Origin of the sequence: Streptomyces yatensis (assembly GCF_018069625.1) — a bacterium.
Lineage (GTDB): Bacteria > Actinomycetota > Actinomycetes > Streptomycetales > Streptomycetaceae > Streptomyces > Streptomyces yatensis.
The window spans coordinates 5318811-5376091 of record NZ_CP072941.1 but is presented as its reverse complement, the minus strand read 5'-3'; the positions used below and the strand labels follow the sequence as shown (position 1 = coordinate 5376091).

General features: G+C 68.6%; 52 protein-coding genes and 1 tRNA gene (1 of these 53 only partly in view). 25 read left to right on the top strand and 28 right to left on the bottom strand.

Features of this window, described 5'->3' with window-relative positions:
• Positions 1–9: 9 nt before the first annotated feature.
• Together J8403_RS22475 and J8403_RS22470 are read left to right on the top strand one after the other, a co-directional pair.
• Complete coding sequence (locus J8403_RS22475) at positions 10–1050, top strand: bifunctional DNA primase/polymerase (RefSeq protein WP_211124738.1); 1041 nt, start codon at positions 10–12, stop codon at positions 1048–1050.
• A gap of 370 nt (positions 1051–1420) precedes the next feature.
• A complete protein-coding gene (locus tag J8403_RS22470) occupies positions 1421–2218 on the top strand; it encodes a hypothetical protein (RefSeq protein WP_211124737.1) in 798 nt (265 codons plus the stop codon).
• Between the two features lie 85 nt (positions 2219–2303).
• On the opposite strand, the gene J8403_RS22465 is transcribed toward J8403_RS22470, so the two are convergent.
• From J8403_RS22465 to J8403_RS22410, 12 genes are all read right to left on the bottom strand, one after another.
• The gene (locus J8403_RS22465; protein WP_246585938.1) at positions 2304–2636 is read right to left on the bottom strand and encodes a helix-turn-helix domain-containing protein; all 333 of its coding nucleotides are present in this window, start codon (positions 2634–2636) and stop codon (positions 2304–2306) included.
• Positions 2637–3068: 432 nt separating this feature from the next.
• Positions 3069–4247 (bottom strand): tyrosine-type recombinase/integrase, encoded by a 1179-nt coding sequence (locus J8403_RS22460; RefSeq protein ID WP_211124736.1) that lies wholly within the window; start codon positions 4245–4247, stop codon positions 3069–3071.
• Positions 4247–4456 (bottom strand): excisionase family DNA-binding protein, encoded by a 210-nt coding sequence (locus J8403_RS22455; RefSeq protein ID WP_211124735.1) that lies wholly within the window; start codon positions 4454–4456, stop codon positions 4247–4249. Before J8403_RS22455 ends, J8403_RS22460 begins: the two co-directional genes overlap by 1 nt.
• Positions 4431–5819, bottom strand: a complete 1389-nt coding sequence (gene repSA, locus J8403_RS22450; RefSeq protein ID WP_211124734.1) for a replication initiator protein RepSA — start codon at positions 5817–5819, stop codon at positions 4431–4433. The genes J8403_RS22455 and repSA overlap by 26 nt, the downstream gene beginning before the upstream one ends.
• Positions 5812–5997 carry a hypothetical protein gene (locus tag J8403_RS22445; protein WP_211124733.1) on the bottom strand — a complete coding sequence of 62 codons (186 nt, stop codon included), beginning with the start codon at positions 5995–5997 and terminating at the stop codon, positions 5812–5814. Before J8403_RS22445 ends, repSA begins: the two co-directional genes overlap by 8 nt.
• A 90-nt stretch (positions 5998–6087) precedes the next feature.
• Positions 6088–6396, bottom strand: coding sequence for a hypothetical protein (locus J8403_RS22440; protein WP_037957550.1), 309 nt, complete (start codon positions 6394–6396; stop codon positions 6088–6090).
• A gap of 20 nt (positions 6397–6416) precedes the next feature.
• Positions 6417–6572: a hypothetical protein gene (locus J8403_RS22435; protein WP_106969149.1), complete on the bottom strand. Its 156-nt coding sequence runs from the start codon at positions 6570–6572 to the stop codon at positions 6417–6419.
• Between the two features lie 14 nt (positions 6573–6586).
• Positions 6587–6778, bottom strand: a complete 192-nt coding sequence (locus J8403_RS22430; protein WP_211124732.1) for a mobile element transfer protein — start codon at positions 6776–6778, stop codon at positions 6587–6589.
• Position 6779: 1 nt separating this feature from the next.
• A complete protein-coding gene (locus J8403_RS22425; protein WP_211124731.1) occupies positions 6780–6974 on the bottom strand; it encodes a hypothetical protein in 195 nt (64 codons plus the stop codon).
• A gap of 22 nt (positions 6975–6996) precedes the next feature.
• On the bottom strand, positions 6997–7677 hold the full coding sequence (locus J8403_RS22420; RefSeq protein WP_211124730.1) for a DUF2637 domain-containing protein: 681 nt from the start codon (positions 7675–7677) through the stop codon (positions 6997–6999).
• 85 nt (positions 7678–7762) lie between these two features.
• Positions 7763–9118, bottom strand: coding sequence for an FtsK/SpoIIIE domain-containing protein (locus J8403_RS22415; protein WP_211124729.1), 1356 nt, complete (start codon positions 9116–9118; stop codon positions 7763–7765).
• A gap of 2 nt (positions 9119–9120) precedes the next feature.
• The gene (locus J8403_RS22410) at positions 9121–9468 is read right to left on the bottom strand and encodes an SCO3933 family regulatory protein (RefSeq protein WP_060953036.1); all 348 of its coding nucleotides are present in this window, start codon (positions 9466–9468) and stop codon (positions 9121–9123) included.
• A 424-nt stretch (positions 9469–9892) separates the two neighbouring features.
• Between J8403_RS22410 and J8403_RS22405 the strand changes: the two genes are divergently transcribed.
• Positions 9893–10936, top strand: coding sequence for an NsdA family TPR-like regulatory protein (locus J8403_RS22405; RefSeq protein WP_211128376.1), 1044 nt, complete (start codon positions 9893–9895; stop codon positions 10934–10936).
• Here the strand turns inward: J8403_RS22405 and J8403_RS22400 are convergent.
• From J8403_RS22400 to J8403_RS22380, 5 genes are all read right to left on the bottom strand, one after another.
• A complete protein-coding gene (locus J8403_RS22400) occupies positions 10920–11717 on the bottom strand; it encodes an NUDIX domain-containing protein (RefSeq protein ID WP_211124728.1) in 798 nt (265 codons plus the stop codon). The genes J8403_RS22405 and J8403_RS22400 overlap by 17 nt on opposite strands.
• Before the next feature lie 486 nt (positions 11718–12203).
• Positions 12204–16718 carry a DNA translocase FtsK gene (locus J8403_RS22395; RefSeq protein ID WP_211124727.1) on the bottom strand — a complete coding sequence of 1505 codons (4515 nt, stop codon included), beginning with the start codon at positions 16716–16718 and terminating at the stop codon, positions 12204–12206.
• A gap of 20 nt (positions 16719–16738) precedes the next feature.
• Positions 16739–18229 (bottom strand): methylation-associated defense system protein MAD7 family protein, encoded by a 1491-nt coding sequence (locus J8403_RS22390; RefSeq protein ID WP_211124726.1) that lies wholly within the window; start codon positions 18227–18229, stop codon positions 16739–16741.
• On the bottom strand, positions 18226–19635 hold the full coding sequence (locus J8403_RS22385; protein WP_211124725.1) for a hypothetical protein: 1410 nt from the start codon (positions 19633–19635) through the stop codon (positions 18226–18228). Before J8403_RS22385 ends, J8403_RS22390 begins: the two co-directional genes overlap by 4 nt.
• A 290-nt stretch (positions 19636–19925) precedes the next feature.
• Positions 19926–20993, bottom strand: a complete 1068-nt coding sequence (locus tag J8403_RS22380; protein WP_211124724.1) for a Druantia anti-phage system protein DruA — start codon at positions 20991–20993, stop codon at positions 19926–19928.
• Positions 20994–22373: 1380 nt separating this feature from the next.
• On the opposite strand from J8403_RS22380, the gene J8403_RS22375 reads away from it, so the two are divergent.
• The gene (locus J8403_RS22375; protein ID WP_211124723.1) at positions 22374–22757 is read left to right on the top strand and encodes a hypothetical protein; all 384 of its coding nucleotides are present in this window, start codon (positions 22374–22376) and stop codon (positions 22755–22757) included.
• Between the two features lie 486 nt (positions 22758–23243).
• Here the strand turns inward: J8403_RS22375 and J8403_RS22370 are convergent, their stop codons facing one another.
• Together J8403_RS22370 and J8403_RS43730 are read right to left on the bottom strand one after the other, a co-directional pair.
• On the bottom strand, positions 23244–23534 hold the full coding sequence (locus tag J8403_RS22370) for a hypothetical protein (RefSeq protein ID WP_211124722.1): 291 nt from the start codon (positions 23532–23534) through the stop codon (positions 23244–23246).
• 596 nt (positions 23535–24130) lie between these two features.
• A complete protein-coding gene (locus J8403_RS43730) occupies positions 24131–24409 on the bottom strand; it encodes a hypothetical protein (RefSeq protein ID WP_246585937.1) in 279 nt (92 codons plus the stop codon).
• 79 nt (positions 24410–24488) lie between these two features.
• On the opposite strand from J8403_RS43730, the gene J8403_RS22365 reads away from it, so the two are divergent.
• On the top strand, positions 24489–25244 hold the full coding sequence (locus J8403_RS22365) for a GntR family transcriptional regulator (RefSeq protein ID WP_211124721.1): 756 nt from the start codon (positions 24489–24491) through the stop codon (positions 25242–25244).
• 147 nt (positions 25245–25391) lie between these two features.
• On the opposite strand, the gene J8403_RS22360 is transcribed toward J8403_RS22365, so the two are convergent.
• Positions 25392–25478 (bottom strand) — tRNA-Ser (locus J8403_RS22360).
• Between the two features lie 39 nt (positions 25479–25517).
• Complete coding sequence (locus J8403_RS22355) at positions 25518–26999, bottom strand: S1C family serine protease (RefSeq protein WP_211124720.1); 1482 nt, start codon at positions 26997–26999, stop codon at positions 25518–25520.
• A gap of 217 nt (positions 27000–27216) precedes the next feature.
• On the opposite strand from J8403_RS22355, the gene J8403_RS22350 reads away from it, so the two are divergent.
• The 3 genes from J8403_RS22350 to J8403_RS22340 all read left to right on the top strand — a co-directional run bounded on the left by J8403_RS22350 (position 27217) and on the right by J8403_RS22340 (position 30030).
• Positions 27217–28050 carry a glycerophosphodiester phosphodiesterase gene (locus J8403_RS22350; RefSeq protein ID WP_211124719.1) on the top strand — a complete coding sequence of 278 codons (834 nt, stop codon included), beginning with the start codon at positions 27217–27219 and terminating at the stop codon, positions 28048–28050.
• 140 nt (positions 28051–28190) lie between these two features.
• Entirely contained in the window at positions 28191–28904 is a 714-nt protein-coding gene (locus J8403_RS44755; RefSeq protein WP_425519824.1) for an ATP-binding protein, read from the top strand.
• A gap of 157 nt (positions 28905–29061) precedes the next feature.
• Positions 29062–30030: a DUF5926 family protein gene (locus tag J8403_RS22340; RefSeq protein WP_211124718.1), complete on the top strand. Its 969-nt coding sequence runs from the start codon at positions 29062–29064 to the stop codon at positions 30028–30030.
• Between the two features lie 598 nt (positions 30031–30628).
• On the opposite strand, the gene J8403_RS22335 is transcribed toward J8403_RS22340, so the two are convergent.
• Positions 30629–31303 (bottom strand): bifunctional DNA primase/polymerase, encoded by a 675-nt coding sequence (locus tag J8403_RS22335; RefSeq protein ID WP_211124717.1) that lies wholly within the window; start codon positions 31301–31303, stop codon positions 30629–30631.
• Between the two features lie 584 nt (positions 31304–31887).
• Here J8403_RS22335 and J8403_RS22330 point away from each other — a divergent pair.
• Both J8403_RS22330 and J8403_RS22325 read left to right on the top strand, forming a co-directional pair.
• Positions 31888–33516 (top strand): GAF domain-containing SpoIIE family protein phosphatase, encoded by a 1629-nt coding sequence (locus J8403_RS22330; protein ID WP_211124716.1) that lies wholly within the window; start codon positions 31888–31890, stop codon positions 33514–33516.
• A 187-nt stretch (positions 33517–33703) separates the two neighbouring features.
• Positions 33704–35200: an aminopeptidase P family protein gene (locus J8403_RS22325; protein ID WP_211124715.1), complete on the top strand. Its 1497-nt coding sequence runs from the start codon at positions 33704–33706 to the stop codon at positions 35198–35200.
• A gap of 68 nt (positions 35201–35268) precedes the next feature.
• Here the strand turns inward: J8403_RS22325 and J8403_RS22320 are convergent, their stop codons facing one another.
• On the bottom strand, positions 35269–35829 hold the full coding sequence (locus J8403_RS22320) for a carboxymuconolactone decarboxylase family protein (protein WP_211124714.1): 561 nt from the start codon (positions 35827–35829) through the stop codon (positions 35269–35271).
• 47 nt (positions 35830–35876) lie between these two features.
• Here J8403_RS22320 and pdxR point away from each other — a divergent pair, with 47 nt between their 5' ends.
• Positions 35877–37388 carry a MocR-like pyridoxine biosynthesis transcription factor PdxR gene (pdxR, locus tag J8403_RS22315; RefSeq protein ID WP_211124713.1) on the top strand — a complete coding sequence of 504 codons (1512 nt, stop codon included), beginning with the start codon at positions 35877–35879 and terminating at the stop codon, positions 37386–37388.
• 41 nt (positions 37389–37429) lie between these two features.
• Here pdxR and J8403_RS22310 read toward each other — a convergent pair whose 3' ends face one another.
• Positions 37430–37933 carry an ATP-binding protein gene (locus J8403_RS22310; RefSeq protein WP_093463103.1) on the bottom strand — a complete coding sequence of 168 codons (504 nt, stop codon included), beginning with the start codon at positions 37931–37933 and terminating at the stop codon, positions 37430–37432.
• A gap of 201 nt (positions 37934–38134) precedes the next feature.
• On the opposite strand from J8403_RS22310, the gene J8403_RS22305 reads away from it, so the two are divergent.
• The 9 genes from J8403_RS22305 (at position 38135) to J8403_RS22265 (ending at position 48273) form a co-directional block, all read left to right on the top strand.
• Complete coding sequence (locus tag J8403_RS22305) at positions 38135–38950, top strand: hypothetical protein (protein WP_211124712.1); 816 nt, start codon at positions 38135–38137, stop codon at positions 38948–38950.
• A gap of 96 nt (positions 38951–39046) precedes the next feature.
• Positions 39047–39802 (top strand): YcnI family copper-binding membrane protein, encoded by a 756-nt coding sequence (locus J8403_RS22300; protein WP_425519823.1) that lies wholly within the window; start codon positions 39047–39049, stop codon positions 39800–39802.
• A gap of 144 nt (positions 39803–39946) precedes the next feature.
• The gene (locus J8403_RS22295) at positions 39947–40609 is read left to right on the top strand and encodes an SCO family protein (RefSeq protein ID WP_211124710.1); all 663 of its coding nucleotides are present in this window, start codon (positions 39947–39949) and stop codon (positions 40607–40609) included.
• Positions 40606–41097: a copper chaperone PCu(A)C gene (locus J8403_RS22290; protein WP_211124709.1), complete on the top strand. Its 492-nt coding sequence runs from the start codon at positions 40606–40608 to the stop codon at positions 41095–41097. Before J8403_RS22295 ends, J8403_RS22290 begins: the two co-directional genes overlap by 4 nt.
• 6 nt (positions 41098–41103) lie before the next feature.
• Positions 41104–43251 (top strand): copper resistance CopC/CopD family protein, encoded by a 2148-nt coding sequence (locus tag J8403_RS22285; RefSeq protein WP_211124708.1) that lies wholly within the window; start codon positions 41104–41106, stop codon positions 43249–43251.
• On the top strand, positions 43248–44489 hold the full coding sequence (gene efeB / locus J8403_RS22280) for an iron uptake transporter deferrochelatase/peroxidase subunit (protein ID WP_211124707.1): 1242 nt from the start codon (positions 43248–43250) through the stop codon (positions 44487–44489). Before J8403_RS22285 ends, efeB begins: the two co-directional genes overlap by 4 nt.
• A gap of 115 nt (positions 44490–44604) precedes the next feature.
• Positions 44605–45540 carry a prephenate dehydratase gene (pheA, locus tag J8403_RS22275; protein WP_086705870.1) on the top strand — a complete coding sequence of 312 codons (936 nt, stop codon included), beginning with the start codon at positions 44605–44607 and terminating at the stop codon, positions 45538–45540.
• Between the two features lie 598 nt (positions 45541–46138).
• Complete coding sequence (serS, locus tag J8403_RS22270) at positions 46139–47416, top strand: serine--tRNA ligase (protein WP_211124706.1); 1278 nt, start codon at positions 46139–46141, stop codon at positions 47414–47416.
• Positions 47413–48273 carry an HAD family hydrolase gene (locus tag J8403_RS22265; protein WP_211124705.1) on the top strand — a complete coding sequence of 287 codons (861 nt, stop codon included), beginning with the start codon at positions 47413–47415 and terminating at the stop codon, positions 48271–48273. The genes serS and J8403_RS22265 overlap by 4 nt, the downstream gene beginning before the upstream one ends.
• Positions 48274–48453: 180 nt before the next feature.
• Here the strand turns inward: J8403_RS22265 and J8403_RS22260 are convergent, their stop codons facing one another.
• Both J8403_RS22260 and J8403_RS22255 read right to left on the bottom strand, forming a co-directional pair.
• Entirely contained in the window at positions 48454–48903 is a 450-nt protein-coding gene (locus tag J8403_RS22260) for a phospholipase (RefSeq protein ID WP_211124704.1), read from the bottom strand.
• Between the two features lie 198 nt (positions 48904–49101).
• Positions 49102–50106: an Lrp/AsnC family transcriptional regulator gene (locus J8403_RS22255; RefSeq protein ID WP_211124703.1), complete on the bottom strand. Its 1005-nt coding sequence runs from the start codon at positions 50104–50106 to the stop codon at positions 49102–49104.
• Positions 50107–50267: 161 nt separating this feature from the next.
• Here J8403_RS22255 and J8403_RS22250 point away from each other — a divergent pair, with 161 nt between their 5' ends.
• From J8403_RS22250 to J8403_RS22230, 5 genes are all read left to right on the top strand, one after another.
• Positions 50268–51812 carry an MFS transporter gene (locus tag J8403_RS22250; RefSeq protein WP_211124702.1) on the top strand — a complete coding sequence of 515 codons (1545 nt, stop codon included), beginning with the start codon at positions 50268–50270 and terminating at the stop codon, positions 51810–51812.
• A 316-nt stretch (positions 51813–52128) separates the two neighbouring features.
• Positions 52129–52878, top strand: coding sequence for a hypothetical protein (locus tag J8403_RS22245; RefSeq protein WP_211124701.1), 750 nt, complete (start codon positions 52129–52131; stop codon positions 52876–52878).
• Between the two features lie 113 nt (positions 52879–52991).
• Positions 52992–53702 (top strand): FadR/GntR family transcriptional regulator, encoded by a 711-nt coding sequence (locus J8403_RS22240; RefSeq protein ID WP_211124700.1) that lies wholly within the window; start codon positions 52992–52994, stop codon positions 53700–53702.
• Between the two features lie 70 nt (positions 53703–53772).
• On the top strand, positions 53773–55065 hold the full coding sequence (locus J8403_RS22235) for a CynX/NimT family MFS transporter (protein ID WP_211124699.1): 1293 nt from the start codon (positions 53773–53775) through the stop codon (positions 55063–55065).
• Between the two features lie 156 nt (positions 55066–55221).
• The gene (locus J8403_RS22230; RefSeq protein WP_425519822.1) at positions 55222–55533 is read left to right on the top strand and encodes a hypothetical protein; all 312 of its coding nucleotides are present in this window, start codon (positions 55222–55224) and stop codon (positions 55531–55533) included.
• 185 nt (positions 55534–55718) lie between these two features.
• On the opposite strand, the gene J8403_RS22225 is transcribed toward J8403_RS22230, so the two are convergent.
• A complete protein-coding gene (locus J8403_RS22225) occupies positions 55719–56447 on the bottom strand; it encodes an ABC transporter permease subunit (protein WP_211124698.1) in 729 nt (242 codons plus the stop codon).
• A 15-nt stretch (positions 56448–56462) separates the two neighbouring features.
• A protein-coding gene (locus tag J8403_RS22220; protein ID WP_211124697.1) for an ABC transporter ATP-binding protein crosses the window boundary here: on the bottom strand, positions 56463–57281 show its 3' portion. The gene runs 108 nt beyond the window's last position; the window shows 819 of its 927 coding nt (coding positions 109–927); the start codon falls outside the window, past its right edge; the stop codon is at positions 56463–56465.

Sequence of the window (57281 nt, the reverse complement as noted above, 5' to 3'; positions counted from 1 at the left end):
AATGGTCACATGGCGAATCCCGCACTCGCCCATGTTCTTGCCCACGCCCTGACCGCCGCGGCCCATGGCTTCCGCGTGATCCCGCTGACCCGCGCGAAGCTGCCCGCCGTGCGCTCCCCTCACCACCACGACCCCGCGCCTCTGCCATGCCGCGGCGAATGCGGCCGACTGGGCCACGGAGTCCATGACGCGTCGGCGGACCCCGAGGCGATCCGCGCCCTGTTCGCCGCCGCCCCCTGGGCCACCGGCTACGGCATCGCCTGCGGACGCGCCCCGTACCACCTCATCGGCCTCGACCTCGATCTCAAGGGCGGAAGCCCGGGAAAACCCCGAGAAACCGGGAGAGCGGGCGCCACGGACGGCCGGGCCGACACCAGAAAGCCCGGTGCAAGCGGTAAGGACGGCACGGACCGCACGGATCGCACGGGATGCACGGACACTACGGACGGTCCGGCCGCGGACGGTCTGGCCGCCCTCGCCCGGCTGGCCCGCGAGCATGCCTTCGCCATCCCTCCTACGGTCACCGTGCTCACCCCGAGCGGCGGCCGCCATCTCTGGTTGTGCGGCCCGCCCGGCCTCGCGGTCCCCAACTCCGCCGGACGCCTGGCCCCCGGCATCGACATCCGCGGGCTGGGCGGCTATCTGGTCGGCCCCGGCTCATACGGCTCGCACGGCAGCTACCGCCTCGCGCCGGGCTCCCCCGCCTGGGCCCCGGCGCCCGCCCCGGCCGCCCTGCTGCGCCTGCTCACGCCCCCGCGCCCGGCCCCGCACCGCTCGTACCGCCCCGGCCCGCCGTCTCCCGAGCCGCACCCCGCGGCCCTGGAGGGGCTCGTACGGTTCGTCCGCGCCTCGCGGGAGGGCCAGCGCAACGACCGGCTGTTCTGGGCCGCCTGCCGGGCCTACGAGACGGGTGCCGGGCCGGAGTTGGCCCCCGCCCTGATCGAGGCCGCGCTCGACACCGGCCTGGCCCCGCGCGAGGCCCGCGCCACCGTCGCCTCCGCCGCCCGCAGCGCCGCCCGCCACCTCCAGCCCCCGGACGCGTGGGCCTGACGCATCCGCCCGGGCCGGATGAACGGAGGAGTGGTGGCGGACGTACGTCAGGACGCCGGAGGCGGCGCGATCCAGCGGTATACGGACGGTGAGCCGTGCGTTACGTGAACGAGGAGCACTATCGTGACCACGCGACGAGGCGCTCCGTACAGGACCCGAAAGGCGCAGGGACCGCACGGCGCGGTGACCAGGCGGCGCAGGAACCAGGCCCGTTCGCCGGTGCTTCCGCCCCGAGGCGGACCGTGAACGGACTCCCGCTCTCCCCGTGACCGGTGCTCGGCGACCGGTAACCGGTGACCGCTGACCGGCCGGCCGGTGACCGTCCGACCGCCTCCGGCGCACCGGTACCAAGGCGCGAGCAGGGGGAGCATTGCACGAGCTCTACGCACAAGGGTGGTTCGCGGACGTCGCGTTACCCATTGGCGTCTGCGCCCTGGTCACCTGGATCTCGCTGGTCCACCGCTTCTCCGACAAGGGCCGCCTGCTGGGCACCGTAAGGTCCGCCGCGCTGTGCTGCGGCATCATCGCCTGCAGCTGCGCGGCGGCCCTGCTCACCATCGCCCTGCTGCTGCCGCACGCCGCCGATGTGCCCCCGGCCGTGGCCGCGGCCGCCGCGGGCGGGGCCCTGGCGCCTCGCGTCCGTCAGCAGCAGAACCAGCAGTCCACGCCGCCCTTCGTCGCCGTGATCACGCTGGGCATCGCGGTGCTGCTGAGCGAGCTGGAGCGACGGCTGGTCCACGACATGTACATCCACTGCCACCGGCTGGTCCGCGACTTCGACAACGTGGCCCAGCTGCGGATGTTCGCCTTCGAGGCCCGCCGCCACCTGCGCGGCTGCGCCGCCGCGACCAAGGACCGGACGACGATCAACACCTTGTACGAGGAGGTGGACCAACTCCTGGACGACGCGACCAAGGTCGAGGCCGACATCGAGGCGAGATGCCGGCAGCGGGAGGTCCAGGAGTTCCCGCCCGAGCTGCACACCCCGACCCGGGAGGAGGCGGAGGACCGCCGCCAGGCCCTGGCGATGGCCATGGACGCCTGCGCCCGCATGCTGGAGTTCGGCTACCGCACCGGCAAGCGGAGCGGCGACCGCGAACTCACGCGGCTCCGGGACGAGGCCCTGTCCGCACGCCCCCTGGCCACAACAGGCACCCCGCACCCCTGAGCGACTCCGCCCCTGAGCGAGGCGCCCCTGAGCGACACGCCCCTGGCCCGACGACGCCGCACACCACACCGCCCGTCAGCGACGCTCAGGGAGCGTAGACAAAGGCATCGGACCCATCGCCCAGCCCACCCGTCCGACGAGCCCCGTCCTCCTTGGGCTCCACAAAACTGATCTTGACGTCCAGATCCAGGGCCTCGGCCACGGCAGCCAGGCTCCGCAGCGTCAGATTCTCGTCCCCGGAGAGTATTTGACTCACTCGCCCCGGACTGACATCCATGAGCCTGGCGAGGTCAGCACGGCTCATGTCGCGCTTCCCCAGCAACCCCGCGACCTCCACGGTGGCCTGACGCGCCAGCCGCGCCCCCGCACAGTCCGCGGCCTCCCCCTTCGAACCCTTGCCTTTCCACGGCACACTCATCACTCTCCCAGCGCACGGTGCCGACCGTTGGGCTTCACACCCCTCAGCGACAGGATCCCACCTTTAGCTACAACTAAAAGCCCACATCCCCCACCCCCGCCACCCGGCCCACCCCCACAAGCCCCTTCCCCCCACCCTGACCTGCACCAACGCCCCCACCCATAGCTTTTCGGCCAGATCCAACCCCGCCCACCCCCGGCCAGAACCGCCGACGCCCGCCCCCCTTGTCCCGAACGGCCAACGCCGGAAGCCCGGGCCCACCGATGGTCCACGCGGGCGGGTAGCGCGCATGCCAACGGCCCCCGACCGTCTCACCTGGTCAGGGGCCGTTCACTTGCGGAGGCTGAGGGATTTGAACCCTCGGTGACATCGCTGCCACGACGGTTTTCAAGATCTTTCGGTGATCATGCAGACTGCTCGTTCTGTCGCAGGTCAGAGGGGTGCGAGCGCCCCAGCGGAGCCATCGTCATCGTCGTCGTGCCCGCTACGTGCCCCAGGCTCATGGTTGTGCCCGCTGAGCCAGGAGTCCGCCGCTTCGGCCACCTGGTCATCGCGTCCGGCGACCGGTCGGGCGTAGTGCCGGGTCGTGACGCTCGCGTTCGAGTGACCGAGCCGGTGGGCCGCGGTCATCACGCCGTACTGATCGGCGACCCACGTTCCGTGTGAGGCGCGAAGGTCGTGTGGGGTCACGTCGGTCAGCCCGGCCGCCGTCACCGCAGGGTCGAAGTACGCCTTGCGCCACTGGTTGTAGCGCAGCGGCTTGCCGCCCGGGGTCGTGAACAGGAGCGCGTCATCTCCGCCCGGCAGGGACTCCAGGTACCGACCGAGCCGCTTAGCGAGCGACGGGCCGACTCGCAGGAGCCGCTTCTGGTGAGACTTCGGCGTGTCGAAGACCAAGGTGCCGTTGGCCTCTGCCAGGTTCTCATCGACCAGGACGAAGCCGCCGGGCACGTCGATGTCTATGCGCCGGAGGGCGAACGCCTCACCGACGCGCAGTCCCGCATACGCGAGGAGCGCGATCAACAGGTCATGCGGCTTGTCGGCACTCCGTACGATCCGGGAGGCTTCGAGCGGCGTGAGGATGTGCGGCTCAGTCTGCGGCATCCTCGGCAGCTTCACGCCCCGGCACGGCGTCTGCGGGATCATGTCGTTGTCGACGGCCGCCCTCATGATCTGCGACAGGACCCGGTACGCCTGCCGGATACGTGACGCGCTGAGCCCCTTGGTCTTCATCGCGCCGACCCACTCAGCGATCGTGATCGGCCGGAGGGTCGACAGTTCGCGGTCACCGAGTGCCGGATTGATCAGCGAGTTGATCAGCGACCGGTACGAGGCTTGCGTCTTGTGCTTGAGCTGCGGCGAGACGGCAGCGAGCCAGCGGGCAGCCCAGTCGCGTACGGTCGTCTGCCCCTCGACCGGATCGAGCCAGCGCCCCTCTTCGATCTCAATGCGCTTCCGTATCAGCCAGCGATCCGCGTCCGTCGACGTTGCGAAGGTTCGATCCGCCGGACGCAGGACACCGTCAGGTCCCGGATACCGAGCCTGGAACCGGCCAGAGGGCAGCTTACGCACGCGTCCGAAGTCCCGGCGGGATTTGCGCTTGCCAGCCATCAGGCAGCCCTCCTGAGTCCCGTAAGCCGCAGGGCGATCGGCTCCACGGTGTTGGCGCCCACAAACGCTTCTACAGCGCTCTCGGGTATGCGGACGTGCCGACCAACCTTGACGAAGGTGATGCGGCGTTCCTCGATGAGGCGGCGGGGGAAGCGGACGCCCGTACCGAGCCGCTCCGCGACCTCATACACAGTGAGGAGTCGGTCCATGGTCACCACTCCCCCTCGTTGCCAGCGCCTCACGAGCTATCTCGCGGTTCAGTTGCAGGGCGCGGTGGATGGTGGTGGCGAGGGCGGATTCGCCGGGGGTGTGGCCGTGTCCTGCGTACTGCCAGTCGGCCAGGACGAGAACGGTGTCCGGCTCAACGTCCTCCAGGCCCAGGGCAGCGGTCTCCTGGGCAGCCCGGTAGTCGGCGCGTGCCTGGCGCAGGGCACCCAGGGTGATGGAGTAGCGGCGGGACTTGGAGGAGAAGTGGCCCCGGAAGCCGAGCATGTGCGCCCAGGCCCACAGCCGCCGGTCGGGGTAGATCAGGTCGAGCCGCTTGCACGCTTCGATCAGGCGACGGGTGTGGCCGGGGATGTCGTGGCGGTCGAGTTCGGAGAGTTCGCCGATGCGACGGTCCAGGGTGCCGGTGGTCTCGGCGGCTTTGGTGGCGTACTTGGCGACGTAGGAGGCGACGGCCTGTTCGGTGATGTCCGAGCCGTCCCCGAACGCCTTCACGGGCCGTACGTCGAGCTGGTTGCCCCAGCGGAAGGTGCGAGCGGGCTGGTCCTCGGCGGCCGGGACAGAGACGGAGGTGTATGCATGCGAGACGGCGGCGTGGATGGCATCGGTGAGGAGCTGCACGGTGGCCCAGGACGGTGGCGGGGTGTTGGGTCCGTCGGGGCCGTCGAGGCGGATGACGGCGTGGAAGTGGATGGCGCCGCGCTTCTGGAACTCGGCGACCTTGCCGTACGAGAGGCGGGCGCGCTCCTTTAGCTCTCTCTGGGTGATGCCGGCACGGGCGGCGATCTCGCGGCGTAGGCGGTTGGTGAAGCGTTGCCAGAGCTGTCCGGCGTGGTTGTTGAACAGCACGGCGCCCGCGTAGTCGTAGGTGGCCGGATCGAGGGCAGTGCCCAGCTCCGGTGCGTCTGGAGCGTGGTGGGTGCCGCAGCGGCAGGCGCCACGGTCGGGGCGGTTGTGGACCGGGCCGAAGGAGGGCGCGGTGAGGGTGGCGAAGACGCGGGGGTGGTCGCGGACGGTGGCGCGGATGTCTCGGCGGTCGTCCCCGGCCAGGCCAGCGCGGATGAGGTGGTACGTGTCGCCCGCGTAGGTCCAGGCGCAGGCCGGACAGCGGGAGGCGCGGCGGTTGCCGCAGGCGACGCGGAGTCGTCCGCCCGGCTCGTCAGCGGTGGTGTAGTGGTGCAACGTGGCGCCGGTGGTCTTGTCCTTGGTGATCACCCAGCCACGCAGGTGGATGGGGTCGGCGCAGCCGCCGGTGCGGCGTATCTGGTCTTCCCAGCGGGTGTAGTCGGAGGCCGAAGCCACCCTCAGCAGGTCACCGAGGATGGTCGGGTCGAGCAGGTCAGACACGGGCGCCCTCCCAGTTGCGGCGGGTGGTGCGGGTGCCGGTGCCGTGGCAGGCCGGGCAGTCGGCGGTGATGGTGTGGAGGTGTCCGCGGTGGTTACGTCCGCCGGTGGTGATGGCGGCGGAGGCGAAGCCGTCGCAGTTCGGGCAACTGCGGGGCGTCGGGCTGGTGCGCTGCGTCATGCTGGGACTTCCTTCCGGTTCAGTGGATCGGACAGGGACGGCGCCCGGGCGGCGGATGCTTGGCGGTATCGGAGCCGCCCGGGGGCCGGTTCAGCGGCGCTTGGCTTCGGAGGCGAGCAGGGAGCGCAGGACGACGGCGCAGACGGCGACCGAAACGCCGGTCACGGCAACGGCCAGGAGCATGGAGACCAGCACGGCGCCGACGACCAGGACCACGGCCGTGCCGCCGCCGACGAGGGCTATCGCGCTGCCGGGGGTGAGCTGCACGACCGGCCGGGTAGAGGCCGGGGCGTTGGGTGTCGGCGGCAGGGCCGGAGTGCCAGGGGTGATGGTGGTCGGGGTCTGCGGGGTGACCAGGCCGGTGGGCTGAGGCATGGTCGGGTGCTTGGGCCGGAGCATGGGTGGTTCTCCTTCCTGGGTTACTTGACGGTGGTATCGGCGACGGAGGCCAAGCCGCTCTCGGCGAGGAGGTAGCCGCCGAGGAGGAGTACGGCGATGAGCCACCAGGGCGGACGGACGAGCTTGACGCCGAGCCAGCCGACGACGATCAGGGCGAGCCAGAGCGGGACGTCCATGGCGGAACCTCCGGTCAGTTGATGCGGCAGCGGTGGGTACGGGCGGCGAGCTGGGCGGCGGACTGGCTGGAGTAGTCGGCGGACCAGCCGCAGCGGTCGGCGGTGCACACGACGGCGTGCACGGTGCGGCCGTTCCGGTCGCGGTGAGTGCCGATCTGCACCGGGCCGATCCGCATCACGGAGTGGAAGTGGTCGCGGGCGGGCATCTCAGTCGATCTCCGTTCGTGTGGTCGTCGGGTCGGGGAAGCTGGCGCGGATACCGGCTGCGGTGGCCGGGTCGGTGGTGCGTTGGGCGGCTTCCTCGGCGAGCAGGTGGGCGAGGAAGGGCCGGTCGGCAGCGGCCATCTCGCGGGCGCCGTCGAGGTAATCGACAGCGGTCAGGCCAGCCGGATCACGGGTCATGGGGCGTCGCTTCCTTTCGGTGTCAGGCGAGCTGGGCCGCGATGGCATCGGCGAGCTGGGGCGGGACACCGAGACGGGTGCGGAGGGTGTCGGTGTCGATCGGGGTCCCGGTGCGGGCGTGGTGGTCGTCGGCGACCTTGCGGGCGTGGTCGACCAGCGCGGCCGGGACCGGCACAGCGGGAGCAGCGGGCGGGGCCGGGGTGGGCTGAGGCTCGGGGGCGGGAGGCGCGGCGCGTTCCTCGACGTCGGCCACCGGCGCGAGTGCGGATTCGGGCTGTTGCTCGTTCTCGGCGGCCGGAGGCTGGGGTGTCGAGTCGGAGTGCGCCGACGCTTCCGGCTCCGGGTGGGTGGTGGTGTGGGCGAGGAGGGTGCCGCCCATGAAGGCCAGGGCGGGCCAGGCGGCGACGAGGATGCGCAGCCAGGCGGGAACGTGGTGCATGTCGAGGAGTCCGGCGGTGGCGACGTTGGCGCCGAGGGAGGCAGCCAGGGCGATGAGGAACCAGCACCAGGCCAGCCGGGTGGGCCCGCCGGTGCGCAGTCGACGCCAGGCGGCAACCAGGAGCAGGTCGACGCTGATCGGGTAGGCCCAGGCTTTCCAGCCGTCCTGTCCGGCAGCAGCGGCCAGATCGTGCAGATGGGCGAAGGACAGCGCCCCGGCGATTACGGCCTGGACCAGGACGGCGTCGACACGCAGGCGGGCCATCACGGGTTCCTTCCTGTCGTCGGGCATGGGAGGGGTAGGGACCTGGCGCGAAAACGGTCACGCCGACCGGAGGGGAGGGTGAGGGTCAGGCGGTGGCGGGGGCTGTCTTGGACAGCCGGTCCCGGGCCGAAGGCACTGCTGCGGTGACGGGGCGGAAGGCCGCCAAGGCGGGCACGTCGGGGGTGCGGTGGGCATGCTTGTTGCAGATGTTCACGGCCTCGCGCAGCGAGGTGTGCGGGGCCCGGACGCGGTGCCAGCCGCCGGTCGAATCGGCCGCGATGGCCAGGCCGCGGGTCTCGGCCGGGATCTGGATCGCTGCCAGCACGGCGTCGGGTGCGATGTCGCCGAAGGCCATGTTGGCGGATGTTTCGTCGTTGACGCGGTGGGCGGTGCGGCCGGTGAGCTGGGCGCGGAGCATGGTGATGCCCTTGCCGAGTTCGGAGCCGAAGCGCTGCCCGCAGATCTCCAGGTAGATGCCGGCCGCGCGGCCGAGCTGGGCGATGCGGACGAGAGCGGTGATGATCCGGTCCCGGCGCTTCTCCTCGTCCTTGGTGGCGTACAGGGCGAGCTCGGCGACCTCGTCGACCAGGACCACGACCGGTACCGGTCGGATGTCTTCGGGCAGGTCCCAGATGTCGCTGGCGATCTCCGCATCCGGCACGGCGACGCTGATCCGTTGCTCGGCCCGGATGAGCTGGTACACCTCCTCCATATGCGTCACCAGCGCCTCCAGCAGCTCCAGCGCGGTGTCGGGGTTATCGGCGAGCGCGGAGAACCGGCGGGCCAGGGGGAACAGCTCCACGCCCTGCTTGCAGTCGATGCCGACCAAGGCGACATGGTGCGAGGCGAGCCCGGCGACCAGGTTGCGCTGGTAGACGGACTTACCGGACTCCGTGGCACCGAGGGTCAGCCCATGCGGGACAGCTCGGTAGTCGCGGTAGTGCACCGAGCCGTCCTCGCGCAGGGCGACCGGGACCCGCATCAGCCGGGTGTCGAGCCGGGCGGGCATCTGCACCCGCTTGAGCACGTCGTAGCCGGTCATCCGCACCTCCACCACACCTGAGCGGACCTCACGGGAGGTGACCCCGTACAGGCCGAAGGAGTGGCGGAGCCGGTCGGTGGTGGCGGCGACGTCGAAGGCGTCCTGTCCGGGCCTGAGCTTGAGCCGCAGCACCAGGCCGGTGCGGGTCGGGCGCAGACGCAGGATGCGCGGCGGGCGGGGGCCCGGCACCTCCCGGCCAGCCATCCGAGCCAGGGTCAGGCGCCAGCGGGCGGGCGGAACGGTCAGTCCGCAGGCGTCCATGACGGCGGCGTAGCGGACCAGGACCCGCATGGTGGCGAGAGTAACGCCGATGGAGAGCCAGTACCAGGCGGGGCGCCGCCACCGCAGGAGACCCGCAGCAGCGACGACCACCACCACGGCGACCATGAACCAGGTCATGGTCAGGCCGCCTTCGCGCCCGTGGCGGCGAGGGAAGTGACCGCGACGGCGCGGAAGGCGATCCCGTGCCGCTTCTGACCGTTGAACTCGTTCTCCCACGGCCGGGCGATCAGGCCCGTGAGCGCGACCGGGGTGCCCATGGCCAGGTCACCGGAGATACCGGTCTCCGGGACGGCGATGGACAGGATCTCGACGTCGTCGTTGGCCGCGAACATCACGTCCACGGTCATCAGCTTCACACCGTCCGCGTCCAAGGCGATCTCGCCGGTACGGCGGTCACGGACCTTCGGCTGGGCGGGCTTGGCGACCATCACGGTCGCGGCGGACGTGTCGACGGGAATCTGACGCATGATGGAGGTCCCTTCAGGGGCGGGAGCGGCGTACTTGCTTGGCGGTGGGTCGCCGCTCCTGAGCGTTGATTGAATGCCGCAGCAAACCTGCGGAGCGTTTGCGCTTCCAACTGGTGCGCACCAGAAGGTTGCATCTGGTGCGCACCAGATGTCAAGCACCGTCGCGGGCCCGGCATCTCAACTCGCCTGACTGCGACAGTTCCAGGAAAGCGCGCAGAGCAACGGATCGGTAGCCAACAGGGGTTAACAACAGACCCGTTAACCCCTGCCGACCTGGGCCGATGTAAGGCATGCTGCTGTTACGGCTCAACACCCCAACGCGGAGCGGCAGTACGCGATGAGTGGACTCAAAGCAGCGAGGACGGCACGGGCGTGGTCACAAGAGCGTCTTGTGCGGGAGATCGAACGCCATGCGCGTCAGCACATGCTCACCGTCGCCTCAACCGCGAGTTTGCGAGTGTACGTCTCGGAGTGGGAGAACGGCCGACGGACGATCTCCAGCCACTACGCCAAGATCCTCCGCGCGCTGCTCGGGATCACCGACGACGAGTTGGCGGGCGGATCACAGTCGCCGCTGGCAGTCGCCACAGCCGACGGGTACGACGAGCTGATTGCTCGGATCGATGAGGCCGAGAACGTCAGCCTGACGATGGTCAAGACGTTCATGGAACAGACCGAACTGCTCCGGACCATTGACCGGCAGATGGGCGCCGCCAGCCTGGTCGACCAGATGACCGCCCACCTGACGCGGCTGGAGGACGCCCTCACATTCGCCGTACTCCCGGAGACCCGACGCCCGGTCGCTCTGGCTCTGGCCGGAGCAGCCACCTTGGCGGGCTGGCAAGCCCTCGACGTCGGCGCCGCGGATCGAGCCTGGCGTCACTACGAGCTGGGGAAGCGCGCCGCACAAGAGGCCGAGGAACCCATGTACCTCGCGCACGCCACCGCCGAACAGGCATACGTGCTCTGTGACGCCGGACGACCCGAGATGGCGGTGCATCTGATCCGAGACGCACAGCGGCTCGGCGGAAAGAGCACGTCTCCGCGCCTCAAGGCTTGGCTGTACGCAGCCGAGGCGGAGATCTGCGCCCGAGCTGGGCTTCAGAACGAGTGTCGACAAGCTCTTGAGCTTGCGATGCGACACCTACCCGCAGGAGAAGACGCCCGCGATCCGGACATGCTGAGCATCTTCCTGAACGAAGGCCACCTCACCAGGTGGCGCGGGAACGCCCTCGCCCTGATCGGCGACGCCGAAGCAGTGGACAGCCTGTACGCCGCGCTGGAGACGACCGACCCCACGTTCATCAGGTCCTCGGCGGGGCTCCACTGCGACTTGGCCCAAGCCCACCTGGCCCGCGGCGAGCACGACCAGGCGCAGAAACACCTTCGGCAGGCCCAACTGGTGGCAAGCCGGACCAGGTCAGTACGTCACCGACGCCGGATCGAACAGCTCACGCAGCGCTTGTAGGCGACGCGCCAGCGGCACCCCGTGAAGCGAGCACATGAAGGAGGGCGACCAAGGTGCCGGACCCCATCAGCTCACCACGAGCCATCAGCCCGGGAATATCGGACAGAGGCACCCAGGCGATGTGACCAGCCTCTTCCAGATCGGTCGGCTCACCGACGAGCTTCGCCCCATGACCGACGAAGATCTCGTGCGGCGAGTCGACCATGCCGACCATGGGCTGATACGTGACCACATGCTGCAAGGCGTCCGGCCGCCAGCCGGTCTCTTCCTCGACTTCACGCAAGGCGGTCTGAAGGGGCTCCTCCCCCGGGTCGACGATGCCGCCCGGCAGCTCCCACCCGAAGGCATTAGGGACGAAGCGGTACCGCCACATCATGAGCACCCGGTCCTGGTCATCGATCACAGCGGCGATGGCCACATGGTGGAGCTTGACGACATGGTGCTCAAAGCGCTTCACGCCGGGCGGTTCCACGTCGACGAGGCTCAGCTTCACCCAGGGGTTGTCATACAGCGTCCGCTCACCATGGATCTGCCAGGGCTCGAGGTCCGCCGGCGCTTCGGTGGTCACTGACCGATCCGGCACCCGGTAGGAGCTCCGGCCGTGCACCTCGACAACGCCCTCAGCAACGAGCTTGGCCAGCACCTGACGCAGGGCCGTACGGCCGATCTCCAGTTCCTCCGACAGGGTCCGCTCGGACGGGAGCTTGGAACCTGGCGAGTACTTGCCCGTAGCGATCCACTCGCGGATCGTGCGGTAGACCCGCTCCGACTTCGGTCCCATCCCGTGAGCACGCTCCTGCCATACCTGAATAGTCGTTGCATGTGTAGCGACTAACAGGGTATCCACGTGCCTACTCACGTGAGTAGGCATCGACCGACCAAGACGATCAACCAGAGCGCGGTACAACTTTCCCTACTCGATCAAGTCGGCTCGCTCCGCTCCCCGCGCGCGGCCCGGCCCCCGGCCGGGCCTGCGCTCCTGTCTCCGCCCCGCTCCAGCCCGGCCGGTGTCCGTGCCGCGCGCACAGCGATCAGCCGCTTGACGTCAGAGAGGGGGTACGTCGTGGCTGGGGCGTCGGCTCCACGGCTTTAGGCAGCCACTTTGGGGCGAGCCTCTAAGATCATGGCCCCAACGTCGTGCTTTAGCGGGCAGGTCCACAGACTGCCCGACGCGCCGGAAGCTTACGGGGCCATGATCTCTCGCCCCAAAGCAGCTCCAGCCCAAAGCCGCTCCACCGACTTAAGAGTCACAAGCCTCTGCTGGGACCTAAACCGCTGTACCACCAGATACAGGGAGATACGGCCCTTGTGCAGAGAAACCTTGTAGACGAACCAGACCTTGGTGCGGAGACGCAAAAAGCATGTCACCCATCGGCAGCAGCCTTTCTGCGCCGGACGCATCAAGGATAACTCTGCTATCCGTCGCACTCCTCACCATGAGAGACAGGCGCGCGAAGTTGGCCTTCATTACCCCAGGCACGATCTCTACGCTTGGACGCTGCGTGGCAGTAATCAGATGCCCCCCAACAGCTCGAGCCCGCTGAACGAAACGGGTAACCAGAGTTTCGAAACGTCGACGGTCCGAAGAGGAAAGTGCAATTTCGGAGAACTCGTCAATCACAACAACTAGCGGCCTCAGCGGAGCATCCACACCGCGTGCGGCTGCATCCTCGCAGAGCGAAACCACATCAGTAATGTTCTTCGGATCTGGACGATACATCGCCGCTTCGGCATATCGATTGAAAGCTTCGATGCGCTCCGGAACGCGCCTCTCCACGATGTCACCGAGTAGATCCAGAGCTCCGTCGGCCCCGAGATGATAGTCACCGCTCTGCCGAATCTGAGGCGCTCTGGCGAGATCCCTGAAGTCCCCCATACCTTTAGCGTCCAGGAGCACTAGGTCGAGAGCATTGACAGAGTACATTCGCGTAAGTTGCCACAGGACGGAGCGGAGCAAAGTACTCTTTCCGCTCCCAGTGGTTCCAGCGATCAGGAGATGGGGTAGCTCGTGCAGGGGCACCCAGAATGGGTTGAATTCATAGTCTGTACCGAGAGCTACCGAGATAGCATGCCCAGCCGGAGCCTCCAGTTCTGATACGTCTGCGATGCTCCGATGCTGCCGCGGAATTTCTAGAACTGCAAAGCGCGCACGTCCAGGAAGGTTATCGACCCGGATCCCGGAAACTCCAAGATCGCGAGCGATATCCATTTCTTGATTTGCGAGCATTGAAAGCCTGGCTCCCGGCTCGAGCTCAAACGGAACCCGCAACACTGATGGACCGGTAACAATGTCCTTCTCGTTAAGACTACGTAGGGGAACATTACGGGCTCGCAAAGCATTGACCACTTGCTGAGCTAGTCCGGCGCGCTGTGCTTCGTCATCCCACCTCTCCGCCACCTTCTCAGACTCTGACCGCGTCTGAGTATCTTGCTCGACATCAGTGGTCGGCGTCTTAGAAGTCTGAGGTTCGACTGCTGTCGCCGTCATGGCATCCTGAGGCGGTTCTCCACCGAGGCTTGAAATGAGTTCACCAAGGTAGCTAGGGACGGCTACTTGGTCTCTTCCATGACGAAGTGCACGTCGCAACCAATCGCCGCCCAGAACCTTCAATGGCAGGTCGGCCTCTCCGATCCGGTCAGGGAGGTTGGTCTGTGGGGCATCAATACCCACCACCACAACCTCGCCATCCAGATGGACCGGCGCCGAAGAAGGATCCAGTTTGAAAAGATCGTTCAGACTACGCAGACGTTTCCTGTACTCAGGCCAGTCCTGAACGCGAGTTTCTTCCCACTGTTGCAACGCTTCGAGGAAGACCTGACGCTTAAGAATTTCGCGACGACTCGCGGCGAAGAGGTCCCCGCTGGACTGAGCAAAGACGCCGCGCAGGACATCCATCATCTCTAGTACTTGATCAGAAGCCTCGTGCACATGCTGGGGAATGCTTCCGCCATCCAAGGCATCGCGAGTTGACTTAACCTCAATTACCTTGACGCATGGACCGTTTTCGGTCCATTTGATTTGCAGAAGATCAGCACGCCTGTTGCTGCGACGACGTTGCAACCATTTTCGGGCAGCATCAGTGTCTAGGCTCATAACCAGACTGCCTTCGTCCTCCTGTAGTTCAGCTAGGACTGCAGCGACCCCGATCCTTCCGAGGATCGCATCATCGCTGAGAGGTCCCTTAGTCCCGAAGAACCCTAGAAGCCCTTCAGGGAGAGCGCGGCGAACCGTGTTGGTAAGGAAAGTCATCAGGCTGTTAGGCTCGGGGTCAAGCCAACTGTTTCCTTGCATCATGCGCAAAGGCGGGTCGACCAACAACGTCAGGTCCCGACAGTAAACGTAGGCTGTGTGAGAACCTGTTCCTACCCGCCCAAGAAGGTGGAGTCTTCCGTCATATTCGCTCTCGGAGAGTTGCTCATCAACGGATTCCGGCGGCTCAATGGTCTCGGGCGCAGCAAGGGCGCTCGTTGACTCAACCAGTACTAGCCAACTGGTTGCCTGCCCGAGCTCTGAAAGGTGAGTAGTTTCCCCGGGTGAAAGCAGCGGACTGCGATCCAGTTCGGCAGGATCGGCACTGGACAGTTCACTCTGCTTATTCAGAAGCGCAGCCAGACGACCAGACGCCGCCGGCTTGATGACGGTCGTGCGTTTGTGCGTAACAAAGGTCCACTCCGTGACAACGCTCCCCTGCTGCTCCGACTGCAGGAGGCTTCCAAACCCAGCGGTCCCACTATCGGAGACGTCAAACAGGAAGGAAACGTGCGGCGCTCCGCCCTCCTGAAGCGCAGTCACGTCAGGGTCTGTTTCGAAGATCTGCACGTCTACGCGGCTGCGATCATCGTGTTCCGCCGCAGTTGCCGCTACCAAGTTCCTGATCTCGGTAGCATTCTCCCGGCTGAAAACGCGCAAGACAATGCGCGTCGCAGAACAAAACTTAGGATCTTGCAACCGCTCGAAAAGACGTCGCACCACAGTCGGAGTGGGACGGATCAAGGCAACGCACAGACTAAGCTGCGCGAACGGATAGGCTACAAGGAACCGATCAATGACTTGCTGGACAGCATATGTCGTCTCAGGCGTACCCGACGCGAGTCGCCTCTTTCCGTAGACTGGTTCTCCAGTCTCAGAAATACCGGAGAAAGCCAAGGCCTCCGGATCTTTCCCTATTACGATTCCCAAAGAGGGTGCAGCAGGATCGATGTTGGCTGACACGGTATCGATGAACTCGCTGTCCAGTTCACCACCCGACTGCATTTCGCGGAGCATCGTCGCGGCCCGAACCCGCGGCTCGAGGACGACAGGGTGCAGCGGCAGAAGGCGGGCGCGAGTTCCCTCGGAGTCGCGCTCTGCAACTACGTCCACCAGCGTGAGGGAGTCAGCCAAGCGCTTCACGAAAGTGGCTTGTTCGTTGGGAATCTCCTGGCGCATCTGCCTTAAAGCTGACCAAAGGTCTTCCCACGAGGATACGAGTTCATCACCTTGGCTACGCAGAGTCTGTGAACTCACGAAAAGCCTGAGGCCTTCGGTTGCGATGGACGGTGCGAAGTGGGCGAGAGCCATTCTGCTATCAGCCAACCGGTCGAAAGCATTCAGAGCCAGACGTCCAGCAACGGGCGCATCGTCAGCTAGATCCTCGAGTTCCTGGCGAAGATCTCCAAGTGACTGCCACTGTGTCGCCGTGCCGAATTTTGAGGTCGTTCCGCCAGCCATAGAGCCGTAAAACGTCGCTAGGCTATCCTCGTCGGCCTGCTGTTCATCATCCGGACTGTCAAACAGCGTGTTGGACTCACCTGCTGCCTGAACCGAAGTGCCCGGCTCAGCGGAGACCAAAGATGGGTCGTTGAGTACCTGCTCCAAACTCGGAGCATCCCATGTCACACCGCCGCTATTGAGGTCGAGTTGATTACCTCCGTCATGATCTCGAACAGCTTCAAGTAGATCCGCTTCTGAGACCTCTCCTGAATCGACCAACTCCAGAATGTCAACTCGGTCGTCCGGCCCGCTGGTGTCATCCCTGAATCGCGTGCGTGAGCGGATCGCGGCAACTCGCATAGCATCCATAACGTCGTCCAGGTTCAACCCTGCAAGCAGTTCTCTCCTGCCAGACCGGCCGAACTCTCGGAGCTTGGCGTACTCGGCAGTGGAGTTTGCGATGAACCGCTGGAGAGTTCCCGGATCTGCCATCCTGACAGAATCCACGGTCTGCTCGTTCAACTGCAGACGATTCGAATCGATTGATTGGGCAGTTCGGTGATCGGGCAGCAAACCCAGCCGCCAAAGAAACTTGCGCGAGAGATCGCCGCTCCCCGGCTTCAGCGGGTTCAGGGCAGCACAATAATCTGCCACGTAGTCCAGTGGAACGTTGCGCTCTTGCAAGGCAGCCAAAAGTGGCACAACGTTATCGCTAACTCCCTGCGTGTGTTCAGCCCCCAGAGTGGCAAAAGCTGCGCGCCTTACTTCATCGGCAGTTACTTGTGGCACATTCATCAGCCCATGGGCCCTATTCCGATGAAGGTCACCAACTACGAGGATTGGACGTCGCCCCTCATTTCGCCAGCGGATGGCTACTGTGACTCGATCAGTTACATTGTCGCGCTCAATCCGAGTAGAGGCGAAATTTGCAACATTAAGTCCAGCCACCTCTTCAGAGAGCCGGCTGATGATCCGCTCCAGAGGCATTCCAGGTGACAGGTAGGGAAGCCGTAGATATCCGAAGCCCGTCTCAAACTTACCTCTGACGGTTACGCAAATTGCCTCGGTGAGGACATCCTGAGCATCCATTGCCGACCCCTCTGCACGGTTCACCGAACGTTCCAAATCTTGAGTGGGTTTAGCACCTCTGTCGTGTTATCGCTGTAGGCGCGAGCTAGGCCAAGGCGCGTCAGGAGATCTGCCAGTGCATCCCTGTTCGACTCCAGTTCCGATTCCGATGCTCGCGGCGCCATGGAGCGCGTCTGTGCTGTTGGACCCACTGCGATGCCGAACCGAGTTTCAAGCCTCTTTAGGAACTCGTCATAGGAGACTTCCGACTCTTGCTCTTCGAGCACAGCCAGGACGAGCGTCGTTATTAGGTTCGCTTCAATACAGAAACGCTTACTGGTGTTCCCCCTGCGCGGTGCCAGGAAGCCGCAACGTCGAGCATGATGGTCAAACCACTGCGAATAGTTCTGCGCCATTGTTGTTTTGAGGAGGTCAAGCAGTACCAACGCGACTGGTCCGCTGAGATCCTGCGGAGCATGTGTCGTACTCGCTTTAGGGGTCAAGCGTTCGAGGGCTTCGGGTGTCTTCTCAACCAACAGCCGACTACGCTCGAGGCGCTTCTCCTTTGCTCCTGCTGAGAACGGTATCGTCTGCAGGAGAAAGGCTTCCGCAGCACTCTTGTCTTGAACGGCATCCCCAAGTCGCTCGCGTACGGTCCGCTGCAATTTTGATGCGATCCAGTTGTCCATAGCGCTGTGCATCAGAGGGAGTGAGCCTCGAGCGGACGAGTCGAGAACGGTATCTGCATCTGGGGAAACTACTGCCAGAAGCGGTGTCAGGCTGCCAGCAACCGACAAGTTCGGAACTTGGGCGTATGAGAGAACACATACGAACTCTATGGCATTAGCGAGCACTTTGAGCGCATCGAGGCTATCAGCAGCCACACTGCCTAGTTGCACCGATCGGCGTAGCAAACTGCCGAGGTTGTTCGCGAACTCTTCGGTGACGTGGTTCGTTACCCATGGAACCGGGCGGACCTCCGAGATGCTAAAACTGCTCGGATCAATTGGCCCCGCAAGGGCAGACTGCAGCACCCAATACGGGTTTGGCTGCGTCTCGCAAAGGCGCTCCACCAAGGAGGTGAGCGCACCAGCCCCAGAGGCATGATTAAGCAGGAGGGAGGCGCAGAGAAGCCCCATTGCCCCACCCGTACGGTCGTTTGTGATAAAGGCCGGATGCGCAACTTGGTATGACTGCATAGAAGCGAATACCGCTTTATCGCCTGCTAGCAGCGCTCTCAGCAAATGGCGAACTGAGTCCAGATCGGCAGAACTTGACGGGACCTTGAAGGGAATTGGCGCCCGCGCAAGTACTTGCCGAAGAGGTTTTTCGTCTGTCACCCACGAACTGCTGTTTCTGGCAATCAGAGCGCTCGCCAGTTTCGGCGCTCGAGGGCCTACCAGACACTGCGCGAGGAAGCCATTCAATACATGGACGGGCTCCGCAGACGTAGCGGCCGTACTGAAAACAAGAGTATCCGTGACGTTCTCTCTGAACCATGCGGTTAGCTCGATGCCAGCTACGAACGTCATGGATTCACCTCAATTTCAGGGCGGCGCCCGCCTCGCACAGTAACTTTAGTAACCACACCAGTAGCGTGATCAACTGCAATGATCTCGGGATCAGTTTCGGGCCTGACCGGCGCCTGACCAATGAAGAGATCAAGCGCCATGTCGAGCGCCTCCTGAGTCCTATCCGAATGAACTGTTCGAGGCTGATGCAGCTGACGCCATGTTTCATAGTCCAGCGAGAGGACGGCGCCGCGACCTTGCTTCCATGAAAGCTCAAGTTTTGACGGTTTGAATCCGGCGGATTCGACCCCGTGATCTTCGTGGAGATACGGCAACCGCACTGTAAGTTCATCCGAACTAATGGATGCGCTAGCAGCAAGTACGGATGGCCGAGTCACAGCCGTGAGTCGATGGTGTCGACTGAGATGTAGTTGCTTACCTGTTCCTACCGTGAGGCGGTAACGATTTATTTCAGCGACTATCCGCTGGACTGCACGGTGCGGCTCATCTCGAGCTTCCTGAAGGAGATCCACATAGTCTGGGATATGCGACTGCCTGTCGATGATTTCCTCAACACGCAAGTCGGATGCAAGAAAGAACCTGGCGCGCTTGGCCGCCGCGAAGGCTTTGAGTGCCCCGTTTCGATCCTTTCTGTGGATGACAGCAGGATTAAACAGCGGCACTTCGGGTGCGACGCCAACTCGTTCGTTGTTGCCTAACCATAGATGACTGTCAACGGATGAATTCGCGGTGTGGATAGGGTCGAATTCTCGGCTAATCATTTGGCCCAGAGACGTGGCAGGGTCGAAAACTCTGGACCACCACCATCCAGCCAGCTTTTGGACGTCGCGCCCACGAGGCGGGCATTGCCAGCCGAAGAACAGTTCTGCAAGGAATACCCACAATTCCCGGGCGGTGAGTCGAAGTCCGGACTGCCCCAGCAGTGACAGGAGCTTTGTGAGGCGGTCAGCCGCCTGGGGCGATCGAGCCAACAGGTCTCGGCCAGCGGTACGCGGACACGTAGTGTCATCACCACATGTGCGGCAAGGATCGACTGCAGGCAATAGGCGGTCGAGGGCACGCGTGACGAAACCCGCGTGAACCAGTTGCCGGCCCGCAAGGTTGACCAGGAGGACACCGCTCGGATCGTCCATCTTTTCGCCCCGAGCGCGGGCGTGCGTGACCTCACGCACCTGCTCGTAGAGCCCTTCGCCTTGGAGCCGCGCCAGCGACGACAACGGGCCCTCGTTGAGGGTGATGACGAGTTGGCTGTCGTTCGCAGTAGCCGCATCGGTCCAGGCAAGGATCGCTGCATCGTCCAGCGTTGCCGCGTCACGGATGAACAGGCGATCCCCTGGAGTCAGGGCCGCGGGAGAGCGATCGTCCGCCTCAATGGATGGCTTCGGCGCACTCGCGTCGAGGGCCATCGACAGGAGATGGCTCTTTCCGTCTCCTGCGTTGCCAGTGATCACTACGTGTCGGCCGTCGTTGAGAGCCTGTGTCACAAGCCCAACTAGCGAGTCCTCGACGTTGAGTTGCCGTCTGACCTCAACAGACCAGGAGTCTGCGTACACTTCGCCGCGTCGGAACAGCGTCGCTAGGTCTGTCATCGATGAGTCGCGGATGATGGCCGTCTCCCCTGTGCTCTGTCCACGTTTCCCCACGGGTCACGTTACAGAAGGCGACTGACAATCACCTGCAACTTCAAGCAAGCCGATCAGAGGGCGAGCGTTAGTTGCTCCGGCTCGTCGGGGCGCTTCGGTTCATCGGGAGTTGGCCCGACCTCTCGCATCATCCCGGCAAGTTCATCGATGAGGTCTGGGGTGCATCGGGCCTGTTCGGCCAGGAGGGCGCCTCGTGCACTGACCCACCGATCCCACCACTGCTTCGCGAGATCGATCGCTGTTGCCCCAGACACGTCCCCTGCAGCCTCCCACCCCAGAAGCACACCTCCTGGGTCGTTGACCAGAGGCAGGGCATACATGGGGCGACGGGTGTCGTGTCTCCTCAGATCAGGAAGCCCCAATCCGGACAAAGCCTTCCCAATTGCCCTAAAGCGCGCGCTAGCGCCTTCACCAAACGTTCTTGTGATGTGCGAGTACCCATCGGCTGCCACGTTGTATTCATCGATCGCATCAATTGTGTCGGCTGCAACATGGAACGATCCAAAACCGCGGGTTTCACCGATCCGGATCCATCTACGCCCGCCGCTAGTGGCTCGGTTGTACTGGGAACTGTGACCTGGGTATAGACCGCTGGTGAATACCACGAGTGGGCCCGGATTTGGAATTTTCTCTCGCACCTCGGGCTTATAGATGGTGGCGGCGATCTGCCCCAGGGGGCGATCCCGACCCCATGCTTCGAGTACCGTCTCGCTGCCGGCTACCGCAGCCGCCAGTTTCCCCGCCCTCATCGGGCCGAACGGTGGCGCAGCGCCGCAAACACTCATTTCGAGAGCAACAAAACCCATGTGATAGTGCCAGATCTTTCGCAGACCTGAATCCACCAAACGTCGCATCAGAACATTCTCACGCAGGAATTGAGCAGCATCTGGAGATTCGAGGCAGGAGCGGAGGCCGGCAAGGCCGAGGCTGAGCTCGGCAGCAGTTTCAGCGCGCTTGGTCTGCGCCAGGAGTTGACGAGACAGTTCCCGCTGGCCCAACTTGCGGGCATCGTTGTAGGCGATACGCAATCGGGCAGCCAGTTTTTGCAAGCTTTCCGCTTGCTGCGTTCCGCCAGAAAGATCGATAGGTGGGAGCCCATCTGGATTGACTGCGTCAAGCAAAGATGTCAGTACCTTTACCGTGGCAGAAATTCTGTCCTTGGCGTCAGGAACTCCATCCAACCGGTCGACAAAGCCTCCGGGTCCGCCTTCTGAGTTTCGCGAAGTGAGACCAAGCCATGAGTCCCTGCAGCGGATCTCAGGGACTACGTTACGGAATTGCGCAACTCCCAGAGGAGTTCCCGGGAACTTTCTGTCCTCCAGTACCACTGAGACCTCGCGGCCTGGCGCGCTAGCATCCGGAGTCATAGACCATGTGGCCCTTACGGCTCTCCACACCGCCCTCCCAGCGCCCTGCCCTGCCACAGTGAGCTGCAACTCTGGTGGACCGTCCGCAAGCGAAGCGATGCATTCCTCCGAGCGATACTGACTCTTGGTGAGTGTCCCCAAGAGGCGCTCAAGCGACTTACGCTGCCCCGGAATCCTCAGAGCGTTCGTTCGTGCTTGCCGATACAACTTTCGGAGCGCTTCACGGCGTTCCGCTTCGTCAGCGTTCTCTGCCTCGAGTAGAGGCGCCAGCACGAGATCGTCACCCTGCATCAAAGGGTAGTAGCCCGAGTCAATGTAGTCTCGAAGGATGAGGAGGGTTACACGGAATGACTTAGCAGTTGGAGTGTCCTGTCCGCAGCTTTCAGCCTCCCGCTTCAGCACTTCGCGAATCTGACTGGGGAGTGCTCCGTCTAGCGATTTTACGATCTCCTTGAACTTGGGTCCGAGAGCGCCAAGTTCCTGCGGCTGAAAGTCAACTAGCTTATCTACTGGAACAAGCAAAGTGGTGCGGTCATCCATAAGCACAGGGTAGCTGCTCGAGTCATCGGGAGGGAACGTTAGGGACAGAAATCCATCGGCCACGTACCTCTGGACCTGCGCCGGTCGCCCGTCTGCCGACGTTCCCCTGTCATCCGCGTTCAGTGGACTCCTCCGATCATGACGTTGCCGCTGGCTGCGCACCGTGAAGGCTACCGGCTCACCCCGGTTCTTCAGCATCAGGCGGCTATGCAGGCGACTTAGTCCCCATCGCTGGACCAAGACCTAGATCGTATGCGCCGCCAAGTGGGCCGTTGTCGCCAGCGGCGCCAAGGGTCCCCACGGCCCGGACGCAGCCCTCGCGCCGCTCCGCCACCTCTGATCCGTGGGTTGACTCGCGTAGGTGGCTGGGCGCCTCAAGGGAGGGCGGGGTCTTACGCTGGCGTGGCGATGGGTAGATGCGTCAGTTCGCCGAGACGACGACTGCCTGTCAAGGGGCCGCGGCAGTGAGATGCAGACGACATCTCCCACTCTCACCACACTGGGCAAGCAGGCTCGGCCGCCCGGACCGCGTTGGTAGGGTGCATCACAAACCAAACCCCTTTACATGACCGCCTCGCCCCTTAGGGAATCAGGATGCCCGGCTCGCCCAACAAGGCCACCGATGTAGCCACCGCCGCAAAGTTGATCTCCGATCATGCAGTCGGAGCAACCCTGAGTTCGTTTCGAGTGTTCGGAATCAATAGTCTAAAAACCTACTTGGACCTTGATGCACTCAAGGATCAAGTCCTTGAGTCTGCGGAAGCAGTCGAAAACATCCTGCATCTGAGATTTACACATCATTCCATTGATATCGACTTGCAACGGACAGGCACCGTGGCCTGGCATGCGATCGACAGCGAATCTGCCAGCAAAAATCCCACGGGGAGATTCACTTTCAGTAACGGATTTGCCTTGACGCTCGCTGAGCCTGCAAAAACCAAGCGCATTGCGTTTTGGGTCAGGGAACCCTCCACCTGATCGAACCCACTCGGGGCGGCAGCCCGTAGCGGACCATCCGTGAACGGGAAAGGTCAGCGCAGAAGCCTCAAGTGCCCCGGCCTGCGGTGATGCACTTTAGGCCAGACGGCCTCCGGAGCCGTGTGCAAGTGGTGAGGCAGAGAGCGGGCCGCACCAGAACGGGCGATCAGCCACAGTCAATGACGGCAATCCGAGCACCGCCCACCATGGCTCCCCGGAGGCATCCTCGCAGTTCATCGGCCAGATGCCCGCTCAGCATCGGTGATTCCCAAGCTCAGGTCCCTCTTGCTGAGAGAGGGTGCGACAGCAGCAGAGTCGAGGTGGACAGAGGGGGAGCCGGACGAAGCTGTAAGCGTTCATCAGACCTTGCGTCGCCAAGAGAAAGCAGGGAGGTCTCGGAACGTATCCGAGGCTCCCTGCTGTGCTGCACATGGCTGCTAGGCAGAACCCGCCGTGGCAAGTCGAGCGGGCGTTCCCCGGAGGGTGCTACTCAGGCGTTACCAGACGGTGCCCGCGGCTGGTCGCCACGCGCAGCACGTCCCGCAGTGCGCTAGCCAACTGCGCGGCGACGAGCTTCAGTTTCTCCAGATCTTCGGTCTCATCGTCGAGTACCTGGCCTGCCTGCCCGAGCAGTTCGGTCGCCATCCCGAGTTGTACCGCCTCGATATGGTCCGCCAAGCGGGACATGTAGCCCTCCCGGTCGTCGGTGTCCAGGTAGCACGGCTTGCCCTCTGGCCCAACCCACGGGAGAAGCCTCAGGTCGTTCTGTGCCGTCATCCCTGCGTCTGCCTCTCGGTGGATGTCGCTACTGGATGTCGGTGCGCCCCTGGGTACCCAGTCGCTCATTGCTTCGCCTCCGCTGGCCCGGCCTGGCCGGACGCCGAGTGACACGGGCATGCGCACGCCTCGTAGATCAACGGCACGTCGACCGGCGCCGAAGCCGGAGAGGACTCCGTGCAGGCGTCGTGTGTGCCGATCCGGCAGGCGGGCGAGCGGTAGGTGGTGGCCGAGGCGGCCGGGCTGTGGGTCTGCCGTCGAGAGGGCATCAACAGGCCCCCAGAAGGACCGACCGGGCCTCGGTCGGCAGATGGGGAGCAACGACAACCCTCGGGTGCTGTCGTGCGCGCCTTTCCCAGGCCAGCACGTACGGGCGGACGAGCGCGGTTTCCTCGGCCCTGAGCGAGTAGCGGTCCCGCGGCCAGTCGGAAGCCCGGCTCAGGACGACTGTCGGTTCGTCGGCGGGCGCATTGGCGGTGGGAGCGACACCCGGTCGGGAGGGCGTTAAGGGGCGGCGGTGCCTGCCCTTGGAGAAGTGCCGTGCCGTGGTGAGGGAGACGGCGCGGCGGATACGGTTGAGCACGCTGAATCAGCTCCTATCGCTGATGGCTCGGTCCCCCGACATCGCCCGTCGTGGGGACCGGTTTGTATGCGACCGCCCGCAGAGTGCGGCCGTTCAGGCACGTGGCGAGGAGCCCGAACCGATCGGCCTCGGCTACCGCCTCCAGGACCTCCCTCCATGCCTCGGCGGAGAGTGATTCCGGCACCTCCGCTTCGATCGATGTGAATCGGGCGTGCTCCTCCACGCGCGTGGGGAGCCCGACGGCGGACAGCCGGGCGGCGATGGCCGCCGCGCTAACTCCCGAAGCGGGCACAGGGCAGCCTCCGTAAACCGGCGATCACTTTCAGTGAAGCTAGTTAACTAGATTAGAGCTAGTGGACTAGATTTTCCATATGCCTGAGCAGCCGCCCTATCTCCGCGTCGCCGAAGAACTCCGGCGGCGGATCGCGGAGCACGCATGGGAGCCCGGGGACCGCCTGCCGTCCCGCGCCCAGATCGGCCAGGAGTGCGGGGTGGGCGAAAACGTGGTCCGCCGGGCGCAGGAGTTGCTGATTTCCCAGGGCGTGCTGGAGGGCCGAGCCGGATCGGGAACCTACGTCGCCGAGCCCCGGCAACGGGTGCGGGTCGTCCGGTCGTCAGCGCGTGTGCAGCCTGAAGGGTCGCCGTTCCGTGCGGACATGAAGGCCGTCGGCAAGCACGGCGACTGGGAGAGCCGGACCGACGCCAAGGTGCCGGCTCCGGCGGAGATCGCGGCGCGACTCGGTATCGCCGAGGGCGAGTTGTGCGTTCGGACGTCGTACGAGTTCCTGGCCGACGGCAGGCCGGTGCAGCTCTCGACGAGTTGGGAGCCGTACGACCTCACGGCCGGCACGCTCGTCGTCCTCCCCGAGGGAGGGCCGCACGCCGGGGCGGGCGTCGTCAATCGCATGGCCGCTATCGGAATCACCGTCAGCCATGCCGTGGAGCAGCCGGAGCCCCGGCAGGCGACCGCCGAGGAGGCGTCGCTTCTCGGCATCCAGAAGGCCGCGCTCGTCACGCACATCCGGCGGACGTACTACAGCGATCAGGGGCGGCCCGTGGAGACTGCGGACATCGTCGTACCCGCCGCTCACTGCGAGATCGTGTACGAGATTCCGATCAATCGGTAGTCGGCGGGGGCCCTCTCAGCGGGTGTACGGCCGTGCCCCTTCCGTGCCCGATCGGGCGGGGAATCATGGGGAACGGCGGTGCCCGGCGGGGAGCACGCATGGCGACGGCCCCCGACCGTCTTACCTGGTCAGGGGCCGTTAACAGTGCGGAGGCTGAGGGATTTGAACCCTCGGTGACATCGCTGCCACGACGGTTTTCAAGACCGTTCCCTTAGGCCGCTCGGGCAAGCCTCCCCGCGCCACTCGCGGTGGCGCGGGGATCAGCCTAGCGTGTCAGCTGTCACCCTTGCGCTTCCCCAAGGTGACGTCCGCCTTGGACACCTTGCCACCGCGCTTGTAGGTGAGAGTGACCTTGTCGCCCGGCTGGTGGGTCCAGATCTCGCTGATGAGGGTCGGGCCGCTGTCGATGGCCGTGTCGTCCAGCTTGGTGATCACGTCGCCGGACTTGAGGCCCGCCTTGTCGGCCGGGCCGCCGGGGACGACGGCGGGGCTGCCGCCGGTGCCGTTGGAGGCGATGGTGGCGCCGTTGGCGGAGTCCTTCGTGCTGACCGTGGCCTCGATCACGGGGTAGGTGGGCTGGCCGCTCTTGATCAGCTGCTCGGCGACGTTCTTCGCCTGGTTGATCGGGATCGCGAAACCGAGGCCGATGCTGCCGGACTGCTGGGACTCGCCGAGGCCGCTGCCGTTGCCGGCGGACTGGATGGCGGAGTTGATGCCGATGACGCCGCCGTCCGCGTTGAGCAGCGGGCCGCCGGAGTTGCCCGGGTTGATGGAGGCGTCGGTCTGCAGGGCGCTCATGTACGAGGCGTTGCCGCCGCCCCCGTCGCTGGAGGCGACCGGGCGCTTCTTGGCGCTCACGATGCCGGTGGTGACGGTGCCGGAGAGGCCGAAGGGGGCGCCGATGGCGACGGTGGCGTCGCCCACGGCGACCCGGTCGGAGTTGCCGAGCGGCAGCGGGTTGAGCTTGGCGCCCGCGGCGTTCTTGAGCTTGACCACGGCGACGTCGTAGCCCTGGGCGCGGCCGACGACCTGGGCGGTGTACCGCTTGCCGTTGGAGAAGGTGGCGGTCAGCTTGCCGTTGTCGGCGGCCGAGGCGACGACGTGGTTGTTGGTGAGGATGTGGCCCTGCTTGTCGTAGACGAAGCCGGTGCCGGTGCCGCTCTCGCCGTTGTTGCCCTGGGCCTCGATGGTGACGACGCTGGGCAGGGTCTTGTTGGCGATGCTCGACACCGAGCCGGGCGCGCGGCTCTCCGTCTTGGGGTTGCCGTAGGCGGAGACGGTGGTGGTGTCGCTGCCGTCGCTCTCCCGGTCGGCGGCCCAGAAGCCGATGCCGCCGCCGATGGCGCCCGCGACCAGCACGGCGGCCAGCAGGGCGGCGACCAGCCCGCGGGGCTTGCGCTCGGACGGGCCGGAGGGCGGTACGGGTGCGGTCCCCCACGGTCCGCCCGGGCCGCCCTGCCCGCCTTGTCCTTCGCCCGGGCCGCCGGGCTGCTGGCCGCCGTCGGCCGACCACCATGTGCCGGCCTGGCCGGCGTCCGCACCGGGGCCCGAGGCGCCGGACGCGGGGCCGGAGGCTCCCGGCTGCCCTGCCGCGTCGGGCGGGCCTATGGGCGCGTCGGACGCGGTCGGCTGCCTGCCCGCGGTGGGCTCGTAGTCCGGCGCCGGTGGCACGGCCGGGTTCGGGTGCGGCGCCGGAGGGGCCGGATGCGGCCCGGGCGCGGGCGGAACGGCAGAGCCCTCGTTCTCGGTGCTCACAGCAATCTCCTCAGGTGCACGACAGATTTCCTCGACGGCCCACGTGTACGTCTTACCGTCGTCAGCTTTTCCCACAGCGCGTCAGACGGCCGTAAGGAGCGGCGGTCCTGCGGACTACCACCCTTTATCCCGGACAAATCGACCCACCGCCATTCCGTGCGAACGTACGGAGGGGCCGAGTCCACCGGCTATCACCGGGCGGTGGCACCATAACGCGGTGACCTATGCGCGCCCTGCCCGGGACAGCCACCCCGGGCCGCCCACCGTCTCCGTCGTCGCCCATCGCGGTGCCTCCGAGGATGCTCCGGAGCACACCCTGGCCGCCTACCGTAAGGCAATCGAGGAGGGCGCCGACGCCCTGGAATGCGACGTCCGGCTGACCGCCGACGGCCACCTCGTCTGCGTCCACGACCGCCGCGTCGACCGCACCTCCAACGGCCGGGGCGCGGTCTCGGCGCTGGAGCTGTCCGATCTGGCGGCCCTGGACTTCGGCTCCTGGAAGGGCCGGGCCACCGACAAGGAGGAGCCGGACCGCGACAGCCGGGACAGCACCTCCGTCCTCACCCTGGAGCGGCTCCTGGCGCTTATCGCCGACGCGGGACGCCGTATCGAACTGGCGATCGAAACCAAGCACCCCACCCGCTGGGCGGGCCAGGTGGAGGAGCGGCTGCTCGCGCTGCTGCGCCGCTACGGCCTGGACGCGCCGCCGCCCGGCGAACGTTCACCCGTCCGTGTGATGAGCTTCTCAGCGCGCTCCCTGCACCGGATCCGCAGTGGGGCCCCCGCCATCCCGACCGTCTACCTGATGCAGTTCATACTGCCGCGCCACCGGGACGGGCAGCTGCCGGCCGGCGTGCGGATCGCGGGGCCGAGCATCCGGATCGTGCGGAACCATCCCGGCTATGTGGCGCGCCTGCAGCGTGAGGGGCACCGAGTGCACGTCTGGACGGTCGACGAACCGGAGGACGTCGACCTGTGCGTCCGTCTCGGGGTCGACGCACTGATCACCAATCGTCCCAAACAGGTACTGTCCCAACTCGGACGCTCATAATGGGCATTACAAGGCGTGCACCGGCGCGTTCGGTACGTATTCGATCGTGACGAGTGCGTCACGCGATGCCACTTGGCCGGTTTCCGCTCCAGCACCGCGGGGCATTCATCCCGTGGCGTGGGGCGAAGGAGGTCTCGGGGGTGGCGTTGGTGGTGGCACGGCAGGTGCCGACGTCGTCGACCATGGCCGTACCCCATGGTCCTGCGGGTGTCCGCGCGGCAAGACAGCGGATGCGTGTCGATTTGGGCAGGACTGGGGTATCGGATTCGGTCATAGACGACGCTGTATTGATCCTTTCAGAACTACTCAGCAATGCATGGCGACATGGTCGCCCGTGGCGTTCCGGCCATGGTGGCGGCACGGTCCGGGCTGCATGGAGCGTCGACGAGGACGACCGGCTGACGGTAGAGGTGACGGATGGCGGAGGCCCCACAAGGCCACTTCCGGCCAATCCCTCGGTCACCGCACGCGGCGGTCGAGGACTGAACATCATCATGGCGCTGGCCGAGGAATGGGGCGTGCGGGACGGAGTCGGCGAGGTCACCGTATGGGCCCTTCTTCCGCCTGACGACGATTTCGCCCGTCGCGTCGTGCTTCCCTCGGATCTCTCCCCCGACCTGGGTACGGAGCTGGCCTCCGGGCTGCGTCCGGGCCTCGACGCGAACCTCGACCCGCATCTCGACGCCAATCTCGACGCGAGTCTCGACGCGAACCTGGGGCCGAATCTCGGGGCGACCCTCGAGTCTGGTCTCGACGCTGATATCAACGCGAACCTGGGCTCGAACGTCGAGGCGAACATCGACCCCGATTTCGATCGCGAGCTGGACTTCGCCGATCTGGACGAGCTCGCGTAGCCGACGCGGCTCATGGAGCCGACGCGGTTCGGCCAAAGGGCTAGGCTCGCGCCCGTACCAGTCGTACGCGCCGTAGGAGAGCACTGCCACGGCCGTACGCCAACCGTCACGGGCGTACGAGCAAGCCCTGAGCCGCAGATCGGGAGACAGCCTCACCATGGCCAAGAAGCGCCGCCCCCAGACGAAGGCCACAGGCCCACAGGTCGCCAACGGCGAGATCCCTGTGGTGGGCGCGCGGGAGCCTTGCCCGTGCGGTTCGGGCCGTCGCTACAAGGCCTGTCACGGCAGGGAAGCCGCACACGCCGCCACCGAGCTGGTGCAGCGCCCCTTCGAGGGGCTCCCCAACGAATGCGACTGGGTGGCCCTGCGCGAGCTGGTGCCCGCCGCGACCGTCGAGCTGCCCCTCGCCGAGGGGCTGCCCGAGGGGGTTCCGTCGGTCACCCTGGCGACCGTGCTGCCCATGGCGTGGCCCGCGCTGCGCCGCGACAGCGGTGCCGTACTGCTCGGTCTGCAGAACGACACGCCCTCCGGTGACATCAGCCGCGACCTGGCCGACACCCTGCGCCGGGCGCTGACCGCCGATCCGGGCACTCCGGTGTCCGCCGAGCGGGCTCCGGGCGACGGTCCGCGGCTGCAGGATCTGCTCGACCCGAAGGGCACTTTCTCGCCGACCCTGCACGAGGGGTTCGAGTTCTGGCTCGACGATGCCGCGAACGCGACCGGAGAGGTCGCCGCGTCCCTGGAACGGGCCAACACGGCCGCGATCCCCACCGCCCGGCTCACCGGCGTGGAGGCGGCCTACTGGTGCGAGACGCCGGAGAAGAACCACCTGCGCTGGGTGATGTCGCACCCCGAGGAGAAGCTGCTCGACGCGCTCGCCCGGCTGCACGCCGCGGGTGCCTCCTCGCTCGGCGAGAACACCCGGCTGGTGGGCTCCTTCCGGGCCCATGGGCTCACGGTGCCGGTGTGGGATCTGCCACGCGGGATGAGCGCCGAGGACACCGAGAAGCCGGCCGTGGACCTCGCCGAGCGGCTCGCGGAGGCGCTCGCCTCCGACACCCCGCTGACGCCCGAGCAGCGGCGCGCCCGGGGTGGCCTCACCAACCGTCAGGTGACGCTGAGCTGACGATCGCCGGACGGCCGGAGGGCGCCACCGGGTGACGTGACGCTGCTCACAACTCACCGTTACGCCCTGCAAATAGGCGTCCGGAAATCCGCGATCGAATTTGCTATCGGCCGATCTCTTGTTACGGTTCTAAAAGCCCGGTCGCTGGTGCATCCCCCGTCGCCAGCGACCGGGCGCTTCCATGTCCGCGTCCGGACGCCGGCGCGGGAGACGGGCGGGGCGGCACGAAGCGGCCGGGAAATGGTACGGACCAATTGCCCTCGGCGCCATGGGAGTTGCCGTCGGATCCCGAAGCGAGTCCGAAGCCTGAGCCTGGAACGTGAGTTCGGATCCCGAGCCCGGAGCCCGAGCCCGAAAACCGCGGCGCGAAGCCTGACCACGCAGTCCGGAACCGCTGACCTCGGAACCTCAGCGCCCTGAATTTCGGGATCCCGCCCGGAGAGCGCCGTACCGCAGGAAAAGGGCGGGCTCGGAGCCCACGCCGGAAAAGAGCGGGCTCGGAGCCAGGCAAATGCCTCCTGGCCTCCGAGCCCCACACATCCCTGCCCCTGAGCCTCGCGCTCAGCGGCCCCCGAACCCCCGCACCCGGGGCCCGCCCTCAATAGGCGAGCCGGCTGCCCCCGTCGGGCGCGCTGGTGCTCGCCTCGACCAAGGCGTTCACCACGGTGGCCACCTGAGGCAGCCAGGGCCTCCCGGAGCGGCGCAGCGGCGGCCGCTCCCAGCGCACTCGCCCGAGGCCCGTCTGCGACGGCGGCAGCACCACATAGCCGCCCTCTCCGTGGAACCGCAGCGAGCTGGGCACCCAGTCCTGCTGGTTCAGCAGCTCGCCGAGGTCTTCGAGGGAGTACGGCTCCACCAGCAGCGACCAGCGGGTGGGTGTGGCGACCACCGGGCCGAGCCGCACCCCCGCCCGGTCGAAGACCGCCAGCGCCCGCGCTCCGGCGACCGCGGGCAGGCTCACCGCGCAGGGCGCGAGGCCGCCGGTGGCCAGCAGCAGGGGCGCGCTGGGCCGGTTGGTCCACCACCAGCGCACCATCCGCGGGTCGGTGGTGGCGGCAAGGAGAACAGGGTCGAACGGATGACCACCCGGAACCGCACATTCCGGGTCGGGGCAGCCGCATACCCGGGGCCGTCCGCCGCCGGACCGGAGTCCGACGCCCGGGACCACGGGCCACTGCCACTCGGTGGCGCAGGTGAGCGCCGCACGCAGCAGCGGCGATCGCGCGCCGCGCCGCAGCGAGAACTTGCGTCGCCTTCCGAGGATCTCGCGCATGAGCGCTCGTTCCTTTCCGTTAACGCCGAGGGCTGTCCATCGCACTACATCGCACTTCAGATGGCACTTCACTTGGACTTACGTGGCGCTGTACGGCATCGTTCGGCCCGTCACAGCAGGTGGATCACAAGTCACTGCGCGTACAAGGCAGCGCATCATGCCGCGGGCCGAGCGTGGAACGTGGCGAGGGGTGGCGCGCGCATGGCGCTTGCCGTCCGGTTGGTGCGTTTTCCTCGCCACTCGGGGATGGGCGCGGCCGTTGTGGTCTATGACGCCTGGACCGGCCGCGGGGTTCCGGGGCGATCCGAACTGCCCCTGCCCCTTCTCCGAATGTGTACCCGCCGCGGTGGAGACGACGCGCTGTCGAATGACGTCAGTCGACCTCGAAGGGACAGCCTAACGACTTTTTTTCAGCCAAGTTCAATTCCCCCCAGACACCAACAAGACCACCGGGACGATGCTGGACATCGCATCTCCGCTCCGTGTACATCTGGAGACAGTAGCGGCACAGTAGCGGCGCAGCACGACAGGGGGTTTGCGATGCTATTGAGCGAGCCGGACCCGGCGGGTGAAGGCAGCGGGCCATGAACTCGCCCCACGCGCCGAAAGTGGCTGGAATCGATCCTTCCCTCCCCTCGCCCACGCAAACTGCGGACCCCGTCCCGGGCCCCGTTCCCCCGCCCCTGACCGATGCCGACCCCGGTGTCCAGGACCGGCTCGCCAGCTGGGTCTCGGATCTCACCACCCTTCATGAGCTCACCGAGCGGCTGGTCAGGACCGGGACGCTCGACGAGGCGCTGCGTGAACTGCTGCGCGCGGGCGCGGCCCTGGTCGGCGCCCGGCGCGGGCTGGTGGCGCTCGAACCGGCCGATGGACTCGGCCCGGTGACCACCGTGGGTCTCGGCCTCGGCCACGCCGATCTCGGCCAGATCGAGACCATTCCGCGCGGCTCCGCCTCCGCCGGTCATCTCCTCGACGGGCTGCCCGAGCCGGGTGGTGAGCGGCGTGCCGATGTGACCCACCCCGATATCGCCGGCGAGGCCGACCTCGACCCGCGTCACCGCGAGGTGGCCGCACGGCTCGGCTTCGCCGCGAGCTACGCGGTGCCGCTCGACCCGTTCCGGACCACCCCCTGTACCGCGCCCGTCCTCACCGCCATCCCCTCGCCCGCCCCCGACGCGGACGGGTCCGGCACCGGCTCCCCGGCGGGCGCGGGCGACCGCCCGGCCCCCGGCGCCCCCGGCACGGCGAGCGCCCCCGGCACCGGCCACGGCCGCGATGCCGCCTCCGTCGCCGCGGCCCCGCCCGGGATCGCCGCGGCCATGGCCGCCGGCGGACCCTCGGGGCGGCTCGGCGGAGCCGCCTGGCTCTATGACGAGCCCGCCGAGCCCGGGGAGCGCCAGCGTCACCTCGTGGGCCTGTACTGCCAGTACGCCGCCGCGCACATCGCCCGGCTGATCGAGCTCTCCCGCGCCCGCGCCGCCGTCGCGACCGTCCAGGAGGAGCTGCTGCCCACCCGGCTGCCCCGGGTCCCCGGGGTGCGTCTGGCCGTTCGCCACCACCCCGGTCCGCACGGCGGCGGGGACTGGTACGACGCGCTGCCGCTGCCGGACGGGGCGCTCGGGCTCTCGGTGGGCGGGGTCACCGGTTCCGGGCCGAGCGCCGTGGTCGCGATGGGGCGGCTGCGGGCCTCGCTGCGGGCGTACGCGGTGATGGAGGGCGAGGACCCGGTCGCCGTCCTGTCCGATCTGGAGCTGCTGCTGCGGCTCACCGAGCCCGCCCGCTCCGCGACCGCCCTCTTCGCCTACTGCGAGCCCGGGACGCGCAAGGTGGTGCTGGCCGGGGCCGGGCACTGCCCGCCGCTGCTCACCGGGGAGCGGCGCACCGAGTTCGTGGAGACCACCCTGTCCGCGCCGCTGGGGATGCTCTCGTGCTGGGAGGCGCCCAGCGTCGAGATCGCACCGTCGTCCGGGGAAACGCTCCTCTTCTACAGCGACGGGCTGCTCCACCGCACCGGGGAGCCGATGGACCGGGCCTTCACCCGGCTGCAGACGGCCGCGGCGAGCGCGCCCAAGGGCGTCCGGGGCGATCCAGACGCCTTCGCCGACCATGTGCTCCGTACGGTCCTCCCCGACGGCCCGGCGGCCCCGGCGGGGCGGCCCTCGGAGGACGGCACCGAGGACCTGGTCCTGCTCGTGGCCCACTTCGACTGAGGCGCGCGTTCGACTGAGGCTCGCGTTCGGCTGGGGCCTGATATCTGCTGAGGCGCGCGTTCGGCTGGGGCCCGACTTCTGCTGAGGCGCGCGTTCGGCCGAGGCTCGAGGGGGACCACGGCGCCCGCTGGAGCCGTGGTCGCCCCGCGCTTCGGGCCCTCCCTGCCGTCGCGCCCCCGCACATACGATGGGTGGGGTCCAGTTCGAGGAGGAAGACGTGACCGAGGAGCCCACTCCCGAAGCCCCGGAGAACCCGGAAGGCGAGGAGCCCATCAAGCAGCGGAAGAACGGCCTCTACCCAGGCGTTTCCGACGAGCTTGCGGCGAACATGCAGTCCGGTTGGGCGGACACCGAGCTGCACGACCTGGAGCCCGTCGAGCAGGCTCCGCACACCGCCCGCCGCCGCGCCGCGCTCTCCGCGCGCTTCCCGGGCGACCGCCTGGTCATCCCCGCGGGCAATCTCCGTACCCGCTCCAACGACACGGACTACGGCTTCCGCGCCTCGACCGAGTACGCGTACCTCACCGGCGACCAGACCGAGGACGGGGTGCTGGTCCTGGAGCCCGAGGCGGGCGGCGGCCACACCGCGACGCTGTACCTGCTGCCGCGCTCCAACCGGGAGAACGGCGAGTTCTGGCTGGACGGCCACGGCGAGCTGTGGGTCGGCCGCCGGCTCAGCCTTACGGAGGCCGAGAAGCGGCTGGGCCTGGCCGCCAAGGACGTCCGCGAGCTGGCCGACGAGCTCAGGGCCGCGACCGGCCCGGTCCGTATCGTGCGCGGTCACGACGCCGCCCTGGAGGCCGCGCTGACCGACAAGGTCACCGGTGAGCGCGACGAGGAGCTGCGGGTCTTCCTCAGCGAGCAGCGCCTGGTCAAGGACGAGTTCGAGATCGGCCAGCTGCAGGCGGCCGTCGACTCGACGGCCCGCGGCTTCGAGGACGTCGTCAAGGTACTCGACAAGGCGCAGGCGACGTCCGAGCGCTATATCGAAGGAACGTTCTTCCTTCGGGCCCGGGTCGAGGGCAACGACGTCGGCTACGGCAGCATCTGCGCCGCGGGCCCGCACGCCACCACGTTGCACTGGGTGCGCAACGACGGCCCGGTCCGCTCCGGCGATCTGCTCCTCCTGGACGCGGGCGTGGAGACCACCACCCTCTACACCGCCGACGTGACCCGCACGCTGCCGGTGAACGGCACCTACAGCCCGCTGCAGCGCAAGATCTACGACGCGGTGTACGAGGCGCAGGAGGCGGGCATCGCCGCGGTCCGGCCGGGGGCGAAGTACCGCGACTTCCACGACGCCGCCCAGCACGTCCTGGCCACCAGGCTCGTCGAGTGGGGCCTTGTCGAGGGCCCGGTGGAGCGGGTGCTGGAGCTGGGGCTGCAGCGCCGCTGGACCCTGCACGGCACCGGCCACATGCTCGGCATGGACGTCCACGACTGCGCCGTGGCCCGTACCGAGACCTATGTGGACGGCACCCTGGAGCCCGGGATGTGCCTGACGGTCGAGCCGGGGCTGTACTTCCAGCCCGACGATCTGACCGTGCCCGAGGAGTACCGGGGCATCGGCGTGCGGATCGAGGACGACATCCTGGTGACGGAGGACGGCAACCGCGTGCTGTCGGCCGCGCTGCCGCGGACCGCCGACGACGTCGAGGCGTGGATGGCCCGCCTGACCGCGTGAGGCGGCGGCTCATCGTGTGATCACGTGATCCTGTGGGGAGCGGCGGCGCCGCTCCCCACCGTGCGTTCTCAGCCCTGTCCCGGCACCTTGCGGGTGGTCACCGCGATCCGGTTCCAGGAGTTGATCGTGAAGATGAGGGCGATGAGCCGGGCCAGCTCCGGCTCCTCGAAGTGCCGGGCGGCCCGTTCGTAGACCTCGTCCGGGACGCCGCCCGGCAGCAGTGTGACGGCCTCGGTGAGCGCCAGGGCGGCCTGCTCCTTCTCGGTGTAGAAGCCGCCCTTACCGGCCTCCTCCCAGACCCCCACCAGGGCGATGCGCTCATCGCTCTCGCCCGCCTCATGGGCGTCGGTGGTGTGCATATGGAGGCAGTAGGCGCAGTTGTTGAGCTGGGAGGAGCGGATCTGCACCAGTTCCACCAGGGCCGGGTCCAGTCCCTCGCGGGCGGCCGCGTCCAGGCTGATCAGCGCCTTGAAGGCCTTGGGGGCGGCCTTCGCGAAGTCGACCCGTCCGGTCTGCCGCGCCGCCGTCGCCGTCGCCCTCGCCGCTGTGGTCGTCGTCTGTGCCGCCGTCGCTGTCGCCGCTGTGGTCGTCGTCTGCGCCGCCGTCGTCGTCGCTGTCGTAGTCGTCATGGGAATGAAATTAGGCCGCTAAGCGACCCTCTGTAGGGTGCATTTCCATGGCGGATTCATGGGTCAATTCGGCGGAGATCCTCGGCAGTGACCTCCATCTGGAGCTCGCCCGCGCTGGCAGCCGCAGGACCGCCCTGATGACCGCGCTGCGCGAGGCCATCCGCGACGGCCGGCTCGCCCCGGACACCCGGCTGCCGCCTTACCGCTCCCTCGCCGCCGACCTGGGGATCGCCCGGAACACGGTCGCCGACGCCTATGCCGAGCTGGTCGCCGAGGGCTGGCTCACTGCCCGCCAGGGCTCCGGGACCCGGGTGGCGCCCCGCCCCGCACCGCCCCCGCCACGGCGGCGCGCGCCCGGCCGGGGGCCCGGCGGGCGGTCGGCCGGGGCGGGCGGCGGCCCTCGCGCGCCCCGGCCCGCCCCGCGACCGGTGCACAACCTGCTGCAGGGCCAGCCGGACGCCGCCGCCTTCCCCCGCACCGCCTGGCTCGCCTCGGCCCGCCGCGCGCTGACCGCCGCGCCGCATGAGGCGTTCGGCCCCGGTGATCCGCGCGGCCGCCCGGAGCTGCGCCGCGCCCTGGCCGACTACCTCGCCCGCGCCCGCGGCGTCCGCACCGACCCCGGCCGGATCGTCGTCTGCTCGGGCTTCGCGCACGCCCTGAGGCTGCTGAGCGGCACCCGGCTGCTGCGTCCGCGGATGGCCGTGGAGTCCTACGGCCTGGCGTTCCACCGCTCGCTGCTGAGCTCCGCCGGGATCCGTACGATCCCGCTTCCGCTGGACGCCGATGGCGCCCTTACGGAGGGACTGACCGCCCTCGACGGCCTACGGGCGGCCCTGCTCACCCCCGCCCACCAGTTCCCCACCGGCGGTCCGCTGCACCCCGAGCGGCGGGCCGCGGCCGTCGCCTGGGCGCGGGAGAGCGGCGGTCTGGTCCTGGAGGACGACTACGACGGGGAGTTCCGCTACGACCGCCGTCCGGTGGGCGCCGTCCAGGGCCTCGACCCCGAACGGGTGCTCTACCTCGGCTCGGTCAGCAAGAGTCTCTCCCCGGCCCTGCGGCTGGGCTGGATGGTCCTGCCGGACCAGCTGGTCGACCGCGTGCTGGCCGCCAAGGGGGAGCGCGAGGGCTGGACCGGCGTCATCGACCAGCTGACCCTCGCGGACTTCATCGAATCGGGCGGCTACGACGGCCATGTGCGCCGGATGCGCCAGCGCTACCGCCGTCGGCGCGATCAGCTCGTCGCCACCCTCGCCGAACGCGCGCCCCATGTCCGCGTCTCGGGGATCGCGGCCGGGCTGCACGCGGTGCTGGAGCTACCGCCCAGCACCGAGCGGTCCGCCCTGCGCGCCGCCGCCTGGCAGGGGCTGGCGCTCGACGGCCTCGGCGGCTACCGCCACCCGGACGCCACCGCACCCCACCCCGACGGGCTCGTGGTGGGCTACGCGACCCCGCCCGAGCACTCCTTCGCGGGAGCGCTGGACGCGCTGTGCCGCGCCCTGCCGCCCGACCAGACCGATCAGACCGATCAGATCGACCGGACCGAACAGACGGCCACCTGACGCGCCTGACGCCCTGAGCTCGTTGAAGGGCTACGACGCGGTTACGACGCCCTCAGCAGCGCCCCTTCACGCCACTTGAGGATCTTGTCGAAGCTCACCACCACCCCGCCGCGCCCCGGACGGTCCCGGTAGCGGACATGGTCGGTGAGAGCCTCGATGAGGAAAAGCCCCCGCCCGTGCTCCGCCTGTGGCGGAGCCGGACTGCGCGGCTGCTGTGGTCTCGGCGCGCCCGCCGGACGCCGCTCGTTCCGCGTGCGGCCCTCGCGGCGGACGGTGCCGCGTCCGGCGAAGCCGGGGCCGGAGTCGGTGACCTCGATACGGCAGGTGTCGCCGTCGATATAGGCCGTGACTCGATAATCCCCGCCCGTGCCGTCGCGACCCCCGTGCTCCACCGCGTTCGCACACGCCTCGGAGAGGGCGACCGACAGATCGTAGGAGATCTCCGGATCGACTCCGGCCGTCTCCATGGTGCCGAGGAGCAGTCGTCGTGCGAGCGGAACGCTCGCCGCCTCGCGGGGCAAATGGAGTGACCACCAGATGCTCATGCTCCAGCCTCCCGGCCGCGGCTCGACATACCGTTACGTATTGCCTGGGTCCATGGTCCGTAAGCGTCTTATCAACGTGACTCCGCTCATTCGGCGGACGCGCTCGATGCGCGAACCGGTGTATGGGCCTGTCCCGGTGTGCGCCGGTACGCCCCACCCGCCGTAGGGAATGCGCCCACCCAGTGGGATGATGGCGCCGCCATGGCTTCCCCTGTCGCCCGTGCCGGCGCCGATCTGCGAATGCTGCGGGCCGCGGTCTTCACCGCGGTCTGCGTCGTGCTGTCCGCGGCGGGGCACGTGCTGGCCTCCTGCGCGACCGTGCCGCTGTGGACGGTGGGCGTGGGCTGCGCGGCGATGTTCACGGTGGCGCTGACGCTGGCCGGGCGGGAGCGGTCGCTGCCCGGGATAGCGGCCCTGCTGGCCGTCGGGCAGCTCGCGCTGCACGCGCTCTTCGCGCTCGGGCAACACCGGGCGACGGCCGCCGAGGAGGCCGCCCAGCGGGCCGACGCCGCCCAGGGCCACGTCATCGGCCTGGCCGCCAGGCTGCTGTGCGCGTCGGGCCCCGGACGGCTCGACGCCACCACGGCCCATCGGATCGTCGCGCACGCGGGCATCGACCCGTCCGCCGCGCACAGCCCGCACACCATGCCGTCGTCCGCCGCCCCGGCGGAGCGGGCGGCCGGGATGGCGGGCCTGCTGCCGTCACTGCCCATGACCCTGGGCCATCTGCTCGCCGCGCTCGCCATCGGCTGGCTGCTGCGCCGGGGCGAGATGGCCGTATGGCGGGCGGTGCGGCTGTCGGTGGACGGGGCGCGCGGGGTCGCGGAGGCCGCGCTCGTACGGGCGCTGCGCGCCGCCCTGAAGCTCGTACGGGTGCTCCTGGCCCCTTCGGGAGCGCCTTACGGCGGGCCGTGCCGTCCGCGCACGGCCGATCGGGACGAGGGCGGGACGACGGCCCTCGTCCTCCAGCACAGCGTGATCAGGCGGGGACCGCCGGCCTGCGACCTCGCGGCCTGACCGACGCGACACTCCTCCAGCGGGACCGGAGGGTGGCCGCGACGTCGCCGCACGCGCGCCCACCCATCTGATCATTCCTGTCCCTGGAGTGTTGACATGAACGCCATGCCTCTTCGCCGTCTGCCGGTCATCGGAGCCCTCACCGCGGGCGGCCTGGTGCTGCTCGCCGCGGGCCCCGCCTTCGCGCACGTCAGCGTGCAGCCCGGCGAGGCCGAGAAGGGCGGCTACAGCACCATCAACTTCAAGGTGCCGAACGAGCGCGACGACGCCTCCACCGTCAAGCTCGAGGTGACCCTGCCCGCTGACCATCCGCTCGCCTCGGTGATGCCCCAGCCGGTGCCCGGCTGGGACGTCAAGGTCACCAAGTCCAAGCTCCCCAAGCCCATGGAGATGCACGGCGAGAAGATCAGCGAGGCGGTCACCAAGGTCACCTGGTCCGGCGGGAAGATCGAGCCGGGGATGTTCCAGCAGTTCCCGCTGTCGGTCGGCCAGCTGCCCGACGACGCCGACCAGCTCGCCTTCAAGGCGCTCCAGACGTACGACAACAAGGAGGTCGTGCGCTGGATCGAGGAGCCCAAGGAGGGCGCCGCCGAACCGGAGAACCCGGCGCCGGTGCTCAAGCTGGTCGCCCCGGCCGAGGGCTCGGACGGCCATGACGCCGCCGCGGCCTCCGGACAGGGCAAGGACAGCGGCTCCGAGAAGGCCGGCGCCGAGAACTCCGCCTCGGCCGACTCCTCCGACGACAAGGACAGCAGCGACACCACGGCCCGGGTGCTGGGCATCGTCGGCATCGTCATCGGCGCCGCCGGTGTCGCCTACGGCGTGGTCGTCAGCCGCCGCCGCTCCGCCTGACCGTCGACCACCCGACCGTACGCGGGTAACCGCCGGTGACCACCGGTCGTGAACCGGCCGTGTGATCCCGGCGGGGGCGGCGGACGCCCGTGTCCGCCGCCCCCGCGCGCCACCGAACCACTTCTCTCTTTGGAGAACAGCTCCATGCGCACCAAAATCCTGGCCACCGCCATCGTCGCCGCCGCCGCGCTCACCCTCAGCGCCTGCGGCGGCTCGGACAGCGGCGGCAAGGGCGACAACGCGGCCGCCGCCGAGGTCAAGGGCGGCCAGAAGTCGGGGCAGGCCATCGTCCTCGACCAGGCGAAGGCCAAGCCGGACCTCGCCCTCACCGACACCGACGGCAAGAAGTACGACCTGCTCAAGGAGACCAAGGGCCGGCCCACCCTGCTCTTCTTCGGCTACACCCACTGCCCGGACGTCTGCCCGCTGACCATGAGCAACGTCGCCCTCGCCGTGAAGAAGCTCCCCAAGGCGGAGCGGGAGAAGCTGCGCGTCGTCTTCGTCAGCACCGACCCGGCCCGGGACACCCCCAAGCGGATGCGTTCCTGGCTGGACGCCCAGGGCGGCACCGACTTCGTCGGCCTGACCGGCGACTTCAACACCATCGAGGCCGCCGCGCGGCCGCTGGGCATCTTCATCGAGAAGCCGAAGAAGGAGAAGGACGGCAGCATCACGGTCAGCCACGGCGCCGAGGTGATCGGCTTCTCGCCCAAGGACGACAAGGGTCACTGGATCTACACGACGGATGCCACGGCGGATCGTTACGCCAAGGATCTGCCGAAGATCATCGAGGGGCGGAACCCGTGACAGCGGCGGCCCCTGGCGTTCCCGGCCTCCGTAAGGCGGCCGCCGCCGTCCTCGCCCTCGGTCTGTCCGCCGCGCTCGCCGCCTGCTCGGGCGACGGCGGCGGCGGGAAGGGCGGGGGCGACCCCAAGCTGTCCGTGACCGGCGCCTATGTCTCCCAGCCGCCCCTGACCGACATGGCGGCGGGCTATCTGACCGTGCGGAACGCCGGTGGCGGCGCCGACGAGCTGACGTCCGTCACCACTCCGCTCGCCTCCGAGGTCACCCTGCACACCACCCAGGGCACCCGGATGAAACAGGTGAGCTCGCTCGACGTCCCGGCCAACGACCGGGTCGAGCTGTCCAGCGGCGGAGATCATCTGATGCTGACAAACCTCTCCCACCGGCCGAAGGTCGGTGAGAAGGTCAGCTTCACCCTGCACTTCGCCACATCCGACCCCATCGAGATCAAAGTCCCGGTCGAGCCGACGACGTACCGCCCCAAGGACTGACACCCGATGCCCTCGCTGACCTCCCTGGCCCCCGCCGGGCCCACCGCGACCCCCTCCCGGACCACCGCGACCGCCCGGCGGCTGATGGCGATCTGCGGCACCCTGCTCGCCGCGCTGCTGTGCGCGCTGAGCGTGGGCGCGAGCTCCGCGTCCGCGCATGCCGCGCTCACCTCCACCGACCCCGCCGACGGCTCGGTGGTGAAGACCGCGCCCAGGGAGGTCACGCTGGACTTCTCGGAGGGCGTGCTGCTCTCCGGCGACTCGGTGCGCGTGCTCGACCCCAAGGGCAAGCGCGTGGACACCGGGAAGACCGCCCATGTCGGCGGCAAGTCGTCGACCGCCGCCGCCGGGCTGCACTCCGGGCTTCCGGACGGCACCTACACGGTGGCGTGGAAGGCGGTCTCGGAGGACAGCCACCCGGTGAGCGGCGCGTTCACCTTCTCCATCGGCGCCCCGTCCAAGACCACGGCGAAGGTGCCCACGGGCGAGGCGTCCGACAGCACCGTCAGCACGCTCTACGGAATCGGCCGGTACGCCGCCTACGGCGGGTTCGCGGCCCTGGTCGGCGGCAGTGTGTTCGCCGGGTTCTGCCGGTCCTCCCGCCCGGTGCGGAAGATCGCCGTGGGCGGCTGGGTGACGGTCTTCACGGCCAGCCTGCTGCTGTTGCTGCTGCGCGGGCCGTACACCGACGGCGAGGGGATCGGCGGGATCCTCGACCTCGGCCGGCTGGGCGATGTGCTGTCCACCAAACCGGGCGCGGCACTGCTGTCCCGGCTGCTGCTGCTCGGCGCGGCGGCGGTCTTCCTGGCCGTCCTCTTCGGCTCGTACACCCGTCGCACCGGGGAGCGGGAGGCGGACGCGCGGCGCCGCCAGGACCTCGCCTTCGGGCTGGGCTTCGGCGGCACGGTGATGGCGGTGGGCCTCTCCGCGACCTGGGCGATGGCCGAGCACGCCTCGGTCGGCCTCCAGCGGCAGCTGGCCATGCCGGTGGACATGATCCATCTGATCGCGGTCGGGGTGTGGCTGGGCGGTCTGGCCTCGCTCGCGGTGACGCTCCGGGCGGGTGAGCCGATCGGGCGGGCGGACGTGCGCCGCTTCTCGCGGCTGGCCTTCGGGTCGGTCGTCGCCCTGGTGGTCACCGGGCTGTATCAGTCGTGGCGGCAGGTGGGCTCCTGGGGGGCGCTGACCGACACCGAGTACGGGCGATGGCTGCTGGTCAAAATGGGTCTGGTGGCGGTGCTCCTGGGCATCGCGGCCATGTCGCGACGCTGGACCGGCCGCCTTACGGATGCCACGGCGAACGCGGCGGAGGAGACGGACGCGGCGGAGGAGACAGGCGCGGAGGCCGAGGCGGACGCGGAGGCCGAGGCGGAGGCCGGGACCAAGGCTGAGGCCGGGATCAAGGCGGAGGCCGGGACCAAGGCTGAGGCCAAGGCCGCGGTGAAGGCCGCGCGGCCGGTCCGTACCGGCGCTGCCGACGCGACGGTCGACACCCCTGCCGACGCCGAGACCGGGTCCGGAGACAAGCCCGGTGACGGTGCCGGCGACGCTGACGACACCAACGCCGACGATCCCGAACGCGCCGCCCAGCTCGCCCGTCAGCGGGCCGCCAAGGACAAGACCGCCACGCTGCGGGAGCGCGACGCCGACCGCGAGCGCAGCGGTCTGCGCCGGTCGGTGATCGCCGAGACCATCGTGGCCGTCGTGCTGCTGGCGGTGGCCACCGTGCTGAGCGGCACCCAGCCCGGCCGGGCCGAGACCCAGCAGGCGAGCGCCCCGGCCACCAAGCCCGGCGGCCAGCTGAACGTCGACCCGGTGAGCGTGCTCGTCCCCTATAACACGGGCCCCAAGAGCGGCCGCGGTAAGGCCGTTGTCATGATCGAACCCGCTCTGCCGGGTGACAACGCGCTGCATGTCTTCACCACCGACCTGGCGGACCGTCCCGTGGACGTCCCCGAGGTCAAGCTGTCGCTGACGCTCAAGTCGAAGGGGATCGGGCCGCTGCGCATCCCGCTCGAGCGCCTCTCGACCGGGCACTGGAGCGCCAAGACCGTCCAGCTCCCCATGGCCGGCACCTGGCAGCTCTCCCTGACCGTACGAACCTCCGACATCGACCAGGTGACGGAGACCAGGAACGTGAAAGTCGCGCAATGACGACAGAGCAAGCACCCTCGTCCGGCATCTCCCGGCGGCGTCTGCTGGGCTCGGCGGGTGCCGCCGGCGCGGCCGGACTGGTCGCCGGCGGAGCCGCCGGTGCCTACGCGTCCGAGGCGACGCGGGAGGTACCCGAACCCCTCAGCTCCCTGGGCGCCACCGCCGTGCCCTTCCACGGCAGGCGCCAGGCGGGCATCACCACCCCTCTCCAGGGCCACGGCCATCTGCTCGCCTTCGACCTGGCGCCCGGTGCGAACCGCAAGGCGGCCGCCGCACTGCTGCGCCGCTGGTCGCGAACGGCGAAGGAGCTGATGGCGGGCGAGACCCCGCCGGACGACACGGGGATCGCGCTCGATGCCGGTCCGTCGTCCCTTACGGTCACCTTCGGCTTCGGGCGGACCTTCTTCGGCAAGGCGGGACTCGACGACCAGCTGCCGGAGGCGCTCGCTCCGCTGCCCGACTTCGTCTCGGACGAGCTCGACCCCAAGCGCAGCAATGGCGATCTGTGGATCCAGATCGGCGCCGATGACGCGCTGGTCGGCTTCCACGCGCTGCGCGCACTGCAGCGCGAGGCCGCGGGCACGGCCCGGCTGCGCTGGCAGATGAACGGCTTCAACCGCACCCCCGGCGCCACCGACCGCCCCATGACCACCCGCAACCTCATGGGACAGATCGACGGCACCAACAACCCCAAGCCGGCCGACGACGACTTCGAACGGCGGATCTTCGTACCGGAGAAGGGCGAGCCCGCGTGGATGGCGGGCGGTTCCTACGCGGTCGTCCGGCGCATCCGGATGCTGCTGGACACCTGGGACCACCTCTCCCTGGAGCGGCAGGAGAAGGTGGTCGGCCGCCGCAAGTCCGACGGCGCCCCGCTGTCCGGCGGCACGGAGACCACCCCGGTCCGGCTCGACAAGGTCAACGCGGACGGTGCGCTGGCCATCGCGGGCGCCGCCCATGTGCGGGTCGCGGCGCCCGCGTCCAACCAGGGCGCCGCGATGCTGCGCAGGCCCTTCTCGTACCACGACGGCTTCCGCGACGACGGGGCGCCGGACGCCGGGCTGCTCTTCATCGCCTGGCAGGCGGATCCGATGAAGGGGTTCGTCCCGGTGCAGCGGAAGCTGGACCTGGGGGACGATCTGTCGCGGTTCCTGCGGCACGAGGCCAGCGCGCTGTTCGCGGTGCCCCCGGGCTGCGCCCCGGGCGAGTACGTGGGTCAGGCACTCTTGGAGGGATAGGAGACGGGGACGAGCCGCCCCCGGTCGCCCGCGTCCAAGGGGTGACCGGCGAGTCCGCCGGGTTCGGGGACGCGAGTATCGTGGCGGTCTCGTCTGATCACAGGGAGCGACCGTGATGTCGGCCAGCCGCTATGCCTACCTCGGCCCCGAGGGCACCTTCACCGAGGCCGCCCTGCGGTCCATGCCGGAGGCCGCCACCCGGGAGCTGGTACCGATGGTCTCGGTGCCGGTGGCGCTCGACGCGGTGCGCTCCGGTGCCGCGGCGGCCGCGCTGGTCCCCATCGAGAACTCGGTCGAGGGCGGCGTCACCGCGACCCTCGACGAGCTGGCCACCGGCGAACCGCTGATGATCTACCGCGAGGTGCTGCTGTCGATCAGCTTCGCCCTGCTGGTACGGCCGGGCACCGCGCTGGCGGACATCAAGACGGTGACCGGGCATCCGGTCGCCCAGCCCCAGGTCCGCAACTGGCTGGCGGCGAACCTCCCGGACGCCCTGTGGGAATCGGCCGCCTCGAACGCGGACGGCGCCCGGCTGGTGCAGGAGGGGCGGTACGACGCGGCGTTCGCGGGCGAGTTCGCGGCGTCCAGGTACGGTCTGGAGCCGCTGGTCACCGACATCCACGACGCGCAGAACGCGATGACCCGCTTCGTCCTGGCCGGCCGCCCCGCCCGGCCCGCCGCCCGCACGGGCGCGGACAAGACGTCCGTGGTGATCTGGCTCGGGGACGACCATCCGGGCGCGCTGCTGGAGCTGCTGCAGGAGTTCTCCGCGCGCGGGGTCAACCTGATGCGGATCGAATCGCGCCCGACCGGCGAGGGCATCGGCCGCTACTGCTTCTCGGTGGACTGTGAGGGGCACATCACCGACCGGCGGGTGGGCTCGGCCCTGATGGGGCTGAAGCGGATCTGCCCGAAGGTGCGGTTCCTGGGCTCGTATCCCCGGGCGGGCGTGACGGCGGAGGACCTGGCGGAGCTGCGGCACGGCACCTCGGACGAGGCGTTCACGGAGGCGGCGGAGTGGCTGGCCCGCTGCCAGGACGGCCGGGCCTGAGCCGGGTCCGGGCCTGAGCCGGGTCCGGGGCTGAGGCGGGTCCGGGGCTGAGCGCCGCCCGGCTGCTGGGGATCGTCGGAATCGCTGCGGAAAAGTTATCCACAGGCTGACGCGGCATGCTGGGGATAAGTCGACATCATCAATCCGGCGAGGCGGTCACATCGCCCCATAAGCCGCATGCGGCCCCATCGTCGAACATCACTCACTTGTCACCCCAATTCCCTCGACCAACTCTTTGGAGTGAGGGATTCCTCTCTTGTGGAGTGTGTGAACGCGGTTTGATAGGGGAATCCATCGCCGAGCACTTGGGGGTCTCAGCGATCACCGCGACATCCACAGATCTCACACACAGCCTGTGGATAACTCCGGGGATTCCCCCCACCCCTGTGGACAACCGGGCCTCAACTCACCCTGTACACAAGGGAAGAAGGTCGACTCGACGCCGCCTCTTTGCCCCTTTTCGGGGAATGCGCAGGCATTCCTTGACGGCGGCCGTCACAGGAATTCCCCGGTTTACCCACAGCCCCAAAAGAGGGCAAAACGGGACGCAAAGGAATATCGCGTCGAGCACCCGAGGTCACACCGGTAACCTGGTGGGGTGATTGACCTTCGCCTGCTCCGTGAGGACCCCGATCGTGTGCGCGCCTCCCAGCGCGCCCGTGGAGAGGACGTCGGCATCGTCGACGCCCTCCTGACCGCCGACGAGCGGCGCAGGTCCTCCAGTGTCCGCTTCGACGAGCTGCGCGCCGAACAGAAGGCGCTCGGCAAGCTCATCCCCAAGGCTTCCGGTGACGAGAAGGCCGAGCTGCTGAAGAAGGCGGGCGAGCTGTCCGCCGCCGTCAAGGCGGCCGACGCCGAGCAGGACGCGGCCGCGGAGGAGACCCAGCAGCTCCTGCTCCAGCTGGGCAATCTCGTCCACCCCGCGGTCCCGGTCGGCGGCGAGGACGACTTCGCCGTCCTGGAGACGATCGGCACCCCGCGCGACTTCGACGCCGAGGGCTTCGCGCCCAAGGACCATCTGGAGCTCGGTGAGCTGCTCGGCGCGATCGACACCGAGCGCGGCGCCAAGGTCTCCGGCTCGCGCTTCTACTACCTGACGGGCATCGGCGCCCTGCTGGAGTTCGCACTGGTGAACGCCGCGATGGCACAGGCCACCGCGGCGGGCTTCACCCCGGTGCTCACCCCGGCGCTGGTCAAGCCGAAGGCCATGGAGGGCACCGGCTTCCTCGGCCAGGCCGCCGAGGACGTCTACCACCTCGACAAGGACGACCTCTACCTGGTCGGCACCTCCGAGGTCCCGCTGGCCGCGTACCACATGGACGAGATCCTCGAGGCGGACCAACTGCCGCGGCGCTACGCCGGGTTCTCCTCCTGCTTCCGCCGTGAGGCCGGGTCGTACGGCAAGGACACCCGGGGAATCTTCCGGGTGCACCAGTTCGACAAGGTCGAGATGTACGTCTACACGACCCCGGAGGACGCCGAGGCCGAGCACCAGCGGCTGCTGGACTGGGAGAAGCAGTGGCTGACCTCGCTCGAGCTGCCGTTCCGGGTGGTCGACCTGGCCTCGGGTGACCTGGGCTCGTCGGCGACGCGGAAGTTCGACTGCGAGGCGTGGATCCCGACGCAGGGCAAGTACCGCGAGCTGACCTCGACCTCCAACACCACCGAGTTCCAGTCGCGGCGGCTGTCGATCCGGATGCGCGAGGGCAAGAAGGTCCGTCCTCTGGCCACGCTCAACGGCACGCTGTGCGCGGTCACCCGGACCATCGTCGCGATCCTCGAGAACCACCAGCAGGCCGACGGCTCGGTGCGGGTGCCCGAGGCGCTGCGGCCGTTCCTGGGCGGACGCGAGGTCCTGGAACCGGTCGCACGGTGACGAGCGCCGGACCGACGGACGAGCGGCTCGCCGGACCGACGGACGAGCTCCCCTATCGACTGGTCGCGACCGATCTCGACGGGACGCTGCTCCGCCCCGACCACACCGTCTCGGCGCGGACCCGTGACGCGCTCGCCGCGGCCACCGCGGCGGGCGCCGCCCACATCGTGGTCACCGGGCGGACCGTCCCGGTGGCCCGGCACATACTCGACGACCTCGGCTACCAGGGGCTCGCGGTGTGCGGCCAGGGCGCCCAGCTCTACCACGCGGGTGAGCACCGGCTGCTGACCTCCGTCACGCTGGACCGCCAGGTGGCCCTGCTGGCGCTGGAGAAGATCGAGGCGGAGATCGGCCCGCTGACGCTGGCCGCGGCCCGCGACGGGCTGGACGGCGAGGTGCTGTTCGGCGAGGGCTACCGGATGGACCACGAGGGGATGCCCCTGGTGCCGTTCACGGACCCGGCCGAGCTGTGGTCGCGGCCCATCAGCAAGCTCTACATCCAGCACCCCGAGCTGGACGACGACGACGCGCTCGCGGACGCCGCCCGGACGGCCGCCGGGGGCCTGGTCGGGGTGACGATGGCCGGTACGGGACTGGTGGAGCTGCTGCCGCTGGGGCTGACGAAGGCCACGGGCCTGTCGATGGCCGCGCGCCGGCTGGGGATGACCGCCGGGGACGCGATCGCGTTCGGCGATATGCCCAACGACATCCCGATGTTCGGCTGGGCGAAGCACGGGGTCGCGATGGCGAACGCGCACCGGGATCTGAAGGCCGTCGCCGACGAGATCACCGCGTCCAACGCGGAGGACGGCATCGCCGTGGTGCTGGAGCGGCTCTTTCCTGCGGCGCGCCGGTGACGGCAGGGCACCGGTGACGGTGGCGCGCCGGTGACGACAGCGCCGTCAGTGACGACAGCGCGCGCCGGTGAACCGGCCGGATGCCGGCGCGGCCGCCTCGGCGGGCCGCCCGGCATCGGGGCCCAGCACCGGTGATCGGGCTCCCTCGGCCGCCGCAGAGGGAGCCCGGTCCAGGACGGGTCAGCCGAAGATCTTGACCGCCTGGTAGTAGGTCCACGCCGTGCCGTCGCACGAGGTCTTGGTGGCACCGCTGTAGGCGCTGCACACCCGCTTGAGGTCCTCGTAGAAGGCGCTGTCGATGCGCGCCTTGTTGGCGTCGAAGATGCCCATCGCCTTGTGGTTGCGGTAGCCGAAGTCATGCCGGGCGCAGGCGGTCTGGAACGGGAAGCCGAAGGGGTTGTCGGGGGAGCTGCTGCAGTAGTCGGTGGACCAGTCGAAGCCGTAGGCGGCCCAGGCACCCTGGTTGTTCCGCGCCGCGACCCAGGTGTTGTAGCTGCTGGCGCTGGTCTGCGTCCAGCTGGCGAGAACCTGCGGCTTGTCCGCGGGGGCCGCCTGGGCGGGTGCGGCCAGGGCGATGGCGGTGGCCGCGGTGACAGCGGTGGCCGCGAGACTCGTGACGAGGCGACGCATTCCGGTTCCTCCCGTTTTTTCACTTCTGACGCCCCCTCAATGGCTTGTGGCGCGGGGGCGGCGCGGTGTGATCCAGCGCACGCCAAGAGTTGGGCAGGTCCCTGACAACCGTCAAGATCTACACCGACGTAGAGATGAACAGAGTTCGACCAGCGGAGTTTCGGACCTTCCTCCAACTACCGCCGCTGCGCGGGTCGTTCAGGAGGCACGCAGAGGCACCCGGGAGGGAGGGGTGAGCAGCGGCCCGGGGCCCTTGACCCGTCGGAGGATCGGGGAGGTCTCCATGTCCAGCACGGAGGGCAGTTCGGCGATGCGGGTCGTCAGATAGGTGTAGAGGGCCGGGACATCGGCGCAGACCACGGTCGCCATCAGATTCTTCGTTCCGGTGGTCGCACATGCGAACGCCACCTCGGGGTGGTCCGCGAGCGCCTGCCCGGTGGCGGCGAGATCCGACGGCCTTACCGACAGCCACATCGTGGTGGTGACGCCCTGACGGAACATCCGGTGGGTGTAGTCGACGTCGAAGTACAGGGTGCCGTCGGCGCGCAGACCGGCCAGCCGGCGGCGCACCGTCGACTGCGACCAGCCGGTGGCGGCGGCCAGTTCGGCCAGTGGCGCGCGGCCGTCCCGTGCGAGGACGTCCAGCAGCTTGCGGTCCTCGGCGCCCACCGGGCCGCGCGGCCGCTTCGACCGGTCCGGCGCGGGCGGGCGCAGCCGCCCGACCTGTTCGGCCGTCAGCGCATCGGTCTTGTTGACCAGGCCCTGATCGCCGCCGTAGAACTCATGCAGCACGCAGTGCGCGCTCACCCCCACCACCCGTGGCGTCTGCGGGAGTTTGCGCAGCAGCAGGGCATCGCTGTCCAGGCCGGACGCGGCTCGTGTCGACGCGGCGACCTCGGTGCCGTCGGAGAGCACATGCACCCAGGAGGTGTCGGTCCGCCGGGCCATCGCCTCGGCCACCGGCAGCGCGGCGTCCGGCAGGCACCGCACCCGCACCAGCCAGACCACATCGCCGACCGCCGCCGGGTCGGTGAGCCCCAGGACCCGGATCGCTCCGGTCGTCCGCAGCCGGGTGTAGCGGCGGGCCACGGTCTGATCGGAGACGCCCAGCACCTCGGCGAGTCGGCTGAAGGGGGCCCGGCCGTCGAGCTGAAGGGCGTGCACCAGCGCCCGGTCCAGGTCGTCGTACGCGTCGGATTCCACCGCACAAAGCTAGCGGACGTCGGATATCGCCACCGAGGCGGTACTGGCTGGAAGAGCGGACCGGCCAGGACGACCGTAAGAGCCGCGGGGACCGCCGGGCCGCCATCGGGGGCCGGCCCTCGCGTCCCCTTGTCGGCACGTCCCGAATCCCGGAGTCAGTCATGCGCAGATCATGGTGGCCGCTCGCCGCCATCACGCTCGGCAATTTCATGCTGTTGATAGACGTCACGATTGTGAACACCGCCCTGCCCCAGGTGGCGCGGGGACTCGACGCGTCCTTCACCTCCCTCCAGTGGGTGATGGACATCTACGCGCTGGCGCTGGCCGCGCTGCTGATGGTGGCCGGTTCTGCGGCGGACCTCTTCGGACGGCGGCGGCTGTATCTCGTCGGCCTCGCGGTGTTCGCGCTCTCCTCCCTGGTCTGCGGTCTGGCACCGGACGCCGGGGTGCTGATCGCGGCCCGCGCCGTCCAGGGCGTGGGAGCGGCGGCCATGTTCGCCACCAACACCCCGCTGCTGATGGCGACCTACTCCGGACGCGACCGCGGTATCGCCTTCGGGGTGTGGGGCGGTACGAGCGGGGCGGCCGCGGCGATCGGCCCGGTGATGGGCGGGGTGCTCACCGAGTACGTCGACTGGCGGGCGATCTTCCTGGTCAATCTGCCGCTGACGGCGATCGCGGTGTGGATCACGGTCCGTTCCATCGAGGAGTCGCGCGGCGCGCCGGGCGTACGGATCGACTGGCCGGGCGCCGCCTCGTTCACGGTGTGCGCCGGGGCGCTGACGTATGGGCTGATGCGCGGCGGCGAGGAGGGCTGGGCCGACACCGGCACGGTCGCCGCGCTGGTGACGGCCGCGATCGCGCTGCTCGCCTTCGCCTTGGTGGAGCGCGGAAAGCGGCAGCCGCTGCTGGACCTGGGGCTGCTGCGCCGCCCGACGTTCGCGGTGCTGATGGCCGCGGCCCTGCTGCTGCAGGCGGGGGCCTTCCCGTACCTCACCTACGCCGGGCTGTGGCTGCAGTCGGTGCTGGGGATGAGCCCGGTGCAGGCGGGGCTCGCGGTGACGCCGATGGCGGGCGTCTCGCTGGTCGTCGGCGCGGCGGGCGGACGGCTGCTGGACCGGGTCGCCCCCGGGCGGTCGCTCGGCGGCGGACTGCTGCTGGTGGGCGCGGGCGCGCTGGTCAACGCGGCCATGGTGACCCCGGACGCGGACTGGACGGCCTTCGTCCCGGGCCTGGCGCTGGCCGGTCTGGGGATCGGCCTGGCCATGCCGGTGCTGGTCTCGGCGGCCCTCGGCTCGGCCCCGCCGGAGCGGGCGGGCATGGCCAGCGGCGCGGTGAACACCTTCCGGCAGCTGGGCTACGCCCTGGGGATCGCGGTCCTGGGCACGGTGTTCGCGACGCGGGTGCGGGACATGGTCGACGACAGCGGCGCCGTCCCGGCCCGGGCGACCGGACAGGCCGCCGAGGCCATCAGCGGCGGCCACGCCGACGCCGTCATCGCCGCCGCGCCCCCGGCCCACGCGGACGCGGCCCGCACACTCGTCCACGAGTCGTTCGCGGCCGGACTCGACCGCATCTGCCTGATCTCCGGCATCGCGGCCCTGGCGGCGGGCCTCCTGGTCCTCGCCGTCGTCCGCGGCGGCCCCGGCGGAGCACTCCCGAAGCCGACCCCGGAGCAATCCCCGGCGGAGCCGATCCACGCCTGAGCCGTGGAGGACGCGAGCCACAAGGGGCGGGCGCCCAACGGCGCCCGCCCCTTCGCCGCGTGAGGCCGACATCCGTCAACGCAGGCGGTGCGAGTAACCCTTACGCGATCGGATCGTTCTTCCATATACGCGTTATGCGCGGAGGCAACGCGAGTGGGAGCCTCGGCCGGGCGACGGATCGACGGGCAGCGATGTCACGTCGGTTGGGTCCGAAAGAGGTGGGCAGCCTCCGCTCCTGGTCCCTGGATACGGGCGGCCTAGCCCCTGGCTGGTGGGGCGTGACCATCACCCGAACTTCAGACCGGAAGGCACACAGATGCCACCTGAGATCGCACTACTGGAGTCGCGCGCACTGCGCGACAGCGTCATCGAACGGACGGATGTCCTCGACAAGGTCAAGGTTCTGACCATGCTGCCGGATGGGCTGCATATCACCACGCGCATGGTCGCGGAGTACTTCGAGGTTGGGGAAGAAGCCGTCAAGAGTCTGGCCAAACGGCACCGGGAGGAGTTCCACAGCAACGGGATGCACACACTCCGAGGTGCTGACCTGCAAGGCTTCCATAGGTCCACAATGGACCTATGGGATCCGAGTTATCCACAGGCATGCACCCAGCTGACCCTCTACCCCCGCCGGGCGGTGCTCAACGTCGCGATGTTGCTGCGGGACAGCGATATCGCCAAGCGGGTACGAACCTATCTGCTCGATGTCGAGGAGTCGGCCAGGAGCGGACCGGAGGTCGGGACGGATCAGCTCCCGTTCGAACGCATCCTCACCGAGCGGATGCTGGCCGGGCCGATCGGCAACCGCCTCGACGCCGTCGAGGCGTGTCTGGCGGATGTCGGTTCCACACTGCGCGAGCTGGCGCCGTGGATGGCCAGGGTCTCCGCTCGGCTCGACGGTATGGACCGGCGGCTCGACGCGCACGGGCGGGTCATCTGTGCCATGAGCGAGCGGCTCTGCGATCTCGGTGAGGACATGACCGAGGTCCGCAAGGACGTCGCCACGCTCAAGGCCGAGTCGGTCCAGCGGCGGGCACGGCGCGCCAAGCGGCGGCGCGCGTAGCGGATCGGAGGAGCTCGGTGGGCGGGGTGGGCGCCCTGTCCGCCGGGCTTTCCGGCCGCGAGTTGTAGGATGACTGGGCAACCGGGTGAATCGAAGTGAGGGAGCCGAGAGGGATGGCGTTGCGGGCGGCTGGGCGGCAGTCGTTGGTCGACTCCGTGGTGGAGCAGCTGCGGGCGCAGCTCGCCGAGGGGGAGTGGGAGGTCGGCGACCGTGTGCCCACCGAGCATGCCCTCGCCGAACAGCTCCAGGTCGGCCGGAACACGGTGCGCGAGGCGGTTCGTGTTCTCGTGCACGCGGGGATGCTGCAGTCACGGCAGGGCGAGGGCACCTTCGTGGTCTCCACGACCGACCCCGCCGAGGTCATGCGGGGAGTGCGGCGCGCCGGGATCCGGGATGTGCTGGAGCTGCGGATCGCACTGGAGGCGGAGGGTGCGCGGCTGGCCGCGCTTCGGCACAGCCCCGAGGATCTGCGGCGGATGCGGGCGGCGTTGGAGTCGCTCGAGGCGTTCGAGGACGCCGGGGAGCCGCCTGCGGATAGCCATCATGAGCTGCACGCCGCCCATGACCTGGAATTCCACACCGCCGTGGTCGAGGCCGCGCACAACGCCGCGCTGAGTGCGACCTATGGCTGGTTCAGCGGCTCGGTGCGCGACTCGCTGGTGGCCTCGCTCGGCGACCGCGAGGTGCCGAGCATCGTCCCCGCCGACCACCGCGCCCTGGTCGACGCCATCGCCTCCGGCGACCCGGCGGCCGCCGAGGCGGCGGCGCGGGCGCTGCTGGAGGCGCCGAAACGCGCCATCGAAACCCTGCTCGCCACCGGCTGAGCCACCTCTCGGCGGGCCTCCCCGCGACCCGGACCACCCCACCCCCACCACGACCGGAACGGAGCTCTTCTTGCCACGCCCGCACACCCCCGGCCCCGAGGCCGAACCCCTGCTCGTGGACGCCGAGACGGATCTGCGGCCGACCCCCGAGGTGGCCGCCGCGCGGCGCGCCCTGCGGGCCCACCCCGCCCTTCTTCTGATCGGCATCGTGCTGGCGTCGCTCAACATGCGGGCCGCGCTCGCCGGGGTCTCCCCGCTGCTCGGCGAGATCAGCGGCCACTTCGGGCTGTCCGCGACCATGAGCAGCCTGGTCACGACCATTCCGCTGATCTTCATGGGCCTGGCCTCGCCCTTCGCGCCCCGGCTCGCCCGGCGCTGGGGCACCGAGGCGGTGCTGCTGAGCGCGCTGGCGCTGCTGATGGGCGGCATCCTGCTGCGCGTGGCATCGCCCGTGATGGCGCTCTTCGCCGGGGGCGCCCTCGTCGGCAGCGGGATCGCGTTCCTCAATGTGCTGATGCCGGGCCTGGTCAAGCGGGACTTCCCACACCGGGCCGCCGGGATGACCGCGCTCTACACCACCTCGATGATCGGCGGGGCGACGGTCTCCGCCGCCTCCGCCGTGCCCCTGGAGAACGCGCTCGGCGGCTGGCAGGGGTCGCTCGCCTCCTGGTCGCTGCTGGCGGCGGTCGCGGCGCTGGTCTGGATACCCCAGACGGTGCTCGCACGGCGCGGTACCCACCACGGTGAGCCCGCGGCGACGCCCGTAAGGACGACGCCGGAGGCGGGGCCGAGGCTGAGCCGCTCCCCGCTGGCCTGGCAGGTCACGCTGTTCATGGGGTTGCAGTCGTCGATCGCGTACGTCTGCATCGCCTGGCTGCCGACGATCTTCACCGACCACGGCATGAGCAAGAACACGGCCGGGCTGGTGTTCGCGTTCAGCACCATGCTGCAGATGGTCGGTTCGTTCGTGGTGCCCACCCTCGCCGGGCGGATGCGCTCCCAGCGGATGCTGGCCGTCGCGGTCGCGGCGCTCATGGGCGCCGGTATCGCCGGCCTGCTGGTGGCTCCCGTCGCCGGGGCGTGGGTCTGGGCGACGCTGATCGGCGTCGGACAGGGCGGGGCCGTGGGGCTCGCGCTGACCATGATGGTGCTGCGGACCGGGGACGCCCACACCTCGGCGCGGCTGTCCGGAATGGCGCAGACCTGGGGCTATCTGCTGGCCGCGGTGGGCCCGCTGGCGCTCGGCGTGGTGCACCAGACCATCGGCGGCTGGGGGCTGCCCCTCACGCTGATGCTGGCGGTGTGCGGGGTGCTGGCGGCGCTGGGCCTGGGCGCGGGACGCGACCGCAAGATCCGGTCCTGAGCGGTCCTGAGCGGTCCTGAGGGTCCGGAGGGCCGAACGGCCTGAGCCTGAGCGGCCTCACGTCTTCACAGCCGGTCCTCAGGCCACGGAGGGCCGGCCGACAACTCCCGCCGCCACTCTCGGTGTTATCGGCATCGACGAGGACCGGAGGACGGCATGAGCGGCATGAGCCGGATGAGCGGCATGAGCGGGATGAGCGGGATGGCCGAGGCGAAGACCGCCCACGGCATGCGCGCCACGGCGGGAGGCACCCGGCGGCCACGGTCCAGGCGGCTGCTGCGAGCCCCCTGGACCGTGGCCTGTGTGGCGGCGACCGTCCTGCTCGGTTCGTCCGCGGCCGTGGCCTCCGCCCTGGGCCAGGCCAACGCCGCCCCCGGACACGCCGCGGCGGCGGCCGTCACGACGACCGCCGCCACCGCGGAGACAACCGGCGGCCGCTCCGCCATCCCTGCGCGGTGGCGGCCGTAAGGCGGGCACGAACTCCTGCGCGCTATAAGGCGGGCACGAACTCCCGGACGCCATAGGGCGGGCACGAACTCCCGGACGCCATAAGGCGCGTACGTGACCCTGGCGCCCGTAAGGCGTACACGAACCTCCGGGCGCCGGGTGTCACTTCACGCGGATCGCGCGGGCCGCGCAGGTCACGCCGGTGGTCACTCCTCCCCCGCGAGGGTCAGCGTGCGCAGCTTGCGACCCGCGAACCAGGTCGCGGCCACGGTCACGACCAGCAGCAGGATGACGCCGGTCGCCAGGCCGACATCCGACGTGATCACATTGCCGTCCGCGACCTTCTGCCCGAGCGCCAGCGCCCACTGCTGAACGCTGAGCTTGCGGGCCCCGGCCACCAGGTTGCCGAAGAAGGTCTCCCACACCAGGGCGTAGACAAGACCCGCGATCACCGCATGCCGGGTCACGGTGCCCAGCAGCAGGAAGACCGCGCTGTAGGCGACCGAGGCCACGGCGGCGGCGACGGCGTAGCCGACGGCCAGCTGATTGGCGTTGCCGTTCAGCAGGAAGCCCGCGAGCAGGGTGGGGATCGCGGAGAAGGCGACCGTGACGCCGATCGCCACGATCAGCTTGGTGAAGATGATCGTCGGCCGCTTCACCGGCTTGGCCAGCAGATAGATGACCGAGCCGTCGTCGATCTCGGGGCCGATCGCGCCCGTACCGGCGATCACGCCGATCAGCGGGACCATGGTGGCCATCGCGAAGCCGCCGAGGATCGCGTCGGCCGTCTCGTCGTCCGCTCCGGTGAGCAGCCGTACGGCGATCGAGATCAACAGCAGCAGACCGGGGAGTGAGAAGAGGATCAGCGCCCGGCGGCGGCCGAGCAGGGCCCGGTAGGTGAGCCGTGCGACGGTGGGGTGGTAGAGCGAGGACATCGCTATGGGCTCCTTTCAGGCCGCGACGAGGTAGGAGAAGACGCTTTCCAGGGACTCGTCGGAGGGCGAGACCGTGAGGAGCCGGATGTGCTGGTCACGGGCGACCCGGGGCAGCAGTTCGGTGAAGCGGGCGAAGTCGACCGCCTGGATGTGGAGTCCGCCGTCGGCGCCGGTGCTCGCGTCGACCTGGATACCGGTGGTCGACGGGTCGGCGATCAGGGCGGCCGCGAGCGCGCGGTCGTCGCTGGACCGTACGAGATAGCGGTGCGGACGGTCCGTCATCAGCCGGCGGATCTTGCGGAAGTCGCCGGAGGCGGCGTGCCGCCCCGCGACGATCACCTCGATATGCGCCGCCAGCTGCTCGACCTCCTCGAGGATGTGCGAGGAGAACAGCACGGTGCGGCCCTCCGCGCCCATCCGCCGCAGCAGATCCATGAGCTGCATCCGCTGCCGGGGGTCCATACCGTTGAACGGCTCGTCCAGGAGGAGCACCGAGGGCTCGTGCACCAGCGCGGAGGCCATCTTCACGCGCTGGCGCATGCCCTTGCTGTACGTGGAGATCTTCCGGGAGCCCGCGTAGTCCATCTCGACGGTGTCGAGCGCCTTACGGGCGGCACCGCGCGGATCGGGCAGCCCGTGCAGCTCGGCGTTGGCGATCACGAACTCGCGGCCGGTGAGGAAGTCGTACATCGCCTCCCGCTCGGGGACGATGCCGATGTGGCGGTACGCCTGCTCATTGCGCCAGATCGGGGCGCCGTCGAGGGTCACGGACCCGGTGGAGGGGGCCAGGAAGCCGCCCATCATGTTGATGAGAGTGGACTTGCCGGCGCCGTT

Bases quoted from the DNA above. Each gene is read 5' to 3' on its own strand.
- J8403_RS22475 (WP_211124738.1), top strand. From the start codon at position 10: ATGGCGAATCCCGCACTCGCCCATGTTCTTGCCCACGCCCTGACCGCC.
- J8403_RS22465 (WP_246585938.1), bottom strand. From the start codon at position 2,636: ATGAGTGTGCCGTGGAAAGGCAAGGGTTCGAAGGGGGAGGCCGCGGAC.
- J8403_RS22460 (WP_211124736.1), bottom strand. From the start codon at position 4,247: ATGGCTGGCAAGCGCAAATCCCGCCGGGACTTCGGACGCGTGCGTAAG.
- J8403_RS22455 (WP_211124735.1), bottom strand. From the start codon at position 4,456: ATGGACCGACTCCTCACTGTGTATGAGGTCGCGGAGCGGCTCGGTACG.
- J8403_RS22445 (WP_211124733.1), bottom strand. From the start codon at position 5,997: ATGACGCAGCGCACCAGCCCGACGCCCCGCAGTTGCCCGAACTGCGAC.
- J8403_RS22440 (WP_037957550.1), bottom strand. From the start codon at position 6,396: ATGCTCCGGCCCAAGCACCCGACCATGCCTCAGCCCACCGGCCTGGTC.
- J8403_RS22435 (WP_106969149.1), bottom strand. From the start codon at position 6,572: ATGGACGTCCCGCTCTGGCTCGCCCTGATCGTCGTCGGCTGGCTCGGC.
- J8403_RS22430 (WP_211124732.1), bottom strand. From the start codon at position 6,778: ATGCCCGCCCGCGACCACTTCCACTCCGTGATGCGGATCGGCCCGGTG.
- J8403_RS22425 (WP_211124731.1), bottom strand. From the start codon at position 6,974: ATGACCCGTGATCCGGCTGGCCTGACCGCTGTCGATTACCTCGACGGC.
- J8403_RS22420 (WP_211124730.1), bottom strand. From the start codon at position 7,677: ATGGCCCGCCTGCGTGTCGACGCCGTCCTGGTCCAGGCCGTAATCGCC.
- J8403_RS22415 (WP_211124729.1), bottom strand. From the start codon at position 9,118: ATGACCTGGTTCATGGTCGCCGTGGTGGTGGTCGTCGCTGCTGCGGGT.
- J8403_RS22410 (WP_060953036.1), bottom strand. From the start codon at position 9,468: ATGCGTCAGATTCCCGTCGACACGTCCGCCGCGACCGTGATGGTCGCC.
- J8403_RS22405 (WP_211128376.1), top strand. From the start codon at position 9,893: ATGCTCACCGTCGCCTCAACCGCGAGTTTGCGAGTGTACGTCTCGGAG.
- J8403_RS22400 (WP_211124728.1), bottom strand. From the start codon at position 11,717: ATGGGACCGAAGTCGGAGCGGGTCTACCGCACGATCCGCGAGTGGATC.
- J8403_RS22395 (WP_211124727.1), bottom strand. From the start codon at position 16,718: ATGGATGCTCAGGATGTCCTCACCGAGGCAATTTGCGTAACCGTCAGA.
- J8403_RS22390 (WP_211124726.1), bottom strand. From the start codon at position 18,229: ATGACGTTCGTAGCTGGCATCGAGCTAACCGCATGGTTCAGAGAGAAC.
- J8403_RS22385 (WP_211124725.1), bottom strand. From the start codon at position 19,635: ATGGCCCTCGACGCGAGTGCGCCGAAGCCATCCATTGAGGCGGACGAT.
- J8403_RS22375 (WP_211124723.1), top strand. From the start codon at position 22,374: ATGCCCGGCTCGCCCAACAAGGCCACCGATGTAGCCACCGCCGCAAAG.
- J8403_RS22370 (WP_211124722.1), bottom strand. From the start codon at position 23,534: ATGACGGCACAGAACGACCTGAGGCTTCTCCCGTGGGTTGGGCCAGAG.
- J8403_RS22365 (WP_211124721.1), top strand. From the start codon at position 24,489: ATGCCTGAGCAGCCGCCCTATCTCCGCGTCGCCGAAGAACTCCGGCGG.
- J8403_RS22340 (WP_211124718.1), top strand. From the start codon at position 29,062: ATGGCCAAGAAGCGCCGCCCCCAGACGAAGGCCACAGGCCCACAGGTC.
- J8403_RS22335 (WP_211124717.1), bottom strand. From the start codon at position 31,303: ATGCGCGAGATCCTCGGAAGGCGACGCAAGTTCTCGCTGCGGCGCGGC.
- J8403_RS22330 (WP_211124716.1), top strand. From the start codon at position 31,888: ATGAACTCGCCCCACGCGCCGAAAGTGGCTGGAATCGATCCTTCCCTC.
- J8403_RS22325 (WP_211124715.1), top strand. From the start codon at position 33,704: ATGGGTGGGGTCCAGTTCGAGGAGGAAGACGTGACCGAGGAGCCCACT.
- J8403_RS22320 (WP_211124714.1), bottom strand. From the start codon at position 35,829: ATGACGACTACGACAGCGACGACGACGGCGGCGCAGACGACGACCACA.
- pdxR (WP_211124713.1), top strand. From the start codon at position 35,877: ATGGCGGATTCATGGGTCAATTCGGCGGAGATCCTCGGCAGTGACCTC.
- J8403_RS22310 (WP_093463103.1), bottom strand. From the start codon at position 37,933: ATGAGCATCTGGTGGTCACTCCATTTGCCCCGCGAGGCGGCGAGCGTT.
- J8403_RS22305 (WP_211124712.1), top strand. From the start codon at position 38,135: ATGGCTTCCCCTGTCGCCCGTGCCGGCGCCGATCTGCGAATGCTGCGG.
- J8403_RS22300 (WP_425519823.1), top strand. From the start codon at position 39,047: ATGAACGCCATGCCTCTTCGCCGTCTGCCGGTCATCGGAGCCCTCACC.
- J8403_RS22295 (WP_211124710.1), top strand. From the start codon at position 39,947: ATGCGCACCAAAATCCTGGCCACCGCCATCGTCGCCGCCGCCGCGCTC.
- J8403_RS22285 (WP_211124708.1), top strand. From the start codon at position 41,104: ATGCCCTCGCTGACCTCCCTGGCCCCCGCCGGGCCCACCGCGACCCCC.
- efeB (WP_211124707.1), top strand. From the start codon at position 43,248: ATGACGACAGAGCAAGCACCCTCGTCCGGCATCTCCCGGCGGCGTCTG.
- pheA (WP_086705870.1), top strand. From the start codon at position 44,605: ATGTCGGCCAGCCGCTATGCCTACCTCGGCCCCGAGGGCACCTTCACC.
- J8403_RS22260 (WP_211124704.1), bottom strand. From the start codon at position 48,903: ATGCGTCGCCTCGTCACGAGTCTCGCGGCCACCGCTGTCACCGCGGCC.
- J8403_RS22250 (WP_211124702.1), top strand. From the start codon at position 50,268: ATGCGCAGATCATGGTGGCCGCTCGCCGCCATCACGCTCGGCAATTTC.
- J8403_RS22245 (WP_211124701.1), top strand. From the start codon at position 52,129: ATGCCACCTGAGATCGCACTACTGGAGTCGCGCGCACTGCGCGACAGC.
- J8403_RS22240 (WP_211124700.1), top strand. From the start codon at position 52,992: ATGGCGTTGCGGGCGGCTGGGCGGCAGTCGTTGGTCGACTCCGTGGTG.
- J8403_RS22230 (WP_425519822.1), top strand. From the start codon at position 55,222: ATGAGCGGCATGAGCCGGATGAGCGGCATGAGCGGGATGAGCGGGATG.
- J8403_RS22225 (WP_211124698.1), bottom strand. From the start codon at position 56,447: ATGTCCTCGCTCTACCACCCCACCGTCGCACGGCTCACCTACCGGGCC.